Genomic DNA, 56,075 nt, shown 5'->3' with positions numbered 1-56,075 from the left:
ATCTGGGCAAGGACGGCATCCGCGTCAACGCGATCTCGGCCGGCCCAATCAAGACGCTCGCGGCCTCCGGCATCGGCGATTTCCGCTACATCATGAAGTGGAACGAATACAACTCGCCCCTGCGCCGCAACGTGACCATCGACGATGTCGGCAAATCGGCGCTCTACCTGCTCTCCGATCTCGGATCGGGCGTCACCGGAGAAACGCATCACGTCGATGCGGGCTACCATGTCGTCGGCATGAAGGCGGTCGATGCGCCGGACATGAGCAAGGAATGACCGCCGGTGCGATCCTGTCAGTCGCCGTCATTCACCTCCTAGCGGCGATGTCGCCGGGTCCATCCTTCGTCGTTTCCGTCCGCACGGCGGTCTCCGAAGGCTTCGGCACCGCCGCCGCGCTTGCGCTCGGCTTCGGGCTGGGTGCGGTGCTCTGGGCCGCGGCGGCGATGGCGGGGCTGGCGCTTCTTTTCGAGCTGCTGCCGCAGCTCTTTCTCGCCTTCAAGATCATCGGCGGTGCCTTCCTCATCTTCATCGCGGTGATGATGTGGAAACATGCCAGCACCCCCCTGCCCGATCTGTCCTCGCGCGCTCCGCGCAGCCCCGCCTCTGCGGTCCGACTCGGGTTCATGACCTTTCTGGCCAACCCCAAGGCGGCGGTGTTCTTCGGCGCGGTTTTCGTCGGGCTGGTGCCGATGGATATCGATGCCGGCACGCGCGCGCTGCTTCTGGCCATCATCTTCTTCAACGAAACGCTTTGGTATATCTGCGTTGCGCGCATCTTCTCGCTGCCGGCAAGCCGGCGCGCCTATGCCCGCCTCAAGGCGGCGATCGACCGCGCATTCGGCAGCATCCTTGCCCTCTTCGGGCTGCGCATCGCATTCTTCTGACCCCCCGAAAGGAATTTCCATGACCGACCGCCTGCCCCATGAAAAAGGCTTCCATGTCAGCTGGGACCAGCTGCACCGCGATGCCCGCGCGCTCGCGTGGCGGCTCGACGGCGCCGGACCGGACGAGGGCGGCTGGCGGGCCGTGGTGGCGATCACACGGGGCGGCATGGCACCCGCGATGATCGTCGCGCGCGAGCTCGATGTGCGCGTTGTCGATACGATCAGCGTCAAGAGCTACAATCACCAGACGCAATCGGAACCGCGCGTCATCAAATCGCCCGACATGGACGTCGTTGGCGACGGCACCGGCGTTCTGGTGGTCGACGATCTCGTCGATACCGGGCGCACCATCGAGGTGGTGCGCAAACACATGCCGAATGCCCATATCGCCACGGTCTACGCCAAGCCGAGCGGCAAGCCCCAGGTCGACAGCTTCATCACCGAAGTGAGCCAGGACACCTGGATTTTCTTTCCCTGGGACATGGCACTGCAATATGTCCAGCCCTATCGCGGCACCGATTGACGGGCTTCTTTGGGCTCCAAATACCTCGGGGGAATCGCCTGAAAGGCGATGGGGGCAGCGCCCCCCTCCCCGGCAGCGACCGCGCCCCCTTGCGGGGCTTCGAGCCGCCGCGTAGACACGGCGCTGAACAGTCCAAGGAAAAGGCGATCACCGCATGGCGATGGGCAAAGGCAAGCTGTCGAAAACCCTAATCTGGATCCTGATGGGCCTGCTTTTCGTCGGGCTTGCGGGCTTCGGCGCGACGAGCCTGACCGGCTCGGCCCGCAGCGTCGCGACGGTCGGCGAGGAGGAGGTTTCGACCGACGCCTATCTTCTCGCCCTGCGCAACGAGCTCAATGCGATGTCCGCGCAGGCCGGGCGCAGCGTGCCGATGTCCGAAGCGCAATCGCTCGGGCTCGATCGGCAGGTCCTTTCGCAACTGGTGACGGCGGCGGCGCTGGACAACGAAGCCGGAAGGATCGATCTGTCGGTCGGCGACGAGGTCGTGGCCGAACAACTCCTGCAAGTGCCGTCCTTCCAGGGTGCGGATGGCCGGTTCAACCGCGAAGCCTATCGTTTCGCGCTGCGCAACCAGGGCCTGACCGAGGCCGAGTTCGAGGAGCGCCTGCGCGACGAGACCGCGCGCAGCATCCTGCAAAGCGCGCTCATCGCCGGCAATGCCCTGCCCGATACCTATATCGACACGCTACTGGCCTATACCGGTGAGACGCGCGATTTCACCTGGGCGCGCCTCGGACCCTCTGCGATGCAGACCGGCCTGCCGGAGCCGGATGAGGCGGATCTGCGCGCCTATTACGAAGAGAACATCGCCGCCTATACCCTGCCCGAACGTCGTGATATCACCTATGTCTGGATCACGCCCGAAATGATCCTCGACACGGTCGAGGTCGATGAGGACGCCCTGCGCGCCGCCTATGAGGAGCGCGAAGCGGAGTTCAACATGCCCGAACGTCGCCTGGTCGAACGGCTCGTCTTCAGCGATGAGGCCGCCGCCGCCGCCGCGCGCGAGCGGCTGGACGGCGGCGCGAGCTTCGAGGATCTGGTGACCGAGCGCGGGCTGTCGCTGGGCGATGTAGATATGGGCGATGTCACGAGCGAGGCTCTGGGCGCCGCCGGCGAGGCGGTGTTTTCCGCCGATATCGGTGCGGTCACGGACCCGCTCCCCTCGGGCCTCGGACCCGCGCTCTACCGCGTCAACGCGATCCTCGATGCGCAGAACACCCCGTTCGAGGAGGCGCGTCCGGTTCTGCGCGATGCGCTGGCGCGCGACCGCGCCCGCCGCGTCATCGAAACGCTGGCAGGTGAAATGGACGACGAACTCGCAGCCGGCGCGACGCTGGAAGATCTTGCTGAAACCACCGAGGGCGAGCTTGGCCGGATCGACTGGATGCCGGGCGCAGATGGCGGCATCGCCGCCTATGACGCGTTCCGAGAGGCCGCCGAGGAAACAGCGGAAGGCGATTTTCCCGAGATCCGGCAGCTCGGCGATGGCGGCGTCTTCGCGCTTCGGCTCAACGAGATTGCCCCTCCGGCCCCCCAGCCCTTCGAGGAGGTCCGGGACCGTGTCCGCCAGGGATGGGACACGCGACAGCAGACGGAACGCCTGACTGCGCGGGCCGAGGAACTCGCCGGCGAGTTGGAAGCGGGCCAGGATTTCGCCGCGCTCGGCCTTGAACCCATGCGCGAGACGGGGCTTGGGCGCAATGCACAGATCGCCGATCTTCCGTCCGATCTGCTGCAGACCGTCTTCGATCTCGCGCCCGGTGCCGCCATCGCGGTGCCCGGAACCGGCGAGGCGTTCCTTGTCCGGCTGGACGCGATCACCCCGGTCGATCGCGAAAGCGAGACCATCACCGCGCTGGAGGACGCGCTGCGCGAACAGGCCGCCGGCAGCGTTGCCGAGGATCTGTTTCGCGCCTTCGCCGTCGACGCGCAGCGCCGTGCCGGGATCGAGGTCAACCAGGCCGCGATCAACTCCGTTCACGCCTATATCCAGTGATCCGATGGCAGCGCTGACCCCGGACTACGACGATTTCGCCGGCGCCTTTGAAGAGGGGCGCAATCAGGTTGTCTATACCCGCCTTGCCGCCGATCTCGATACGCCGGTCTCGCTCATGCTCAAGCTGACCGACGCCGCCAAGGACGCCTTCGTGCTGGAAAGCGTCACCGGCGGGGAGGTGCGCGGGCGCTATTCGATCATCGGCATGAAACCCGACGTGATCTGGCAATGTCGCGGCACCTCATCGCGCATCAACCGCGCGGCGCGCTACGACCCGGAGGCCTTCGAGGAGGAGCCGGGCGATCCGCTGGGCAACCTGCGTGCGCTCATCGCCGCCTCGCGGATCGACCTGCCGCCCGATCTGCCGCAATCGGCGGCGGGGCTGTTCGGCTATCTCGGCTATGACATGATCCGGCTGGTCGAGCATCTGCCGGATGTCAATCCCGACCCGCTCGATCTGCCCGATGCGGTGATGCTGCGCCCCTCTGTGATCGCGGTACTCGACGGGGTGAAAGGTGAGGTCACGGTGGTGTCCCCCGCCTGGGCCGATAGCGGGCTGTCGGCGCGCGCGGCCTATGCGCAGGCTGCCGAGCGGGTCATGGATGCCGTGCGCGATCTGGAACGGGCGCTGCCGCAACAGGCGCGCGAGATCGGCCGGGCCGCGGATGAGGCGGCGCCGGTATCGAACTTCACGCATGAAGGCTACAAAGAGGCGGTCGAGAGGGCGAAGGAGTATATCCGTGCCGGCGATATCTTCCAGGTGGTGCCGGCGCAGCGCTGGACGCAGGAGTTTCCCCTGCCCCCCTTCGCGCTTTATCGCTCGCTTCGGCGCACCAACCCGTCGCCCTTCATGTTCTATTTCAACTTCGGCGGCTTTCAGGTCATCGGCGCCAGCCCCGAGATCCTCGTGCGTGTGTTCGGCAAGGAGGTCACGATCCGCCCCATCGCAGGCACCCGCCCGCGCGGCGCGACCGAAGCGGAGGATCGTGCGCTGGAGGCGGATCTGCTCGCCGATCCGAAGGAATGTGCCGAGCATCTGATGCTGCTCGATCTGGGGCGCAACGATGTCGGGCGCGTGTCGAAGATCGGCACGGTGCGGCCGACCGAAAAATTCATCATCGAGCGCTATAGCCACGTGATGCATATCGTCTCGAACGTTGTAGGCGAGCTATCGGATGAGCATGACGCGCTGTCCGCATTGCTGGCCGGACTGCCCGCCGGGACCGTCAGCGGCGCGCCGAAAGTGCGCGCGATGGAGATCATCGACGAGCTGGAGCCCGAAAAGCGCGGCATCTATGGCGGCGCGGTCGGCTATTTCAGTGCGGGCGGCGACATGGATATGTGCATCGCGCTGCGCACCGCGCTGGTCAAGGACAGCAAGCTTTATATCCAGGCCGGCGGCGGGGTCGTGCATGACAGCGACCCGGAGGCGGAGTATCAGGAGACGGTGCACAAATCCAACGCGATCCGCCGCGCGGCGGCGGATGCGGCGCGCTTTACCGGTGGCGGGAACGCGTAGGGGCGCCGCCGATGGGGGCGCTGCCCCCGTCCGCCATGGGCGGACTCCCCCGAGATATTTGGAAAACAGAGAAGATCAGGACAACGCCGCCGGCCAGCGCGCGACAAGATCGGCCATCAGGGAACGGTCCGTATCGTCGAGCGGGCCATCGGCCTGCGGACGAAAGCGCAGTCGGAAGCTGTGAAGCACGCGATCCGGCGCGGCGTCGGGGGGATAGCCGAAGCGACGGGCATCCCTTGCGAAATCGCCGGGTTCGGCGGTGTCGGGCCAGATGGAGAGGCCGCGCCGCGCGAGGCGGCGCCAGTCGAAACGCGGGCCGGGATCGATCTTGCGGCCCGGGGCCATGTCGGAATGGCCGATCACACGTTCGGGCGGAATGGCGTGGCGGGACAGGATGGATCGGAGGAGGTCTTCAAGCGCCGTCATTTGCCGGGCGGCGAAGGGCGACGCGCCGCAATTGGCGATCTCGATCCCGATGGAGCGGGAATTGACATCGGTGGTGGGCCCCCATGCGCCTGCGCCGGCATGCCAGGCGCGCATCTCTTCATCGACCAATTGCCAAACCGTGCCGCAGGGCGCGATCAGGTAATGCGCGGAGACCTGCGCATCGGGAGTGCAAAGCCAGTCGCGGGCCGCGGTCGCGCTTTGCATCGCGGTATAGTGCAGGACCACCAGATCGGGCCGCGCGCCGTTGCGGCGCGGGCCGAAATTCGGCGATGGGTGCCGGATCGGCGTCAGTTGCGCACCTTGCGGAAGGGCGCCGGATCCCAATCGCAGGCGAACCCGTCGCCATCGGGATCGAGCGCCTTGCGGTCCTTCTCGGGCCCGCCATCGGCCAGGAACGCCTCTTGCGCCAGATCGGCGGAGGCGAAGGTCGCACAGTTGCGCAGGTGGCGGTTTTCGAGATTGAAGCCGCCGCGCCGGTAGAGCGAAACGCCCTTGGGGTTGGTCGTCTGAAGCGCATAGGCGACGATATTCGGCCGGTTCGTGCCGGGCCGCGTGGGCAGCGCCTCCGGGGCGATCACCTGGTAGCGGGCGCGGTTCTGCGCGATCAGCGCGGCGTCGCTTTCGATGCTGCGCGTATTGGACACGGCGTTGAAGTCGTTCTCGCCCGAGATGCCGGCGGCGTTTTCCACGATGGGCGGTGCAGGGTTCGAGGGCGAGGCATAGACCGGCAATTCGCCGCTATTGGACAATCGCGCCTGATCCTCGGGCGTGATCGCGGTCAGCGGTGTGCCGTCCACTGGGGGCGGCGCGGTGATGACGGAGGCCGGTGCGCGCCCTTCGAGCACGGCCTCGCGGCGGATCTGGTAGGCGTCGTAATCGTCGAAGCCGACGCCGCGCGCGCTGTCTGGCACCTGATGCGTGCAGGCAGCCAGCGCCAGAAGCGACAGGCCGATCAGGCCGCGGGAGAAAAAGCGTGTCTGTGTCATATCTTGCCTCGTTTGGCGCGGTTTACCACCATTGCGAGGGTTTCGCCACAAACCCCGCCGCCTGTTCCAGAGCGTAAGCGGTATTCAGCAGATCGCCCTCTTCCCACGGACGGCCGATCAGTTGCAGGCCGAGCGGTAGGCCCTGGCTGTCGGTGCCCGTCGGAATTGCAACGCCCGGAAGCCCTGCAAGGTTCACCGTGACGGTGAACACGTCGTTGAGATACATCTCGACCGGGTCTTCGACCTGGCGACCAAGCTCGAAGGCGGCGGACGGTGTGGCAGGGGTCAGGATTGCATCGATGCCCTCCGCGAAGACCTGTTCGAAATCGCGCTTGATGAGCGTGCGTACCTTGCGCGCGCGGTTGTAGTAGGCGTCGTAGAAGCCCGCGGAGAGCACATAGGTGCCCACCATGACGCGGCGCTTGACCTCGTCGCCGAAGCCCTCGGCGCGCGTTTTCTCGTACATCTCGGTGATGCCGTCGCCCTGGCTCAGCTTCGCGCGGTGACCGTAGCGCACGCCGTCATAGCGGGCGAGGTTCGAGGACGCTTCGGCGGGTGCGATGACGTAATAGGCCGGCAGCGCGTATTTCGTGTGCGGCAGGGAGATGTCGCGCAGGATCGCGCCGGCATCCTCCAGCATCTTGCGGCCCTCGGCCCAGAGAGTCTCGATGGCGTCGGGCATACCCTCCATACGGTATTCGCGCGGAATGCCAATGGTCTTGCCGCGAATGTCGCCGGTCAGCATCGCCTCGAAATCGGGCACCGGAAGATCGGCGCTGGTGCTGTCCTTGGGGTCATGCCCGCACATGGCGCGCAGCATGATGGCCGCGTCGCGCACGTCCTTGGTCATCGGGCCGGCCTGATCCAGCGAGGAGGCGAAGGCGACGATGCCCCAGCGCGAGCAGCGGCCATAGGTCGGTTTGATCCCGGTGATGCCGGTGAAGGCCGCCGGCTGGCGGATCGAGCCGCCGGTATCGGTGCCGGTGGCGGCAAGACAGAGATCGGCCGCCACGGCAGCCGCGGAGCCGCCCGAGGAGCCTCCGGGCGTCAGCGCTGTCTCATCGCCATTGCGCCGCCACGGGTTGACCGCGTTGCCATAGGCGGAGGTTTCGTTCGACGAGCCCATGGCAAATTCGTCCATGTTGAGCTTGCCGAGCATCACCGCCCCATCGTCCAGCAGCTTGCCGGAGACTGTGCTTTCGTATTCCGGCCTGAACCCTTCGAGGATGCGACTGGCGGCCTGGCTCGGCACGCCCTTGGTGCAGAAGAGATCCTTGATCCCCAGCGGGATGCCGCAGAGATCGGGCGCGCCGCCCTCCTTGATCCGTGTGTCGGCGGAGCGGGCCTGGCCCATTGCGACCTCGGGCGTCTTGTGCACGAAGGCTCCGAGCGCATCCGCGCCGTCGATTGCGGCAAGGCAGGCTTCGGTCAGTTCAACGCTTGTCACGTCGCCGTTGCGCAGCGCGTCGCGCGCTTCGGCGATCTTCATCTTCGGCAGATCGGACATCACTCAACCACCTTCGGCACGGCAAAGAACCCCTCGCGGGCATCGGGCGCATTGGCCAGCACGCGATCCTGCATCCCGCCATCGGTCACCACGTCCTCGCGCCGCTTGAGGCGCATCGGGGTGACGCTGACCATCGGCTCCACGCCCTCTACATCGACCTCGTTCAACTGTTCGACGAAATCGAGGATGCGCGAGAATTCCTGCGCCAGCGCGGGCAGTTCCGCCTCCTCGACGCGGATGCGCGCCAGTTTGGCCACGCGGGCGGCCGTTTCGGTGTCGATGGACATGAGGTGTCGTCCTCTTGGATAGAAGGAATGCCTGTCGCAGGTGCGTTTAGCGCCGCGCAGGCGAGGGTGCAAGTGGGCGATCCGGGCCAGAGCCCCTTCCCGAGCCTTAGAAAGGGATGCTAGCCTGACGATCGCAAGGCGAATTGGGAGAGACGATATGAACATTCTTTGGCTCGGGCATGGCTCCTTTCGGATCGAGATCGAGGACCAGGTGCTGCTGGTCGATCCGTGGATCAACGACAACCCGATGATCGACGCTGCACAGGCGGAGCGCGGGATCGAAGGGGCGACGCAAATCCTGATCACGCACGGGCATTTCGATCATTCGAGCGATATCGTCGAGGTGTCGAAGAAGACCGGCGCGCCGGTTTCGGGGATTGTCGAGCTGGTGGGTCAGTTGACCGCCGAGGGCGCGCAGGAAGGCCATGCCTTCAACAAGGGCGGCACGATCACCTTCGGCAAGGTCGCCGTGACGATGGTGCCGGCCTCGCATTCATCGTCGAAGGAGGTGAATGGGCATGGCCGTTACATGGGATCGGAAACCGGATTCATCATTCGCGGCGAGGAGCGGACGATCTATTTCTCCGGCGATACCACGATCATGGCCGATATGGATTGGATCGGCGCCTATCACCAGCCGGATATCGGTATCTTGTCGGCGGGCGGCTACTACACGATGGACATGAAAGCCGCGGCCTGGGCCGCGAAGCGCTATTTCAATTTCAAGACGGTGATCCCCGGACATTACCGCACCTTCGAGGCGCTGGAGCAATCGGCCGAGGCGCTGCGCGACAGCCTGCCGGGTGTCGATGTGATCGAGCCGGAGGTGATGCAGGCGATTGCGCTTTGATCGGCGCGGAGCAAAGCCCTTCGAAGGGCTTTGCTCGCGTTTGCGAAAACGCGTTTACGACGCTTTCTTCAAGGCTTGATCCAGATCGGCAATGAGATCCTTGGGATCTTCGATGCCGATGGAAATACGCACGACGTTCGGCCCCGCGCCCGCCGCTTCTTGCTGCTCTGGGGTAAGCTGGCGATGGGTCGTGGAGGCCGAGTGGATCACGAGGCTTCGCGTGTCGCCGAGATTTGCGACATGGCTGAAAATCTCAAGCGCATCGACGAATTTCACGCAGGCGTCGTAGCCGCCCTTGAGCGAAACGGTGAAGAGACCGCCAGCGCCCTTGGGGCAGATTTTATCGACCCGGTCATGATAGGGCGAAGACGGCAGGCCGGCATAGGTCACGGCCTCGACCGCGTCGTGATTTTCCAGCCATCCGGCGACTTCCATCGCGTTCTCGACATGTTTCTGCATCCGCAGGGACAGCGTCTCGATCCCCATCAGAGTGTAATGCGCTGCCTGCGGGTTCAGCGTCATGCCCAGATCGCGGAGCCCGATGGCGATGCCGTGGAAGGTGAAGGCCAGCGCGCCGAAGGTCTCGTGGAACCTGAGCCCGTGATAGGCCGGCTCCGGCTCGCTCAGCGAGGGGAATTTGTCGGACGCGGACCAGTCGAACTTGCCCGAATCGACAATGACGCCGCCCATGACCGTGCCGTTACCGGTCAGGAACTTGGTCATCGAATGAACCACCAGTGTCGCGCCGTGTTCGATGGGGCGGCACAGATAAGGCGTCGCAGAGGTATTGTCGACGATCAGAGGCAGGCCCGCCTCATCCGCGATCGCCGCGATCGCGTCCAGATCGGTGATGTAGCCGCCCGGATTGGCGATGGATTCGCAGAACACCGCGCGGGTGTCGTCGTCGATGGCGGCCTTGACCGCATCCGTATCGTCGAAATCGACGAAGGTGCAGGACCAGCCGAAGCGCTTGATCGTCTGGCTGAACTGCGTGACCGTGCCGCCATAGAGCCGGGTCGAGGCCACGATATTCCGGCCCGGCCCCATCAGCGGGAACAGCGCCATGATCTGCGCGGCATGGCCCGAGGAACAGCACACCGCCCCCGCCCCGCCTTCGAGCGCCGCCATCCGGTCCTGCAGCGCCGCGACGGTCGGGTTGGTGAGGCGCGAGTAGATATAGCCCACCTCCTGCAGGTTGAAGAGTTTGGCCGCATGCTCGGCATCGCGGAACACATAGGCGGTCGTCTGATAGATCGGCACCTGCCGCGCGCCGGTGGCCGGATCGGGATTGGCGCCGGCATGGATCTGAACTGTGTCGAAGCCGTGGCTGTCGGTCATGGTGAACTCCCCTCGGATAATGGTTGCGCAAAGGCTTAGGCGATTGCGCGGCGGCTCACAATGATCCGGCGCGACAAAGAACGCGCGCGCCTCGTCCTTGGCGGTTTTGAAACCCGCGTTTCAGTTCGCCTGCCGGATTTGGAACGGTTTCACGGGTCTTGCGATGCCCGGTCAATCTGCGAAACATGGGGAAAAGTCCACCTGACGTGAAAGGCGCTCTGCCATGTCCCTTCCCGAAACGATGACCGCCATCGAGATCAGCGCGCCCGGCGGGCCGGAGGTTTTGCAGATCGCCACCGTTCCGGTGCCCGCCCCCGGTGCAGGGGAGATCGTGATCCGCATCGCCTATGCCGGCGTCAACCGGCCTGACGCGCTGCAGCGCGCCGGCGCCTACAACCCGCCCCCCGACGCCTCGCCCCTTCCGGGGCTGGAGGCAGCGGGCCATGTCGCGGCGGTGGGCGCGGGTGTGTCGCGTTGGCAGGTGGGGGACGCGGTGACGGCGCTTCTGCCCGGCGGCGGCTACGCGGAATACGCCGTCACCTTCGCCGATCACGCCTTGCCGGTGCCGGATGGCATGCCGATGGATCAGGCGGCGGCGCTTTGCGAGACGTTCTTTACCGTCTGGTCGAACGTGTTTCGGCGCGGGGGCTTGCAGGCCGGGGAGCGGTTTTTGGTGCATGGCGGCTCCTCGGGCATCGGCACCACGGCCATCCAGCTTGCCGCCTTGCGCGGCGCGCGCGTCTTCACCACCGCCGGTTCGGACGAGAAATGCCGCGCCTGTCTGGCTCTCGGGGCCGAGGCCGCGTGGAATTACCGCAATGTCGATTTCGTCGAGAAGATGCGCGCCGAGGGAAGTGCGAATGTGATACTCGACATGGTCGGCGGCGACTACATCCCGCGCAACCTCAAGGCGCTGGCCGAGGATGGACGACTGGTGCAGATCGCCTTCCTGCAAGGGCCGAAGGCGGAGGTGAACTTCGCGCCGATGATGATGAAGCGGCAAACGATCACCGGATCGACGCTGCGCCCGCAATCGGTCGCTGCCAAGGCGGCCATCGCGCGCGATCTGGAACGCGAGGTCTGGCCGCATCTTGCCTCGGGACAGGTCGCGCCGGTCATGGACAGCACATTCCCGCTGGCCGAAGCCTCGAAAGCCCATGCGCGCATGGAATCCTCCGAGCATATCGGCAAGATCGTCCTGAAGGTCGGCGGCTGACCGGGGCGAAGGGCTTTCGAAAGCCCTTGAACGCGGTTTCGATACCGCGTTCAAGCCGCTTCGAAGCGGCTTGTCACCCGGCGAAACCGATGGTCGCGGCAACGGCGCGTTTCCACGCGGCGTATTTCGCCTCGCGCGTTGACGCGTCCATGGCGGGCTCGAACCGGCCATCGGCCCGCCAGCCGGCGGCGAAACGCTCCATATCGGGCAAAACCCCCGCCTTGTGACCGGCGAGCCATGCCGCGCCCATCGCCGTCGTTTCCAGCACTTCGGGTCGCTCCACCGGTGCGTCGATGACATCCGAGAGGAACTGCATTGTCCAGTCCGACGCGCTCATCCCGCCATCGACGCGCAGCGTCGCCGTCTCAGCGCCCTGCGCCGCCGTGCCGGACCAGTCGGCCTTCATCGCCTCCAGAAGATCGCGCGTCTGGTAGCCGACGCTTTCCAGCGCCGCGCGGGCGAATTCCTCCGGCCCCGAATTGCGCGTCAGCCCGAAGATCGCGCCGCGACACTCGGCGTTCCAATAGGGCGCGCCAAGCCCGGTGAAGGCCGGCACCATCACGACGCCCTGCCCGTCATCCGCGCGTTCGGCAAGCGGCTGTGTTTCCTTCGCGTCGCGTATCAGGCGCAGCCCGTCGCGCAGCCATTGCACCACCGCGCCCGCGATGAAGATCGACCCTTCGAGCGCATAGGTGGGTTTGCCATCGAGTTGATAGGCAATGGTGGTAAGCAGCCTGTTCGCCGAGCGGACCGGCGTGTCGCCAGTGTTCAGAAGCGCGAAACAGCCTGTGCCATAGGTGGATTTCAGCATTCCCGGCGCGAAACAGGCCTGACCCACGGTCGCCGCTTGCTGATCGCCCGCAATTCCCAGTATCGGGATCGCGCGCCCGAAAAGATCGGCGCGGGTCTCTCCGAACTCGGCGGCGCAGTCCTTCACCTCCGGCAGCAGGGATATCGGAATCCCGAGCCTCTCGCAGATGGTCTTCGACCAGCGCCCCTTGTGGATGTCGTAAAGCATGGTGCGCGCAGCGTTGGTGGCGTCGGTGACGTGATGCTTGCCGCCGGTCAGGTTCCACACCAGCCAGCTGTCGACGGTGCCGAAGGCCAGATCTCCCGCCTCGGCGCGGGCGCGCACGCCATCGACATTGTCAAGGATCCAGGCAAGTTTCGTGCCGCTGAAATAGGGGTCGAGCAGCAAACCGGTGCGGCCTGTCACCACGTCCTCGAAACCGTCCGCCTTCAGGGATTTGCACATGTCGGATGTGCGCCGATCCTGCCAGACAATGGCATTGAAGACCGGCTTGCCCGTCTTGCAGTCCCAGACCAGGGTCGTCTCGCGCTGGTTGGTGATGCCGATGGCGGCGATATCCTCGCCGCTCGCTCCCGCCTTCTCGATCGCCGAGCGGCAGGTGGCGGCGGTGGTGGACCATAGGTCGGACGGGTCATGCTCGACCCAGCCGCTTGCCGGGTAATGCTGATCGAACTCCTCCTGCGCGCTGGAGACGGCGGTCAGGCTGTCATCGAACAGGATCGCGCGGGTCGAGGTCGTGCCCTGGTCGATGGCGAGGATATGGGTCATTGGCGAATCCTGCTGTATCCCGAGATGTGACGTCACCACCGGGCGCGCCCGGTGGTGACAGTTTTTCTGTTCCCGTCAGCACCGGGCTTGACCCGGTGATCTCATTGTCCGGAGACCCTCGGGTCTGGCCCGAGGATGACGGGTGCCGGGCTTTATTGCTCCCAGGACTTGATCAACTCGTCATAGGAGACGGTCTGCGGCTCCTCGTCCTCATTCTCCAGTTTCGCCTTGGGCGAGCCTTCCTGACTGAGCCAGTATTCCGGGTCGCGCTCCTCGTTCAGCTTGGGGCCGATATCGCCCTGGATGCCGGCACGTTCCAGCCGTTCAAGCACGCGCTCCTGATCTGCGCAAAGCGCATCGAGAGCCTCTTGCGGGGTTTTGGCACCGGACATGGCATCACCGATATTCTGCCACCAAAGTTGCGCCAGCTTGGGATAATCCGGCACGTTGGTGCCCGTGGGCGACCAGGCCGTGCGCGCCGGGGAGCGGTAGAATTCGACCAGCCCGCCAAGCTTGTCCGCCCGTTCGGTGAAGCTCTCGTGATTGATCGAGCTGTCGCGGATGAAGGTCAGACCGACATGGCTCTTCTTCACATCCACCGTCTTGGAGGTGACGAATTGCGCATAGAGCCAGGCCGCCTTGGCGCGCTCTTCGGGGGTGGATTTCATCAGCGTCCAGCTGCCCACGTCCTGATAGCCGATCTTGGTGCCTTCGGTCCAGTAGACTCCATGAGGGCTCGGCGCCATGCGCCATTTCGGCGTGCCGTCCTCGTTCATCACCGGCAGGCCGGGTTTGACCGTGTCGGCGGTGAAGGCGGTATACCAGAACATTTGCTGCGCCACGTTGCCCTGCGCCGGGATCGGGCCCGCTTCCGAAAAGGTCATGCCGGCGGCCGCGGGGGGCGAATACTTTTCAAGCCATTCGATCGCCTTGGTCACGGCATAGACCGCCGCGGGCGAATTGGTGGCCCCGCCGCGCGCAACGCAGGAGCCGACCGGCTGGCCCGCATCGTTCACGCGGATGCCCCATTCATCGACCGGCAAGCCGTTGGGTTCGCCTTCCGATCCCATCCCGGCCATCGACATCCAGGCGTCGGTATAGCGCCAACCGAGCGAGGGATCCTTCTTGCCGTAATCCATGTTGCCGAAGACTTCACCGTCGACGCCCATGTGGCTCAGATCGCGGCCGGTGAAGAACTCCGCGATATCCTCATAGGCCGCCCAGTTGACCGGAACGCCCAGATCGTAGCCGAACTGTTCCTTGAAATCGGCCTGGTTCTTTTCGTCGTTGAACCAGTCATAGCGGAACCAGTAGAGGTTCGCGAATTGCTGATCGGGCAACTGGTAGAGCTTGCCATCGGGCGCGGTGGTGAACTCGGTGCCGATGAAATCGTCGAGATCGAGCATCGGGTTGGTCACATCCGCGCCTTCGCCCGCCATCCAGTCGGTCAGGTTGCGCACCTGCTGATAGCGCCAATGCGTGCCGATCAGATCGGAATCGTTGATATAGGCGTCATAGATGTTCTCGCCCGACTGCATTTGCGTCTGCAGTTTTTCGACCACGTCGCCTTCGCCGATCAGGTCATGCGTGACCTTGATCCCGGTGATCGCCTCGAAAGCGGGCGCGAGAACCTGGCTTTCGTATTCATGCGTTGTGATGGTTTCCGAGACGACCTTGATATCCATGCCCTGGAAGGGCTCGGCCGCATCTATGAACCATTGCATCTCTTCTTCCTGCTGGGCGCGGCTGAGCGCCGAGAGATCGCCGATCTCTTCGTCGAGGAATGCCTTGGCGGCCTCCATATCGGCAAAGGCTGGACCCGCGAGGATCAGCAATGCCGCCGTCGAGGATTTGAGGTTGAGTTTCATTTTGGTTCCTCCCTGTGTTTGGAACTTCGGTTGATTGTTTCGCTACACCCAACGGAACACCGCCGCCGCGTAAATCGCACAGACCGCCAGCGCCCAGGGCTGATTTTCGCCCACCAGCCCGAGCCAGGCGAGGTTGATAAAGGCGCTGCCCAGAAGCGTGATGAACAGACGGTCGCCCCGCGTCGTCTCGATCCGCAAGATGCCGGTGCGCGGCGTCTCGGGGAACTTGATCGCGAGGAACGTGAAGAGGATCAGCAGGCCCGCGATCACCATGAAGAAGATCGCTGTGGGCCATGTCCATGCCATCCATGAAAGATCCATCAGGCGGTCCTCCGGTCCGTTGTGAAGCGACCAAGCCCGAGGGCGACGCTGGAAAGGTTGACGAAACGTTGCATCACACCCTCCCCAGGGCAAAGCCCTTGGCGATGTAGTTGCGCACGAAATAGATCACGAGCGCCCCCGGCACGATGGTCAGCACGCCCGCCGCGGCCAGCACGCCCCAGTCGATGCCGCTTGCCCCCTGCGTTCGGGTCATGATGGCGGCGATGGGCTTGGCGTCCACCGTGGTCAGGGTGCGGCTCAGCAGCAATTCGACCCACGAGAACATGAAGCAGAAGAACGCCGCCACGCCGATGCCGCTGGAAATCAGCGGCATGAAAATCCGCACGAAGAACCGCCCGAAACTGTAGCCGTCGAGATAGGCTGTTTCGTCGATTTCCTTCGGCACGCCGCGCATGAAGCCTTCGAGAATCCACACCGCCAGAGGCACGTTGAAGAGGCAATGCGCCAGCGCCACCGCGATATGCGTGTCGAAGAGGCCGACGCTGGAATAGAGCTGGAAGAACGGCAGCGCGAAGACCGCCGGAGGGGCCATGCGGTTGGTCAGCAACCAGAAGAACAGGTGCTTGTCGCCCATGAAATGATAGCGGCTGAACGCATAGGCGGCGGGCAAGGCCACTGCGAGCGAAATCACCGTGTTCATGACGACATAGATGAGCGAGTTGACGTAGCCCATATACCAACTGGGGTCGGTCAGGATCACGCGGTAATTGTCGAATGTCAGGTTGTTCGGCCAGAGCGTGAAATCGTTCAGAATCTCGGTATTCGTCTTGAGGCTCATGTTGAGCAGCCAGTAGATCGGCAGCAGCAAAAAGAGCAGGTAAAGCCCCATCACGACGGCCGATCCCTTGACCTTGGCACGCCGTTTCGCGCCGCCGGCGGTCAGATCGCCGGGAATGCGCTTGGTGTCTGCGGTCGCATCGGTCATGCACGGCCCCCCTCTGGCTTCGCACCGGTCGCGGGCGTTTTATCGATGAACAACAGCACCCTACCCCTCCCTCTTGTCGAGATTGACCATCACGGTGTAAAACACCCACGAAATCAGAAGGATAACGAGGAAATACATCAGGCTGAACGCCGCCGCCGGGCCAAGATCGAACTGTCCCAGCGCCATCTTCACCAAATCGATCGACAGCAGCGTCGTGGCGTTGCCCGGACCGCCCCCGGTGACAACGAAAGGTTCGGTGTAGATCATGAAACTGTCCATGAAACGCAGCAGGATCGCGATCATCAGAACGCCGGCCATCTTCGGCAATTCGATATAGCGAAACACCTTCCAGCGGCTCGCCTGATCGATCTTGGCCGCCTGGTAATAGGCATCGGGGATGGATTTCAGCCCTGCATAGGCCAGAAGCGCAACCAGCGAGGTCCAGTGCCAAACATCCATGACGATGATCGTCACCCAGGCCGCCAGCACATCTTGGGTGTAGTTGTAGTCGATCCCCAGCGCATCGAGCGTGTAGCCAAGCAGCCCGATATCGACACGGCCGAAAATCTGCCAGATCGTTCCTACCACGTTCCACGGGATGAGCAGCGGAAGCGACATCAGAACGAGGCAGAAGCTCGCCCAAAACCCGCTTTTCGGCATGTTGAGTGCAACGAAGATGCCCAGAGGCACTTCGATGGCGAGGATTATGCCTGAAAACATCAGCTGCCGCCCGAGCGCGTTCCACATCCGGTCGTCATGCAGCATTTCGCGGAACCATTCGAGCCCGGCCCAGAAGAACTGGTTGTTGCCGAACGTGTCCTGCACCGAGTAATTCACCACCGTCATCAGCGGGATCACCGCCGAGAACGCAACGAGGACCAGCACCGGCAGGACGAGAAACCAAGCTTTCTGGTTGACGGTCTTGTTCATCACGCGGCCTCCCCGACAGATCGCGACCCTTGCGGCGCGACGCGCCAGTCGTCGAGATACACGTTGACATGCGCCGGATCGAAGCTGACGCGGGTCAGGTCGGCCCCGATATCGTCGTCCTCGTCCGCGATGATGTTGATCTCATGCCCTTCAAGCGCCGCGCGCACGATCTTGTGGCGGCCCACATCCTCCACCCGGCGGATGGTGACGGGCACCCCGTCCTCCCGGCTCAAACGCAGGAATTCCGGCCGCACGCCGATCTCGACCTTGCCGGACAGCGCGCCATAACCGGCACCGAGCGGAATTTGCGACGCGCCCAGACGTGCCGTGGAGCCGTCGATCTCTGCCGGCAGCACATTCATGCCCGGCGAGCCGATAAAATAGCCGACGAAGGTGTGCTCGGGCCGTTCGAAAAGCTCCTCTGGCGTGCCGATCTGCACGACGCGGCCGTCATGCATCACCACCACCTTGTCGGCGAAGGTCAGCGCCTCCGTCTGGTCATGCGTGACGTAGATCATCGTATGGCCGAAATCCTGATGCAGGCGCTTGAGCTGCGTGCGCAATTCCCATTTCATATGCGGATCGATCACCGTCAGCGGCTCGTCGAAGAGCAATGCGTTGACATCCTTGCGCACCATGCCGCGCCCCAGGCTGATCTTCTGCTTGGCATCCGCCGTCAGCCCGCGCGCCTTTTTGGAGAGCACATCCTCCATTCCGATCATGGCCGCGATCTCCTGCACACGCTCGGCCACATAGGCCTCGTCGCGACCGCGGTTGCGCAGGGGGAAGGCCAGGTTGTCGCGCACCGTCATCGTGTCGTAGACGACCGGAAACTGGAACACTTGCGCGATGTTGCGCGCCGCCGTGGGTGCGTGGGTCACGTCCTCATCATCGAAAAGGATGCGGCCGCGACTTGGCTGAAGAAGCCCGGATATGATATTGAGAAGCGTGGATTTTCCGCAACCCGACGCACCGAGAAGCGCATAGGCCGCGCCGTCTTCCCAGACATGGTTGAGTTCCTTCAGCGCGTAATCGGCCTCGCTCGCCGGATTGGGCAGATAGGAATGAGCGAGATTGTCGAGGGTGATCCGGGCCATCTTTACCTCTCCTTAAGCCGCGAGCGCATAGGATGCGGGGGCGACGAGATTGCCCGCCTCGTCGAACACGTAAACATGCCGGGGGTCGAGCCAGACTGTCAGCTCCTCGCCCAGGGACAGGTTGTGAATTCCATGAACCAGACCGACCCAGCGTTCGCCGTGATGATCGAGATGGATGAAGGTTTCCGAGCCGGTCAGTTCCGTCACTGACAGCCGCGCGCGGAACGGCATGGCGTCTGGCGCATGCTGGCCGATCTCCAGGTGGTTGGGGCGGAACCCGGCGGTGTAGGCGCCATCTCGAAGCGTGGCGAGCTTGCCCGCAGCGGGCGCGGATTGTCCGTCCCCGAAAGTCAGCCGGTCGCCCCGTTTCTCGATGTCGAGGAAATTCATCGGCGGGTCGCTGAACACCCGCGCCGTTGTCGCATCGACGGGCTGGCGGTAGACGTCGGGCGTCGGGCCGAACTGCGTGACGCGCCCCTCCCAGAGCGTTGCGGTATTGCCGCCCAGAAGCAGCGCCTCTTCGGGTTCGGTCGTGGCATAGACGAAGATCGACCCGGAGGCTTCGAAGATGCGCGGGATCTCGATCCGCAATTCCTCGCGCAGCTTGTAATCGAGGTTGGCCAAAGGCTCGTCGAGCAGGACGAGCCCCGCGTTCTTGACCAGCGCCCGCGCCAGTGCGCAGCGTTGCTGCTGGCCGCCCGAAAGCTCCAGCGGCTTGCGCTCCAGCATCGGGGTCAGCTGCATCATCTCGGCAGTCTCGCGCACGCGCGCATCGATCTCGGCGCGGTCCACGCCCATCAGCTTCATCGGGGAGGCGATGTTGTCATAGACGGTCATCGACGGGTAGTTGATGAATTGCTGGTAGACCATCGCGACCTTGCGGTCCTGAACCCGCATGCCCGTCACATCCTCTCCCTGCCAGATGATCCGCCCCGTCGCCGGCTGATCGAGCCCGGCCATCAGCCGCATCAGCGAGGTCTTGCCCGACAGGGTCGGCCCCAGAAGCACGTTCATCGTGCCCTTCTCCAGCGTCAGGTCGGTGGGGTGGATATGGGTTTGCCCCTCCACGACTTTCGACACATTCCTGAGTTCCAGCGACATGAGCGCCCCCTATTCCGCCGCTTTCGACACCGATTGCCGGTGCCCGGCCATCCACGCGTCCAGGGCCTCGATCTCCGCCCGGCTCATCCGCAGGCCAAGCTTGCTGCGCCGCCAGACCACATCTTCGGCCGTGCGGGCATATTCCTTCTCCATGAGCCAGATCACTTCCGATTCCGTCAAGCTCGCACCGAAATCGCGGCCCAGATCGGACGCTTGCGCGGCATCGCCCAGAACCTGTGTCGCCTCCGTTCCGTAGGCGCGGATCAGGCGGCGCGCCCAGAACTCGGTCAGGAAACCGTGGCGGGCGCGCAGATCGGCGATCAGGCGCTCCACCGCGTCCACCGGGAAATCCCCGCCGGGCAAGGGCGCGCCGGCTGTCCAGTCGCCGCGCGCCACCGGCAGGTGGTCGGCGATCCTGTCCAGCGCGCTTTCCGCAAGCCGGCGATAGGTGGTGATCTTGCCGCCGAAGATATTGAGGATCGGCGCGCCGCCATTCGCATCGACCTTCAGCGTATAGTCGCGCGTCGCCGCCGTCGCGCTGCTCGCGCCGTCATCATAGAGCGGGCGCACGCCGGAATAGGTCCAGACGACATCGTCATCGCTGATATCGTGCTTGAAATACCTGTTCGCGAAATCGATGAGATAAGCCTTTTCTTCCGGCGTGCAGACAGGCTCTTGCGACGGATCGTCATGTTCGGCATCGGTGGTGCCGATCAGCGTGAAATCGGTCTCATAGGGAATGGCGAAAATGATGCGGCCATCCGTGCCCTGGAAGAAGTAGCACTTGTCGTGATCGTAAAGTCGGCGCGTGACGATATGCGAGCCGCGCACGAGGCGCACGCCTTCAGAGGAATTGAGCCGCACCTTGGATTGGATGATATCGCCCACCCAAGGCCCGCCCGCGTTGACGAGCATCCGGGCGCGGTGAACATGCGTCTCGCCATTTTCGGTATTTTGCGTTTCCACGCGCCACAGATCACCCTCGCGCGATGCCGTCACGACCTTGGTTCGTGTCAGGATCGTCGCGCCGCGCGCCTCCGCATCGCGTGCGTTCAGCACGACGAGGCGCGAATCCTCGACCCAGCAATCGGAATATTCATACGCTTTCGAGAAGCGATCCTCGAGCGGCGCGCCCTCCGGCGTTCCATCGAGACTGACCGTGGTGGTGCCGGGCAAAATCTGCCGCCCGCCAAGGGTGTCATACATGAACAGCCCCAACCGGATCAGCCATGACGGCCGCCGCCCCTTCATCCAGGGCATGGCCAGCCCGAGCAGCTTCGATGTCGGCGTATCGGATTCGAAGCGCATATCCTTATGATAGGGAAGGACAAAACGCATCGGCCAACTGATATGGGGCATCGCCTTAAGCAGAACTTCGCGTTCGATCAGCGCCTCGCGCACCAGCCGGAATTCGAAATATTCGAGATAGCGCAACCCGCCATGGAAGAGCTTGGTCGACGCCGAAGAGGTGGCGGATGCCAGATCGTGCATCTCGGCAAGCGTCACCGACAAGCCGCGCCCTGACGCATCGCGCGCGATGCCGCAACCATTGATGCCTCCGCCGATGATAAAGATGTCGACCGGATCCGAGCGATTCGTCACGCGCCACCTCCCCCATCGCAATGCCCTTGCGGAAACTATGGCAATCACATCCGCGCTTCGCAAGCATAAACTTTCGTTTATGTTCGTTTGCGCGCATCTCCATGAAAGGGCTGCAAAATTTTTCTGGTCTTGCGGCATTTCCCGACACTATGCTGGAAAAAAACCCCGCCCGGAGAAGCAGACGACCCGAAAACCGAACATCTCCGAACCCGACCGCCAGAATGGACCCGCCAGCCGATGTCACACGCGTTTCGCCACAAGGATATTCTTGAAATCGCCCGCCGCGACGGCAAGGTCACGGTCGAGGGTCTGGCGCAGCATTTCGGGGTGACGCTGCAGACCATCCGCCGCGATCTGAGCGATCTGGCCGAGGACGGTCAGCTCGAACGCGTGCATGGCGGTGCGATGCTGCCCTCGGGCACGAGCAATATCGGCTACGAGGAACGACGCCGGCTCAATCTCGATGCCAAGAGCGCCATCGCGCGCGCTTGCGCGGAGCGGATCCCGAACAACATCTCGCTCTTTCTCAATATCGGCACCAGCACCGAAGCGGTGGCGCGCGAATTGCGCCGGCATACCGATATGCTGGTGGTCACGAACAACATGAACGTCGCCAATATCCTTGTGGAAACGCCCGAATGTCAGGTCGTGGTGACGGGCGGCAATCTGCGCCGCGCCGATGGCGGGCTGGTGGGCAAGCTGGCGACCGAAACGATCCTGCAATTCAAGTTCGATCTGGCGATCATCGGCTGCTCGGCGCTCGACCGCGATGGCGATCTGCTGGATTTCGACATTCAGGAAGTCGGCGTCAGCCAGTCGATCCTGCGCCAATCGCGCCAGACCTTCCTCGTTGCCGACGCTTCCAAGTTCAAGCGCAGCGCGCCGGCGCGGATCGCGTCGCTGGAGGCGGTCGATACCTTCTTCACCGACGCGCCACTGCCGGGCGATCTGCAAGAACGCTGCGCGGGGTGGGACACAGAAGTGGTGATCGCCCCGCGCTGAGCCCTATTCGGCAGCCTCAGCCGCCGCCTCCGCCTCCGCGTCATCGCGCTGCACATGGACGGTGCGGGTGGGGAACGGAATGTCCACACCGGCGGCATCCAGCGCTTCCTTGACCGCGCGTTTCATATCCGCCTGATACTGGAAGTAATCGCCAGCCGAACACCAGACGCGGACGAGGAAATCGACGCTGCTCGCATTCAGCCCGTTGACCTGGATGAACGGCTCGGGCTTGCTGTGGGAGCGCGGATCGGACATGATCGTATCGCGGATCACCTCTTCGGCCTGCGCAAGGTTCGCGCCGTAGCCGACACCGAAGGTCCATTCCGCGCGGCGCGTGTCATAGACCGAGTAATTCTTGATCGTGTTGCCCCAGACCTCGGAATTGGGCACGACGACCTTCACATTGCCCATATCCGCGATCTCGGTGTAGTTCAGCGTGATTTCCTTCACCGTGCCGACAACGCCGTTCACCTCGACGAAATCGCCGGTTTTCAGCGGCCTGAAGAAGATCAGCATCACCCCGGCAGCCACGTTCGACAAGGTGCCCTGAAGCGCGAGGCCAATGGCAAGGCCGGCGGCACCGATCACCGCAACGATGGAGGTGGTCTGCACGCCGAACGTGTTGAGAACGAAAAGCCCGGTGAAGGCCAGCACGGTGTAACGGGCCATATCGCCGAGGAACTTGAACAGCGTCTCATCGAGGCGGGGATGCGTCTCGCTGAGCCGGATGATCCGGCGGCGCGCCATGCCGGAAATCACGAAACCGAGGATCAGGATCAGCGCCGCCGCGATGATGTTGCCGACGAGCGACATGAGCGCTTCGAGCGTCAGAAGATCGGCAAGGGATTTGCCGTTATATATTTCCGTTGTGAACATGGCGCCCAGCTTGTCCCAGATGCCATTGCCAACCTTTTCAATCTCTTCCATGCCTGTCCTGCTTCACTAGAAAATCGATCCGGCGCGCGGGCGCCGGTCAGGGCGGGATAACGCTATCGCGGCAAAAAGAGTTCCGCTGCGCTTGCATCCTCCCCCGCTCTGCGCCGATAGTCGCGCGTCCGCTCTAACCGAAGGTCTTTGCCATGTCATCCCGAACCGCCTGCCCGCCCATTCCCGATGCCGACTGGCCAGAGGCTTTGGCGGAGTTTCGCGGCGGCTTTCTCGGCTCGGCCAATGTCTACCGCGTGATGGCACATCACCCCGCGCTCGTGCGGGCCTGGGCCGATCTGCGGCGTCATGTCGTGATCGATACCAGCCTCGGCGCAGAGTTCAGCGAGATCGTCATCCTGCGCGCCGCAGTGCATCTCGGCTCGCCCTATGAATGGGCGCATCACGTCGTGCGCGCGCGCAAGTTGGGAATGAACGATGCACGGATTGCCTCGATCCGGGGCGATATCGGCGAGATGGACGAGCAGGATGGCGTTCTGGCAAAAGCCGTGGATGACCTTGTGACGCACAAACGCATCGCATCCGGCACGCTGGAAGAGCTTTTCGCGCTTGCCGGAAAGGATGGCGCGTTCGATCTGATCGCCACGGTCGGCTTCTATTCGACGCTGGGCTATATTCTCAACACCTTCGACACGCCGATCGACGACGACATCGCGCATGAGCTGGCCCAGCATCCGCTGGAAGCCGCGCCGTCGAAAAGCTCTGCGGAGAATTCCTGAAATCGGCCTCGCCCCGCCGCATCGCAGCGCTAAGTCAAGCGCGCGGCACGGCGCCGGGGCGGCATGACATCTGCTTGCCGTGAAACGATGCTATAAAGGGCGGTGCATCTGGGCCCATCACGGTCGAATGCGCAAAACTACGAGGATGAGCACGGATGGCATTTCGGCATGACGGGTAAATTGCCCATCATATCCTTCGATCACGTCGACAAGTTCTACGGCGATTTCCACGCTCTCAAGGACATCACGCTCACCGTGCGCGAAGGCGAACGCATGGTGGTCTGCGGCCCTTCGGGATCGGGCAAATCGACCCTGATCCGCTGTATCAACGGGCTGGAATTCCACGACTCCGGCGTGCTGACGGTGGACGGGATCGAGGTGCACGAAAATTCCCGGCAGATTTCCCGTCTGCGCCAGGAGGTCGGCATGGTGTTCCAGCAGTTCAACCTCTTTCCGCATCTGACGGTTCTGGAAAACCTGACCATCGGCCCGATCAAGGTGCGCGGCGTTCCCAGGGCCGAGGCCGAGGCGACGGCGCGCAAATATCTGGAGCGGGTGCATATCCCCGAACAGGCCGACAAATACCCGCGCGCCCTGTCGGGCGGCCAACAGCAACGCGTCGCCATCGCGCGCTCGCTCTGCATGGAAAGCCGCATCATGCTGTTCGACGAGCCGACATCGGCGCTCGATCCCGAGATGATCGGCGAGGTGCTCGACGTGATGGTCGAACTGGCCGGCACCGGCATGACGATGGTGGTCGTCACGCATGAGATGGGCTTTGCCCGCAAGGTCGCCGATACGATGGTCTTCATGGATGCCGGCGAGATCGTCGAGACCGCCCCGCCGGAGACATTCTTCACCGCCCCGAAAAGCAAACGATGCCGCGCGTTTCTCGATCAGATCCTGGAGCATTGATGTGAGCATGGCCGAGCCTGCCTTCACCCCGCGCGGCCGCCCTCTACCCGGCCGAAGCCCCTTCGCCCGAACCGTGGACTCGGTGACGTTTTCGGTGGTGCTCTATGCCGTGATCGTCGGCGGTCTGGTCTGGCTGGCTTATGGCGGCGCGCAGGCGATGGGATATAACTGGCAGTGGTATCGGATCCCGCAATATTTCTACACCGTCACCGAGAACGGGTTCCAATGGGGCGAAATCAGCATCGGTCTGGTCAAGACGGTCACGCTCTCGGCCACGGCCTTCGCGCTGGCCATTGCGCTGGGGCTGGTGACGGCGCTCTTGCGGCTCTCTGGGCTGATCGTCTGCACCGGGGTTGCGATCGGCTATCTCGAACTCATCCGCAACATCCCGCTTCTGGTGCTGCTTTACCTTTTTTACTACGTCCTCGGCCCAATCTTCGGGTTCGACCGTTACTGGGCCAGCATCCTGACGCTCGCGGTGTTCCATTCCGTGCTGATCTCGGAGATCCTGCGCGCGGCGATCAACGCAGTGCCAAAAGGCCAATGGGAAGCCGCGACCTCCATCGGCATGTCGCGGGCGCAGGCCTATCGCTATATCGTGTTGCCGCAATCCGTCCGCTTCATGCTGCCGCCGATGACCGGCGAGGCCGTGCATGTCATCAAATCATCGGCCATCGTCAGCGTGATCGCCGTGGCCGAGCTGACGACCATCGGGCGCAACATCATCTCGGACACCTACATGAGTTTTGAAATTTGGTTCACGATCGCAGCGGTCTATATGGCCCTGACGCTGGCGCTGTCCATCGGCGTGACGCTGCTCGAAAAGCGGTATGCAACGGAATCTTAATCGGCGCTGTGCAACCTGCGCCTTAATCAGGGAGACAGAGGATGAAATTCACAAGACGGCTCATCGCCGGGGCATTGGCATTGTCGGTCGCCGGCGCGGCGCTGCCGGCGCTGGCGCAGGACGTGACGCAAAAGCTGGCCGATGAAAGCGTGATCGAAACGATCAAGAAACGCGGCGTCATCAAGATCGGGCTTTCAATCTTCAAGCCGTGGTCGATGCGCGATCTGAATGGCGATCTGATCGGGTTCGAACTCGATGTCGGGCGCGAGCTGGCCAAGGATATGGGCGTGGAGGCGGAGTTCGTGCCCACCAGCTGGGACGGCATCATCCCGGCGCTTGTTTCCGGCAATTTCGACACGATCATCAGCGGTATGACGATCACGCCCCAGCGGAACCTGACCGTCAATTTCACCGTGCCCTATGCCTATTCCGGGCTGACGATCCTCGCCAATACCGCCATGACCGAAGGGTTTACGCTCGAGGACTACAACAGCCCCGATGTCACCTTCGCCGCCCGCCGCGGCGCCACCCCCGCCACCACCATCGCGGAGATGTTTCCCAAGGCCGAGCTGCTGCTTTTCGACGAAGACGGCGCTGCCACGCAGGAGGTGCTGAACGGCAACGCCCACGCCACCATGATGGCAGAGCCGAGCCCATCGGATGAGGCCCGCGCCAATCCCGATGTGCTCAGCGTGCCCTTCGATCAGGCCTTCGGCGCCGGCGGCGAAGGCTTCGCGCTGCGCAAGGGCGATCCTGATGCGCTGGCTTTCTTCAACAGCTGGATCACGCACAAGGCGAATACCGGCTGGCTGAAGGCGCGCCACGATTACTGGTTCCGCGGCGACGACTGGAAAGACCAGGTCGCACAGTGACAATCGCGCGCCCCGGCTTCGTCCGGGGAGCCTACCCGAAAGGCGCAGGGTGAAGACGATCAGGAAACTCCATTGGCTCGATTGGCTCGTCCTCGCCCTGCTGGCGGGGTTTTTCGGCTACATCTGGTGGAAGATCGACGGCTCGCTGAACTACAATTGGCGATGGCACCTGATCCCGGATTTCATCCTGCGCTACCACACGGGCCGCGAAGAATGGTTCGCAAACCTGCTCTTGCAGGGGCTCATCACGACGATCCGCATCTCGATCTACGCCAGCATCCTCGCGCTCGTGCTCGGCACCGTTCTGGGCATCGCGCGCTGTTCGGCCAACCTGACGGTGCGGATGCTGGCGCGGACCTATCTGGAAGTGCTGCGCAATATCCCGCCCGTCGTGGTGATCTTCATCTTCTTCTTTTTCCTGTCACAACAGCTGATCGAGGCGCTGAACATCGAAAGCTGGGCGCGCGGGATCGCGCGGTCCGACAATCCCGGCATCTGGGAGTTTTTCTTCGGCGACATGCGCCGCTTTCCCTCGCTCGTATCGGGCGTGATCGTTCTGGCGCTCTTCGAAAGCGCCTTTGTCGGAGAGATCATCCGCGCCGGCATCCAATCCATCGAAAAGGGCCAGCGCGAAGGCGCGCGCTCCATCGGGATGAGCCGATATCAGGAAATGCGCTATATCGTGCTGCCGCAGGCGCTGACCCGCGTGCTGCCGCCTTTGGCAAACCAATTCATCACCCTGATCAAGGACAGCGCGATCATCTCGCTGATTTCCGTTCAGGAACTGACCTTCAAGACGGTCGAGCTCGTCGCCTCCACGCGCATGATCTTCGAGGCGTGGATCACCACGGCGGCGTTCTATTTCGTGATCTGCTTCGGCCTGTCGATGCTGTTCCGCCGGCTGGAGCGGCGACGCCGCACCTGATCGGTTCAAAGCCCGACGCGGCGATCCGGGTCCGCGACCAGCCGCGCCAGATCGGGATGGTCGGACAGAAGCGCCGCCCCGCCCGGCAACCGCTCGGGGCAAAGCCGGCCGCTCTCCCAGATGGCAACGCCATCGATCTCGATCGTCGGATCGAGCACGTTGAGAGATATCTCGCCGGGCGCGAATGCGCCGCAACTGTGGAAATGCAGGATGCGCGGGTTGCCGAAGGCCAGACCGCCCCAACATTCGTAATTCTTTCGTGCAGGTTCGCGATAGGCGCAGGCAGGGTGTATCCCGGCATGCCAGGAATGGATGGCATTGCGGTCGATCCCGAACCGCTCCGCCACCCGGTCATATTGCGCGTTTGCCGCAGCCACGTCACCGGCCTCGCCTTCGAACCCCAAAAGCCGGCCGTTTTCCATGATGGCCAGCAACCTGCCATCGAATTCGACGCTATAGGGCGTGTAGAAATCCGCCCCCGTTCCAATGAGGAAGCCGCAAGGCGCGATCCTTCCCGAAAAGGACAGCGCCGGAACGGGTTTGGAAACGGACATCGGAAACCGGCGCAGCGTCGTCCCGCCGCTCTCGGCAGGCGGCATGACGGGCCGGCCCCGGCAATCCGTGCCGCGTGGACAGCCCAGATGCACCTCGGCCGCGGCGTCCAGAGCAGCGGTGACGCAATCCCTGAGCCGCAGCATCGCTCCATGCGACAGCGTGGCGAATGGCGATCCCAGCATATCGCAGGACACCGCGAAACTCACGACGATGCGCGGATGTTCGGGCATCTCGGCAAAGCGCAACTGATCGCCCAGCCGGGCAAGGAAGACGACCACATCCGCCTCTTCCATCCGCGCGAGAAGTTCAGGGGGCAACGCGGTGGCGATGGGCGAGAAACCGACATCGAAAAGCGTGACCTGCGCACCCATCCGCTGCGCGGCCTGCGCCACCCCAGCGCGAACACCGCCTTCGAAATAGCCGTGACCTTCAGGCTCATAGGCAATCAAAAGCCGCTCGCCACGTTGCAGTTCGGCGCAGTTTTTCAGCAGATTTTCGGCACCGGCCATGACGGACATCACGCTCTCCTGTTCGGGCAACGCGCATCTGCGCAGCGCGGTTGCGCAGAAACGTCCGCGCCGCAGCCAAGTGACCCAACGTCACGCAATAGCCACGCTTTCGCGACCTCGCTCAAATCGCCTCTGGCGCGGCCTGCGCTTTACGGTGCAATCTGCCGATGCAAGCATCTGATCGAAAGGCGAAACATGCGTTCAAGACAGGTCCGGCACGCATGGCGCTGCGCAAGATGAACCCCTATGTGATCCCCCCGCCGACACCCGTTTCCCTGCCGGTCTCGGGAACCGATGCGCGATTTCCGGTGCGCCGTGTCTATTGCATCGGACGCAATTACGCGGCCCACGCGGTCGAGATGGGGCACGATCCGGATTGCGAGCCGCCTTTCTTCTTTCAGAAGAACCCCGACAACCTCGATCCGTCGGGCAACTTTCCCTATCCCCCGCGTTCAAGGGACGTTCATCACGAGGCCGAGATGCTCGTTGCGCTGAAATCCGGCGGGCGCGGCATCGCGGCCCGTGACGCGCTGGATCACGTTTTCGGCTACGGGCTCGCTCTCGACATGACGCGCCGCGATTTGCAGGCGCAGGCCAAGAAACAGGGGCGCCCCTGGGAAATCGGCAAGGCATTCGAACGCTCCGCCCCCTGCGGCGCGATCCACCCGGCCGAGGATGTCGGCCACCCGGCGCGCGGACGCATCGCGCTGTCGGTCAATGGCGCGTTGAGGCAGGAGGGCGACCTCAACCAGATGATCTGGAAGGTGCCGCAGATGATCGCTTACCTGTCGGACTATTTCACGCTTTCAGCGGGCGATGTGATTCTGACCGGCACGCCTTCGGGCGTCGGCCCGGTCGGGCGCGGCGATGTGCTTGAAATGTCGATCGACGGTCTGGGGCATCTGACGGTGCGGGTCGACTGAGCCCTAGACCAGCCAGAAGCCGTTTTTCTTGATCCTCTGCCGAATGGGCTGTTCCCGGCTCGGCAGGTGATCGCGGTCGAAGAGCGCGCGCACCTTGCGACCCCGCCCCTGATAGATCATGCGCTTGAACGGCTCGTATTCCTTGAGCAGTTTCTTCACCGGGTTCGGCGCGGCGATCCGTTCCAGCAGATCGACCGTATCGTCGCTTTCACGCGCATAGAGCAGCGGCATGTTGCGGTAATGCACGCTCACCCGCCCGTCGAGCCAGCCGGGTTCGAGCGCATCGCGCCCCCCGCCGAGCTTGTGGACGACGAGCGGCAAGGCGATCTGGTCGAGCCACGGCATCAACGGCTGGCAAATCAGTTCCTCGGGCGGATCGTTTCGGATCGACAATGCCATATCGAGATAGGCGCGCCCGAACGCATGCGGGCATTTGTAGAAGAAGAAACCGGCGTTGAAATAAAGGTAGCGCCGCCAGTATTCATCAGGCTGTGCAAGATCGAGCGAGCTTTGGAAATCGAGCCCGAACCGGTCGTAAAGAGATTTCCAGATCGCGCCATATCCCGGCCCGTAAAGTTCGATCTGCGGCCATGTGCCTTCGACCCGCAGGGAGGCGGCAGGGCGCGTGAAATCGAAGGGCACATCGTTCAGATCGCCGGTGATGAGCGTGTCGGTATCGAAAAAGACGAAAGGCTCTCCTTCGGGCAAGGCGAACAGGGCTTCGATCTTGTTGCCAAAGGGGTACTCGGCGCCGAAGTGATGGCTCTCGAAGGGCAGGATCGTCGCGCCCTGCGCCGCGATCATCTCGCGCAGCGGCTCCGGCCGGATCGTCGGATCGTTCGGCCAGAGAGGGCCGGGCTGCGGTTCGGCGACATGCAGGCGAAACCGCGTGCCTTGCGTGCTGTGTCGCATCGAAAGCGCGAATAGCAGCGCCTCATGTGCGAGGCGCCCCATCTGGCCGATGATGAGGACATTGACCTGTTTCGGTTTGGCCGGGCGGCGTGCCATGAGGTTCCTTGGGCGGGCTGCTCTTTTTACGTGGCACTATAGGCCCGCCGCGCCGGTGCGACTAGGGGTCCGATGACGGCGCGTCGATCTCGAAAACAAGTGTGACCTGCGCGCTGAGCTCTGTCTCGCCCTCGGCCACGGGAACTCCGGCATCGGAAGCACGCGCCATGCCGAACATCTCGGGGCGCGGCCCCTGCCCGCCGCTTTCGGACAGTGAGACGAGCCTGCCAAGCTCGACACCTGCGGCCTCCGCATAAAGCTCCGCCCGTGCGCGGGCATTGGAAACCGCCTTGCGGCGGGCCTCGTCAAGCAGGGGCTCCAGGTCGGACAGCATGAATTGCAACCCGCCCAGCGTATTCGCGCCGTCCTGCAGCACCGCATCCAGGACATCGCCAAGCCGCCCGGTCTCGCGCAGCCTGACGGTGACGCGGTTGCTGGCCTGATACCCCTCGATCCGGCGGCGGCCCGTCTCGTCCGGCCGGTTCCAGAGCGGATCGAGCGTGAGATCGGAGGTTTTGATGTCACGGGCGGCAACATCGAGAGATGCGAGCCGGTCCAGAATGGCAGCGGTGATGCGCGATGCCTCGTTCATCGCCTCCGCCGCGCTTTCGGCCTCGCTTTGCGCGCCGAGGGTGATCACGGCCATGTCGGGCACGGCCGATACCTGCCCTTCCGCGGTCACGGTGATGCGTCCGCGCTCCTGCTCCTGCGCATGCGCCATCTGGACCGCCCCGCAAAGCGCGATCGCGGTCAGGATCGAAAGGAATTTGCTCATCTCAGCCTCGTCAATATCTCCTGATCGTTACCATCTTCCCGCCCGGTGGCGATGACAAGCGCTGTTATCCCCTTGCGCGAAAGGTTGCTTTGGCCGATCAATGATCTGCCCGGTCGACTCCCATCCTGCGCGAAGGGCTGTTAAAATATCGTTATGACCCCTGATTTCGCCCTATCCCTGTCCTTCAACGGCATTTCCCTGCTGCGCCGGGTGCCCGGCGGCTGGGCGCGTGTCGGCGATGTCGCGCTGGATTCGGAGGATTTGCGCATGTCGCTCGGTGCGCTGCGCACCGAGGCCGATGCGTTTCCCGGCAAGGCCGCGCAGGTCAAGCTGGCGCTGCCGAACGAACAGATCAAGTATCTTGATCTGCCCGATCCCGCGCTGGAGGGCGCAGCCTTGATGGATCACGTCCGCGCGGCGCTCGACGGCGCGACGCCCTATGAGGTCGCGGATCTGAGTTTCGACGTCTCGCGCGACGGCGGGCGGCTTCAAGTCGCGGCGGTCGCCAACGAGACGCTGAACGAGGCGGAAGCCTTTGCCAAGAGCCATCATTTCGAGCCGGTCTGCTTTGTCGCCGCGCCACCGGAAGGGGCGTTTTCCGGCGAGGCGTTTTTCGGCCCTGCCGCGAGTTGGACGGGGCCGCCGCCCGAGAAGGACGATGAGGCGATCAGAATCGTCGAGGCGCCCGAAGATCCGGCCCCGCTGGACGCGGAGGATGAAACAGCCGCTCTCGCCCCCGGTGCGGCGGACACGCCGGATGCCGTGCCACCGGAGGATGATACCCCGCCCCTCGCCGTCCTGACCCCCGAGGATGCGCCTTCCGCGCCCGCCTTCACGTCGATCCGGGCCAGCCGTTCCGATTTGCCGCCCGTGCCAAGTGAGACGCCATCGGTGACGGCGGATACCGGCACTCCGGTTAAACCGCGCTTCCGGCTGGGCGGCGCGACGAAGGGTGCCGAGCCTCAGCCGCTCGAAACCCCGCCCGAGGAAACGTTGCGCGCGCGCCCCGATGCGCGGCCCCCGGCCAGCCACGAGCCGGAGGAGCCGCCCTTCGAGGAATCGCAACATTACAAGGACGCGCGCGCCGCCGTTGCCCGTATCGCAGCGATGCGCGCCGGGCGCGATCCGAACGCTGCGCCCGCGCCGGAGGGCGATGCCCCGCCCAAGGCCCGGCGCGGGGTTTTCGGCGCGGCGGCGCAGACGGAGATTGGCGGCAAGCCGCGCTATCTCGGCCTGATGCTGACCGCCGCGCTTCTGGTCCTGATGCTCGCCGTGGCCGCATGGGCCAGCGTCTTTACCGAGGATGGGCTGTCAGGACTTTTCAAACGCGATGACGCGCCGTCCATTGCCCGGATGCCGGATGTCGAACTCGAACCGATCGACGGATCGATCACCGAAGCGCCCAAGCCGGAAGCCGAAGAGATCGCCGCGCTGGAGGTCGGCCCCGATAAGACGCCCGACACCGCGCTGTCCGATCTATTGCCGCCCCCCGCCGCGCTCAGCCCCGAGGAAGCCGATGCACGCTATGCTGCGACGGGGATCTGGCAGCGCGCGCCCGAAGCGCCGGATGTGCCATCTCTGACCACGCTCGACGATCTGTATGTCGCCTCCATCGACAGCGCGGTCGAGCCGCATGACGCGGTGGCCTTGCCGACAATCGACCCGAAGCGGCGCGATGACGGCTTCCTCGCCCTGCCGAACCCCGCCCCCGCCGGCACGCCGTTCGATCTGGATGCACGCGGTCTGGTGATCGCGAAACCCGAGGGCGCGCTGAATCCCGATGCGGTGCGGATCTTCGCCGGCCTTCCGCCCGTGGTGCCGCCGGCACGGCCCGGTGCGGCCCCGCCCGATCCGGCCGACGATACCGATGCGGTCATCGCCAACGCCGTGCTTCAGGGCTTCCGCCCTCGCCTGCGCCCCGAAGGGCTGATCGAGGGGAACGAACGCGCGCTGCTTGGCGGGCGAACCCGCGCGGAACTGGCCGCGCTGCGCCCCGCCGCCCGGCCCGAAACACTGAAGGCTGCCGAGGAAGAGGCGCAACCGGAAGCCACGCAATACGCCGTCGCGCAATCGCTGTCACCGGCGCAGCGGCCCCGCGATATCGCCCGGATCGTCGAACGCGCCCGCGCCGCGCAACAGACGCGCAGCGCGCAGGTCGCCGCCGCGGCACCGCGCAGCGTGCAACCACGGATACCGTCTTCGGCCAGCGTGTCGCGCCAGGCGACCTCGCCGAACGCAATCAATCTGCGCAAGATCAACCTTATCGGCGTTTACGGAAAACCGGCGAACCGGCGCGCGCTCGTGCGGCTGCCCAACGGACGGTTCCAGAAGGTCAAGGTCGGCGACCGGCTCGATGGTGGGCGCGTGGCCGCGATCGGCGACGACGCGCTGCGCTATGTCAAACGCGGGCGCAACGTGGTTCTGGGAATGCCGGACGGCTGAACGGCGCGGTTCCGCCTCACGCGCAGGCGGTTGACAGGAATTTCAACAGGTTCCGGTTGCGCTTGCACCGCTGTTCCCGGCATCTTGCGGATGTATAACGAGGCAGTCTGACAATGGGCGAGTTCCTTTTCCTGGCATCGGTGTTCCTTCTGGCCGCCGTGATCGCGGTTCCCATTGCAGCGCGATGGGGGCTTGGATCGGTGCTGGGATACCTGCTCGCCGGTGTCGTCATCGGGCCGGGCTTCGGACTGATCACCAACACCACCGATCTGCAGCATTTCGCCGAATTCGGTGTGGTGATGATGCTTTTTCTCATCGGCCTCGAACTCGAGCCCCGCGCGCTTTGGGACATGCGGCACCGGCTGATCGGTCTTGGCGGGCTCCAGATCGTGATGACGATGATGGCTGTCATGTTGGGCGCATTGGCGATGGGATTCCCCTGGCCGACGGCGCTTGCCGTGGGTATGATCTTCGCGCTCTCATCCACCGCGATCGTGCTTCAAACGCTCACCGAAAAGGGGCTGATGCAAACGAGCGGCGGGCGGTCCACCTTCTCGGTGCTGCTGACGCAGGATATTGCGGTCATTCCGATGCTGATCGTTCTGCCGCTGCTTGCCGTGGCGCATGATCCGACGATCAACGCCGATGGCTCCATCGCGCGGCATGTGGCGGAGGACGATCACGCACATGATGCGGCGATGTCGCTGGTGGCCGATCTGCCCGGCTGGGGCGTCACGCTCGTCACACTGGGGGCCGTGGCGCTCATCATCCTGGGCGGTGTCTACGGCGCGCGGCCGATCTTTCGCTACATCCACGCCGCCAAGCTGCGCGAGATGTATACCGCGCTGGCGCTGCTCATCGTGATCGGCATCGCTTTCCTGATGACGCTGGTGGGCCTGTCGCCGGCGCTCGGCACGTTCCTCGCCGGTGTGGTGCTCGCCAACAGCGAATTCCGGCACGAGCTTGAATCGGACATTCAGCCGTTCAAAGGGCTGCTGCTGGGGCTTTTCTTCATCACCGTCGGCGCGGGGATCGATTTCGCCCTGCTCTTCTCCGAACCGCTCACGCTGCTCGCGCTCACGCTTGCGCTGATGGTGCTGAAAGGCGTGATCCTTTATATCCTCGCGCGCGCTTTCCAGTTGCGGCACCGCGACCGATGGCTCTTCACACTCGGGCTTGCGCAGGCGGGCGAATTCGGTTTCGTGCTGATTTCCTTTTCACTGCAGCAGTCGGTATTGCCGCCCGCGCTGGGTGACAGGCTTCTGCTGATCGTGGCGCTGTCGATGCTGATCACGCCGCTGGCTTTCATGCTTTACGAATTCCTGTCTACGCGCATCCGCGATGGCGGCGAAAACCCCGAGCACGACACGATCGATGAACAGGGCGCGGTGATCATCGCCGGGATCGGGCGGTTCGGGCAGATCGTCAACCGGCTGGTGCAATCGGTCGGGGCCAAGACCGTGGTGATCGACAACAACCTGCAGACCATTCAGCTCATGCGCCGTTTCGGTTTCAAGGGATTTTTCGGCGATCCGCTGCGTCCGGACCTGCTGCACGCCGCCGGGATCGAGAACGCCCGCGTGCTGATGGTCGCGCTCGACGATCCCGATGCCGCCGAGCGGCTGGTGCATTACGCGCGCCGCATCCGTCCGGACATCCACATCGTCGCCCGCGCCCGCGACCGGACGCATACCTACCGGCTTTACCAGGCCGGGGCGAACGACATCGTGCGCGAAGTCTTCGACAGCTCCCTGCGTGCGGGGCGCTACGTCCTGGAAAATATCGGACTAAGCGAATACGAAGCGTCGGAAGCGGAAAAGCTGTTCTACCAGCACGACCGATATTCGGTGCGCGAACTGGCGGAGGTCTGGCGCTCGGATGTGCCATCGGCGCAGAACGAGGCCTATATTGCCCGCGCGCGCGAATTGGAGAAGGAACTTGAAGCCTCGCTCCTGTCGGCGCTCGAAAGCAGCAGCGACGATGCAGCTTGAATGAAAACGGCCCCGCTGCATAGCAGGGCCGCATAAATCAGTTAACGAGTTGTCAGGCTGCCGCAGCGGTGCGCGAATCGAGAACCTCGCCGATCTGCTTGGCCGCATCGAGCTCATCACCGCCGGAGACGGCTCCGACCTCGCGGGTCAGGCGTTCGAGCGCCGCGTCATAGAGCTGCCGCTCGGAATAGCTTTGCTCGCGCTGATCGTCCGCGCGGTGCAGGTCGCGCACGACCTCGGCAATGGCGATCAGATCGCCGGAATTGATCTTCTGCTCGTATTCCTGCGCACGCCGGGACCACATGGCCTTCTTGACCTTGGCCTTGCCCTTGAGCACCTTCATCGCCTGGCTCACCACATCCGGGGAGCTGAGCGACCGCATACCGATTTCCGTCGCCTTATGCGTCGGAACGCGCAGGGTCATCTTGTCCTTCTCGAAGGAGATGACGAAGAGCTCCAGCGTGATGCCGGCGATCTCCTGCTCCTCGATGGACACGATCTGACCCACGCCATGCGCCGGGTAGACCACGTAGTCATTCGGGCGGAATTCGGATTTCTTGGACTTGGACATTCAGAACCTTTCTTCGCATGCACGCATGGGACCAACATGGACGAGGGACGCAAAAGACGAACGGAGGCGCGAGCTTCCGGTCGTTTCAACGTCTGAACGCAGATTCGTCCCGCGCCTCGACGATCGAGGCGCGTATCCCACAGGTGTCATTCTGTGAAGGACTATAACACAGAAACGCAATGCGCGGTAGTCCGGCGTCAATGGCCGAAATATGACGCGAAATCAGGTGATTGCCCCTCACCCCGCCGCACCGGACGCGCGCGAAAGGCGAATCATCAACCGCCCTCGCCGGGCTTCTCGGAAAAATATTTCTCCAGCTTCCCCGGCTCGCCATCCTTCTCGTCCGCGTTCGGTAGCGGATCCTTCTTGGTGATGATGACGGGCCATTGTTCGGCATATTTGCGGTTGAACTCGACCCAGTTCTCCATGTCCGGCTCGGTATCGGGGCGGATCGCATCGGCGGGGCATTCGGGCTCGCAGACGCCGCAATCGATACATTCGTCAGGATGGATCACCAGCATGTTCTCGCCCTCGTAGAAGCAATCCACAGGGCAAACTTCGACGCAATCGGTGTATTTGCAGGCAATGCAATTGTCGTTGACGATGTAGGTCATGGGGAGAGTCCGTTCGTGCTTTGATGGCTAGCTAGTCCACCGGACGGAATCATTCAACCATGTCAGAGCGGGTTTGTTGCCAGGCGCGACGATCTTTCTTGGTCGGCCTGCCGCCGCCATCGTAGCGCGGTGCCTGGGGCTCTGCCCCGCGCGGCTCGGGCGGTGCGAGGTCTTCGTAAAGCGCTTGCGCCTCCAGCGCCGGCCCGCGCCGTTCGCCCATGGCGATCACCTTCACAACCCGCACATCCCGCGCCTGCGGAAAGGTCAGAACGTCCTCCGGGGAGACCGTATAAGCCGGTTTGGCGATCGGCTGGCCGTTCACACGCAGCTTGCCCGCCGAGACGAGCTTGGCGGCGATGCTGCGTGTCTTGAAGAACCGCGCGTGCCAAAGCCATTTGTCCACGCGCAGCTTATCGGGGGCGTCCGCCAAGTCAGTCCTTGTCCTTGAAACTCGCCAACGCGGCGGCAAAAGGATTGTCGGGATCGATCTTCTTTTCCTTGCGCGGCGGCTTGGCCTCGTAGCTCTTGGCACCCTTATCGCCGGCTTTGCCTTTCGGCTTGCCTTTGCCACGCGCGCCCTGCGGCTTGCCGCGCCCACCCTTGCCGCCATCGCGGCGCGGTCCCCGCTCAGGGCGATTGCCGCGCCATGTGAAGCGGTAGAACACTTCCGTTTCCGGCCCGGCAATCGCGGCATCCGGCACAGCGCCGGGTGAGATCTCGGTTTCCGAATTGACAGGCACGGGACGGCCTGGCAGCGGATCGTCCGGCTTGTCGGCGACAGGCGCGATCCCGTCCGCCGGCATCTCCGCCGCCTCGTTTGAGATATCCGCCGCTTCGGGGGCGGTTGCCGGATCGGGGTCGGTGCCCGGCGCGCCTTCCTGCGCGGTGTCCATGACCGGCGTGTCCTCGACCGGAACGGCACCGTCCTCTGCCGCATCCTGATCGGCCGCGACCGCCCCATCCGCACCCGGAACCACGGCATCGACAGCGCGCACTTTCTCGCGCTCGCCTTTCTCGGCGCGGTAGCCCAAGCCTTCCATCAGATCGGCGAACTGCTCCAGCGTCAGTCCGGTGATCGACAGCATATCCGGGTTCGCCTCGAACCCGCCGCGGCTGTCCTGCGCGCGCAGCAGATCGGCCAGCCGCTCCAGCATATCGATGCGGATCGCCCGCTGACCGGCGGCCCGGTAGCCGGCGATGGTGTGATGCTCCTGCGGCGTGCCCGGCGTGTTCGGCACCGTCACCAGCCCCGGCGGCGGCGCTTCGGGGAACATGTCGAGCCCCTTCGACAGGCTCCAAAGCACCAGACGCATCCGCGTCGGCGCGGGTTTGAGCAGAAGCGGCATGAAGATTGTGAACTGCCCGAAGCGCACGCCATGCTTGCGCAGCGCGCCGCGCGCATCCTGATCGAGCGCCTTCACATCCTCGGCCACGTCGGCGCGCGGCAGAACGCCCAGCGCCTCGACCATGCGGAACGCGAAACCGCGCGCCAGACCTGTCAGCGTCTCGTCATCGCGCAACTGGATCAACGGCTCGAAAAGCGCGGCGATCTTGCGGTCGATGAAATGCTGCAGGCGGCGCTGCACCTTCTGCGCCACGTCCGGCCCAGCTTCGTCATCGACAAAGGCGACGACGCGCGGGCTCAGCGGATCGCTTCCGGCCTCCAGCTTGCCGACCGCTTGCTCGCCCCACATGAGCCCGCCCTGTTCGGTGAAATCCATCTCAGTATCGGGCGCGTTGTAGAACCGGTCCGCCCTGAGATGAAAATGCGGCGCCAATGCCTGAAGCGACGCGGTCTTCAGCGTCTTGGCTTCCTGTCCGGTCGCGTCCTTGTCCTGACGGAACCGGAACCCTTCGAGCCTGCCGACGAATTCGCCTTCGACGGTAACCTCACCCTTGTCATTCACTTCGGCCAAAAGGGCCTCCTTCTGTTTCAACCGGCGCAAGAGCACGGATGTGCGCCGATCAACAAATCTCTGTGTCAAGCGCTCGTGCAGCGCGTCCGACAGCCTGTCTTCTACAGCGCGAGTCAGCCCGCGCCAATGGCTTTCGTCCTGCACCCACCCCTTGCGCTGCGCCACATAGGTCCATGTGCGGATATACGCCAATCGCTTCGATAACGTGTCAATGTCGCCATCCGTCCTGTCGATCCTGTTGACCTGCCGCGCGAGGAAATCGTCGGGGATCGCGCCGCGCTGGTGAAGATGCGAGAAGATAACGTCCAAGAGCCCGGCATGTTCCGAATGAGATATGCCGCGGAAATCGGGGATGCGGCAAACATCCCAAAGAAGCCGGATCGAACGCGGATCGGACGCGCGCGCCTGCACCTCCGCCACCTGGGAGAGCGCCTTGAGCGCCTGCAGATCGTCCGCCTCGCGCGCCTTCACCAGCCGCTCGTCATCCGGCGCGACCTCGAGCGAGGCGATGAGCGCGTCGACACTGCCGAAACGCAGATCGGCATTGCGCCAGTTGAGCTTTTTCAGCGGCGTGAAATTGTGATTGCAGATCGCCTCGACCCAATCGTCCGGGATCGGCCCGGCCTCTCCGGTCACGCCGAATGTGCCGTTCGACATGCCGCGCCCGGCGCGACCGGCGATCTGCGCCAGCTCGTTCGGCATCAGGGGGCGCATCCGCCGCCCGTCGAATTTCGTCAGCGACGAAAAGGCGACATGGTTGATGTCGAGGTTCAGCCCCATGCCGATGGCATCGGTCGCCACGAGGTAATCGACCTCGCCGTTCTGATACAGATCGACCTGCGCATTGCGCGTGCGCGGGCTGAGCGCGCCCATCACGACCGCCGCCCCGCCCTTCTGGCGGCGCAGCAATTCGGCAATCGCATAAACATTCTCGACCGAGAACCCGACGATGGCGCTGCGCGGCTGCAAGCGGCTGATCTTTTTCGATCCGGTATAGGTGAGCTGGCTCATCCGCTCGCGGCGCATGAACTCGACCCCGCGCACCAGCCCGGCAATCGGGCCGCGCATCGTGTCCGACCCCATGAACAGCGTCTCGTGCGTGCCCCGCATCCGCAGCAGCCGGTCGGTGAACACATGCCCGCGCTCGGGATCGGCGCAAAGCTGGATCTCGTCGATCCCGACGAAATCGCAGCCCATCCCCTCGGGCATCGCCTCCACCGTGCAGACCCAATAGGCCGCGCGCGGCGGCACGATGCGCTCCTCCCCGGTGACGAGCGCGACTACGGACGGACCGCGGATCGCGACGATCTTGTCATAGACCTCGCGCGCCAGCAGGCGCAGGGGTAGCCCGATCATCCCGCTGCGATAGCCGAGCATCCGCTCGATTGCGTAATGTGTCTTGCCTGTGTTGGTTGGGCCGAGAATGGCCGCAACCCGCGCATGTTCGGCCATGGTGCCTGCCTTCTGTTGCCTCTGGGGCGCGGGGGTGTATCAGAGCGACGTGCCGGAGACCTGCCGCTCCAGCCGCTCCAGCGCCGCTGTGGCACCGGGATCGTGCGGCCGAAGGGTCAGTACACGCGAAAAGGCGTCATAGGCAAGCTTGGGACGGTCCACCTGTTCGAGGATCGCGCCAAGCCCGCGCAGCGCGCCGAAATGCTGCGGATTGAGCGCCAGCGTGCGCTCCAGCGCATCGGCGGCCAGACCGATCCGTTCGGCGCGGAAATAGGCCAGCGCCAAAGCGTGCCAGCCTTCGGCGAATTCGGGCGCGTGATCGGTCAGCGCACCGAGATGCGCGATCGCCGCTTCCAGATCGCCGGTCTCCAGCGCGTCCTGACCGCGCTTGAGCAGGAAATCCATCGTCGGTGAGCCGGATTTCGCCCATTCGCGCCGCAGCTGCCGCTCCAGCCGCTCGGCGGCCTGCGCATCCTCGGCCGTGCGCAACTGCGCCAGCAGATCCTCGCCCGCGTCCTGCGCCAGCACCGGGCCGGCAAGGGCGGCGATCAGTAATGCCGCAACGGCAGATTTGTATTTGCCTATCATGGTCCTCATAACACGTATGAGTGTAACGCAGCGGCGGCAGATTGCCAGCGCCGCGCATCCGAAACGCGATCACGAAGGACACATATTGATGAGCGACGTTGTCACACAGGCGGTTGCCGGCATGAACGAAAAGCTGAATGGCGGCGGGATCGACGGCACGGCGCAGTTCAATATCGAGGGCGAAGGCAGCGTTTTCGTTGATGAAAACGGCGCCCGTGCCGGCGAAGGCAACGCGGATGTCACCTTCAACGCCGATGCCGACACCTTCCGCGAGATCTTCGACGGCTCGCTCAACCCGACGACCGCGTTCATGTCGGGCCGGCTGACCATCGACGGCGATATGGGCATGGCGATGAAACTGGCCGCAACACTCGCCTGATGACCGACCCCGCCCCCTTCCGCGCCGATCTGGCCCAGGGGCCGGACACAAGCGCGTTCTGGGTGCACAGCTCTGACGGGGTTCGCCTTCGCGTCGGGCATGCGAAGGCGCGCGGCGAGGCGAAGGGGACGATCTTCCTCTTCTCCGGGCGCACCGAATACATGGAGAAATACGGCCACACCGCGCGCAGTTGCGTGCAAAGTGGATTCGATCTTCTGGGCATCGACTGGCGCGGGCAAGGCCTGTCCGACCGGCTGGTGAGCGATCCGATGATCGGCCATGTCGATGATTTCGCGAGTTTTCAGAAAGACTGGTCCGCGATGCGCGCCTTCGCCGCTGCGCGCGAGGTGCCGAAACCGTGGTTCCTGATCGCCCATTCGATGGGCGGCACCATCGGGCTCAGGGCGCTGATGAACGGCGCCGATTTCCGCGCGGCGATGTTCTCGGCCCCGATGTGGGGGATCAATATTGGCTCCTCGCTCCGCCCGGCGGCGGTGTCGATTTCCTGGGCGGCGTCGCGGTTGGGACAAGGCCACCGGATCGCGCCGGGCATGTCCGCCAAGGCCTACCCCAAGGCCGAAGCGTTCGAGGACAACCTGCTCACCACCGACCGCGAGATGTATGACATGATGCGCCGCCATGTCGAGGCGGAGCCGCGCTTCGGGCTTGGCGGCCCCTCGCTGCAATGGCTTCGCGCCGCGCTCAAGGAATGCGACGCGCTGGCCAAGCTGCCCTCGCCCGCCCTGCCCGCTCTGTGCTTTCTCGGATCGCGAGAGAGCATCGTCGACACCAAACGCATCCGCGAACGGATGACGCATTGGCGCGGCGGCAAGCTGCTGCTCGTCGATGGTGCGAAGCACGAGGTTCTGATGGAGAAACCCGCCACCCGCCGGCAAGTCGAAGGCGCGGCGCTGTCGCTATTCTCCAGCCTGTCCAGTTAAGGCAGCCCGTTTTCGGCCTTGCCGATCTCATGCACCCCGCGCGCCTCTGCGGTGGCGCCGGCGCGCATCCAGCTGTGTTCGGAGGCGATGAAAAAGCAGCTCATACCGTAGCGCGCCCAGTCCCGCGCCTTTTGCGCATTGGCCACCCAGGACACATAGGCCTTGCCCGCCGCGGCGGCCGCGCTGCCCACCCGCTCTATCGCGGCGAAAAGCTGATCCGAGCTCTGGTTGTCGTGGCCATAGCCGACCGACAGGTCCGCCGGGCCGAGAAAGAGCGCATCGATCCCGTCCGTCGCGGCAATCGCGTCTGAGGCGTCCACGCCTTCGGGTTCCTCGATCTGCGCAATCACCACGGTTTCGGCCTGCGAACGGGCCAGAAGATCCGGCATCGATTGCGTCGCATAGCCCGCCCAGCGAGTCGATCCGGCATAGCCGCGCCCGCCCCCGCCAAACCGCGCCGCGCGCGCCACATCCGCCGCCTTGGCCGCGCTGTCCACATGCGGCACCACGACGCCGACCGCCCCGCAATCGAGCGCCTGAAGGATCTCGCGCGGGCTGGCATCGCCCACGCGGATCAGCACCGGGAAATCGAGCGCCCGGCCGATGGCGCAACAGGCATCCACCGCCGCGCGGTCGAACGGCGCGTGTTCGACGTCGAGACAGACGAAATCCAGTTCCGATTGCGCCAGCACCTCGACGATCTGGTAAGAGGGCGTCTTGAGGAACGTGCCGGCGAGCGGCACGCGCGATACGAGACGTTGGCGAAATCCGGCGATCTGCATGGGCGGCTCCCTTTTCGGATGGCAGCACCCTACGCCGCCCGCGCGGCTTGGCAACCCTATGGCCGCAATCGGCGTTCACGCTACAATGGCCCATATGCGCGATCCTGTCCTCACCTTTACCGAGCGCGGCATCCATTGCCCCGCCGGCGATTTCTATATCGACCCCTGGCGCCCGGTGGACCGCGCGCTGATCACCCATGGCCATGCCGATCACGCCCGCCCCGGCCATGCGCGGTATCTTTGCACCGAAGCCTGCGCGCCGGTGATGAAGCACAGGCTGGGTGAAATTTCTGTAGAAACCGTTAAATTCGGCGAGATCCGTAAAATCGGCGATGCTTCGGTCTCCTTCCACCCGGCAGGCCACCTGCCCGGCTCGGCGCAGATCCGGGTCGAGGTGGCGGGCGAGGTCTGGGTCGCCTCGGGCGATTACAAGGTGGTCGATGACGGCTTTTGCGAGCCGTTCGAGCCGGTGCGCTGCCATCATTTCATCACCGAATGCACCTTCGGCCTGCCGGTCTTCAAATGGGCCGATCAAGCGGAAGTCGCCGCCGAGATCAACGAGTGGTGGGCGCGCAATGCCGCCGAAGGCCGCGCGTCGATCCTCGGTGCCTATGCGCTTGGCAAGGCGCAGCGGCTGCTGACCATGATCGACGCCGGCATTGGCCCGATCCTCACCCATGGCGCGGTCGAAAACACCAATGCGGTGCTGCGCGATCAGGGCTACGCGCTGCCGGGCACGATCCACGTCACCCCCGATCTGAACGCCAAGGACCACCCCGGCGCGCTGGTCATCGCGCCGCCCTCGGCGCTCGGCTCGCAATGGGCGCGGCGTTTCGGCGCTTCCTCGACCGCCTTCGCCTCGGGCTGGATGCGCCTTCGCGGCGTGCGGCGCCGGCGTGCGGGGGATCGGGGGTTCATCGTGTCGGACCATGCCGATTGGCCGGGGTTGATGCAGGCGATTGAGGCAACCGGCGCGGAAAACATCTATGCCACGCATGGTTATACGGATATTTTTGCGCGCTGGCTGAACAGTGAAGGCTACAATGCGCAGGTCGTGCCGACCGAATTCGGCGGCGAGGATGACGAAACGGACGCGGCATGAAGGATTTCGCCGCGCTCTTCACCGCCGTCGATCAGACGACGAAAACAACCGCCAAGACAAAGGCTTTGGCGGAGTTCTTCATCTCCGCCAGCGACGAGGACAAGCTGTGGACCATCGCGCTTTTCTCTGGCCGCCGTCCCAAGCGCGCGGTGACGACGACGCAGCTGCGCGAATGGGCGGCAGAGCGGGCCGAGATCCCGCTCTGGCTGCTGGAGGAAAGCTATCCCATCGTCGGCGATCTGGCCGAAACCATCGCGCTCGTCCTTCCGCCGCCCGGCCGTGAGAGCGACCTGCCGCTGACCCATTGGATCACCGAATTGAAATCCCTCGCCGCGCTGGACATCGACAGCCGCAAGGCGCGCATCCTCGATGCCTGGGACCAACTCGACGCAACCGAACGGTTCCTCTTCAACAAGCTCATCACCGGCGGGTTTCGGATCGGCGTCAGCCGCAAGCTGATGACCCGCGCGCTCGCGCAGGCCACCGGGCAGGACGAGCCGAGCCTCGCGCACAGGCTCATGGGCGGCTGGACACCCGAAACCACCAGCTTTCACGAGTTGATCGAGGCCGACGATCCCGAAGCGGACGAAAGCCGCCCCTATCCGTTCTACCTCGCCTATCAACTCGAAGATCCACCCGAGGCGCTGGGGTCGCCGGAGGATTGGCAGGCCGAATGGAAATGGGACGGCATCCGCGGTCAGGTGATCGTTCGCAGCGGCGCGCATCATGTCTGGTCGCGCGGCGAGGAACTGATGACCGACCGTTTTCCCGAATTCGCCCGCCTGCCCGATTTCGTGCCGAACGGCACCGTTCTGGACGGCGAGATCGTCGCCTGGGACGGCGCGGAGCCATACCCGTTCAACACGCTGCAGGCGCGCATCGGGCGCAAGACAGTGCCCAAAAAGCTGCTGAAAGAAGCACCGGTGATCCTCTTGGCCTATGACCTGCTCGAAGACGGCGGCATCGATCTGCGCGACGCGTCCTTGCAGCACCGCCGCACGCGGCTGGAGGCGCTGCTGGCCGATCTGCCGGGCGAGGTGCCGCTGCGCGCCTCCCCGTCCATCGCGTTCGACACATGGGACAATCTGGCGACCACCCGCGCCGCCGCCCGCGAGCACCGCGCCGAAGGGGTGATGCTCAAGCGTCTGGACAGCCCTTATCTCGCGGGCCGCAAGAAGGGCGATTGGTGGAAATGGAAGCTCGATCCCCTGACGGTGGACGCGGTGATGATCTATGCCCAGCAAGGCTCGGGCCGCCGCGCGAACCTCTTTACCGATTTCACCTTCGCGGTCTGGAACGGCAACGATCTGGTGCCCTTCACCAAGGCCTATTCCGGCCTGACGGATGCCGAGTTCCGCAAGATCACCGCATGGGTGCGCAAGAACACATTGCAACGGTTCGGCCCGGTGCGGCAGGTCAGGCCCGAACATGTGTTCGAAATCGCCTTCGAGGGCATCCACGCCTCGCCGCGCCACAAATCCGGCATCGCGCTACGGTTTCCGCGCATGTCGCGCTGGCGGCATGACAAGGCGATGCAGGAGGCCAACACGCTCGACGATCTGAAGGAGCTTCTGAACGCCTATGGATAAGCCCACCGCCGTCGCGCCGCCGCTGATGCCGGAAAAGCCAAACGCGCCCTTGCCCGAGCATGCCTGTGACGCGCATGTGCACCTGATCGGCAACGATTTCCCCCTCTGGGAAGGCCGCGCCGAAAACCCGCCGCCGGGCACGCTCGACACGTGGCTCGATCACTACCGCACGCATCTTGGCGTTCTGGGCTGCACGCGCGGGGTGATTGTTCACTCCATCCTCTATGGCGGCGATAACACCATCACGCTCGAAGCGGTTCGCCGGATGGGCGAGGATTTCCGCGCCGTGTGCCTCATTTCCGATGCGGCGACCGAAGCCGAGATCGCCGCTCTGGCGGAGCAGGGCTGCAAGGCGGTGCGGCTGAATTACGTGCATGGCGGGCTGCTGAGCTGGGACGGCATGAAACGCCTCGCGCCGATGCTGGCGGCGCACGGCCTGCATGTGGAAATGCTGGCCCATGCGCATCTGCATCTCGAAGAGCTTGCGCCGCAGGTGCCTGACCTGCCGGTGAAGATCGTCTTCGACCATTGCGCCTGGCCCGATCCGGGGCTTGGGGTAACAGACGGGCAGAAGGCGCTGGAACGACTGCTGGCCGCGGGTCACGCTTGGACCAAGCTCAGCGCCACCTACCGCCACACGCCGGAACCGCACGCGCTGCTGCAACGCCTCGCCGCCGCCAATCCCGACCGCATCCTCTGGGGCAGTGACTGGCCGCACCTGATGCTGAACGGCGTTCCGATGCCCGACGCCGGCGTGCAGCTCAACATCCTGCTGGACGCGATCCCCGATAGCGCAACGCGCCAAAAGCTGTTTGCGGACAATCCGGCCACGCTTTACGGCTTTGCCCCTTGAACATGCCGCCCGCGCGGCACAGGTTTGACCCCAACCCGAAACAGGAGACGCCCCATGCTGCGCATACCCCGCCCCGCCTTCGATGCGAACGCCACTGCCGGAGGCAAGGATCTGGGCGATCTGCCGGAATGGGATCTGACCGATCTCTACCCCTCGGACGATGCCGCCGAGCTGAAACGCGATCTGGACTGGCTCGAAGAGGCCTGCCGCAGCTTTGCCGCCGATTACGAGGGCAAGCTGGCGGATCTGGATGCGCAGGGCTTTTTGGAAGCGATTCACCGCCACGAGAAGATCGAGAACATCGCCGGGCGCATCATGTCCTATGCAGGCCTGCGCTACTACCAGCAGACGACCGACGCCCAGCGCGCGAAATTCCTGTCGGACCATCAGGAAAAGATCACCGTCTACACCACGCCGCTCGTGTTTTTCACGCTGGAGCTGAACCGCTTGGGCGACGCACATATCGAGGCGCTCTTCGACGCCGATTCCGATCTGGCGCGCTACCGCCCCGCCATCCGCCGCATCCGCGCGATGAAGCCCTACCAGCTTTCGGACGAGTTGGAGAAATTCCTGCACGACATGGGCGTTGTCGGCGACGCATGGGAACGGCTTTTCGACGAAACCATCGCCGGGCTGGAATTCGAGGTGGACGGAGAGCCGCTGGGCATCGAAGGCACGCTCAACCTGCTGACCGATCAAGACCGCGCCAAGCGCGAGGCCGCCGCGAAGGAACTCGCCGCCGTCTTTGCCGACAACATCAAGACCTTCGCGCGCGTGCACAACACGCAGGCCAAGGAAAAAGAGGTCATGGATCGCTGGCGCGGCATGCCCACGGCGCAGACCGGGCGGCACTTGTCGAACGATGTCGAACCCGAGGTGGTCGAGGCGCTGCGCGACGCGGTGGTTGCGGCCTATCCCAAGCTCAGCCACCGCTATTACGAGCTCAAACGCAAATGGCTCGGGCTCGACAGGATGCAGGTCTGGGACCGCAACGCGCCGCTGCCGATGGACGATCCCCGCACGATCGGCTGGGCCGAGGCGCAAAAGACGGTGATGACCGCCTATAAGGGTTTCGATCTCCGCATGGCCGAGATCGCGCAGCCCTTTTTCACCGATGGCTGGATCGACGCCGCTGTCAAACCCGGCAAGGCACCGGGCGCTTTCGCGCATCCCACGGTGACGGATGTGCACCCATATGTGATGCTCAACTATCTCGGCAAACCGCGCGACGTGATGACGCTCGCCCATGAGCTCGGCCACGGCGTGCATCAGGTGCTCGCCGCAGGGCAAGGCGAGATGCTGGCCTCCACGCCCCTGACGCTGGCCGAAACCGCCTCCGTGTTCGGTGAAATGCTGACCTTCCGCCGGATGCTCGAGGGCGCCAAGGACAATGCCGAGAAAAAGGTGCTCTTGGCCGGCAAGGTGGAGGACATGATCAACACGGTCGTCCGTCAGATCGCGTTTTACGATTTCGAGTGCAAGCTACACGACGCGCGCCGCAGCGGCGAGTTGACGCCTGATGACATCAATGCTCTTTGGATGAGCGTTCAGGCCGAGAGCCTCGGGCCAGCCTTCGATTTCATGCCGGGCTATGAAACCTTTTGGGCCTATATCCCGCATTTCGTGCACTCGCCCTTCTACGTCTACGCCTATGCCTTCGGCGACGGGCTGGTGAACGCGCTCTACGCGGTTTACGAAGAAACGCCCGAGGGCTTTCAGGACAAGTATTTCGACATGCTCAAGGCGGGCGGGTCGAAGCATCACAAGGAGCTCTTGGCCCCGTTCGGCCTCGACGCGAGCGATCCGGCCTTCTGGGACAAGGGGCTGAGCATGATTTCCGGCTTCATCGACGAATTGGAAGCTCTTGAAGGGTGAGGCCAGGCGTTTCCGTCGGAGCCTCCGGCGGGGATATTTTCAGCAAGAAGAAAGACAGTAACGCTTCTTTAACTTTCCGCTGTCACAACATGATTACGGTACAGGCAGGGACGCCGATGACCGTGCAAGGAGAAAGACACCGTGCTTTCTTCGAAGGGGCGCTCCACATCGGGCGCCCCTTTCTTCTTGCCTGAAATATCCCGGGGTTTGGGGCAGAGCCCCAATGAAATATCACTTCAACTGACTGTCTTTCGAGCCGCGCCGGTTTATGCCACCCCGTGCCCGGTAGGCGCCATCACGTTCCTGCTGGCAGTCGATGCAAAGCTTCACCCCGCGGATCGCAACCCGGCGCTTCTCGGGGATCGGCTCATCGCATTCGGCGCAATGCGTGAGACTTTCGCCGACCGGAGATTTGCGGGCTTTCAACCGGGCCAGTTCGTCGCTGATCGATGCATCGATCTGTTCCTGAACCGCGCCATCACGGGACCATCCGCCAGCCATCGCCTTACCATCCTTCGATATGAATGATACGAATATGGGCTTGGCGGCATGTCGCCGCAAGACCGTGCTTTCCTTCGCCGTTTCTGCGCCTATCTCCTGATGAAAGGAGATGACCCGTGCGACTGTTGCTGACCGCTTTGCTGATCTGTTTCCCCATGCTCGCAATCGCTGCGGTCGACGGTCATCGCTTCGCCTCGATCGATGGCGGCGAGATCGATCTGGCCGATTGGCGCGGCCAACCGGTGCTTGTGGTCAACACCGCCTCGCGCTGCGCCTATACGCGGCAATATGATGGGCTTCAGGCGCTTTATGACCGGTATCGGGAGCGTGGATTGGTCGTTCTGGCCGTCCCGTCCAATGATTTTCACCAGGAATTGCGTTCCGATGAAGAGGTCAAGGATTTCTGCGAGGTCAATTTCGGGCTCGACCTGCCCATGACCACGATCACGTCGGTACGTGGGGACGCCGCGCATCCGTTCTATCGCTGGGTCAGGGCGCAATCGGGGTTCGAGCCGAACTGGAATTTCAACAAGATCCTGATCGGCCCGGAGGGCGGCATCGTCGCGACATTCGGAGCGCGCGCCCGGCCGATGTCGCGCCCGGTGACCGATGCGATCACCGGGCTTCTGGAGTGATCACTTGAGATAGGACCAGATCTCGTCCTTCAGTGCGCCACGCTTCTTGCGCAGTTCTGTCTCGGCGAGCGAATCCATCGGGGCGATATTCGTCTCGGCGCGAAAAACCTCGCGATTGACGTCTTCGTAGTTCTCGACCAACCGGGCGAAATGGGCGTCCGATTGCTTCAGCGCGCGCAGTTTTTCGCCATGATCGGGAAATTCTTCATGCAGTTCGTGGGGTGTGTGCGACATTGCGTGTCCCTGCTCTGTTTGGTTCGATACGAGCATGGGCCGATCTGCGCAAAAGCGCATTGACGCGGATCAAACCGGCGCCATTTCCGAGCCTTGCGGCCTCCTGCCATCCGCTTTTTTTTAGCGTAAGCGGAAACGGTGCGACGGCGGACGACGCCGCGCGGGTCCGGTCATGAGTATTTGGAAAGAGAAGAGGTCTGGATCACTCCCATTCCATCTCTTCGAAGACGCGGCCGGCGTTTTTGGTCGCCAGTTCCTCGAAAGTATCGAGATGGGACCACCGGGATTGATCGACGTAATAGGCCTCCGCCAGATCGCCGCCCGCATCGATATGCTCGGCGATCTTCGCGCGCAAATCCTTGACATAGTCCGAGGTGTAGCGGCGCACCTGCGCCATATTGGTCGGGTGGCCATGGCCGGGGATCACATAGGTCGCGCCGAGGTCGGCGAACGGGCCCTCGAACGTCTCGACCCAGGCGTCGGTGTCGGTGCCGGGGAAGATCGGCGGCATGCGCTCGTGAAAGGCGATATCGCCGGCGATGACGATGCTCCACTGCGGGATCCAGACCTGCGTGTCGCCGGGATCATGCGCGGGGCCGAGATGCAGCACCTCGATGGTCACATCGCCCATTTCGACGATATGCTTGTCCGAAAAGCTCAGGTTCGGCACCACCACCTCGGTGCCTTCGGCCCTGTCGCGGTTATAGCCCTGCATGGCCTGCAGGATAAAATCGCCGTTCTGCTCGATCTCCGCGATGGCGTCTTCATGGGCGAGGATATCGACACCCTGCGCGGCCCAGTAGGAATTGCCGAGCATCGCATGGCCTTGCCCGTTTTCGTTGATCACCAGCTTGACGGGCTCATCCGTCACCGCCCTGATTTCGGCGTGCAGCGCTTCGGCCAGCCGTGCCGAGGCGCCGCCATTGATCACAACCACGCCGTCGCCGGTGACGATGAAGCTGAGGTTGTTGTTATGACCGGCATTTTCATAGGTTGGCGGCGCGGTGGCGCCGATGGCCGAGAAGACATGCGGGATCACCTCGACCGGCTTGTTGTAAAGCTCAGATTGCGGGTATTTGTCGGCGATGTCCTCGCTGGCGGCACCGGCGGTGGCGGCAAGGATGGCGGCGATGGTGGCTGTGATGCGCATGGGGGAACCTCCTCTGTTCGCTCATACATTCACGAATGCGAATAACAATTGCAATCCCCGGTTTTGCCGCTTGCCCCTGCCCGCCAGCGCGGTAGGGTCCGCGCCAGCGAAGTGAGGAGCGCCATGACCGACCCCTATGATCCGGCGCGCGAGGGTGCGCAGATGGCCTTTGACGGGCGCATGGCCTATGGCGACTATCTCGGGCTCGATGCGCTGTTGAACGCGCAGCATCCGCTGAGCGACGCGCCCGACGAAATGCTTTTCATCGTGCAGCACCAGACCTCCGAGCTTTGGATGCGGCTGGCATTGCACGAATTGCACGCGGCGCGGCACATGCTCGGACAGGATGACATTCGGCCGGCGTTCAAATTGCTGGCGCGGGTCGCGCGGATTTTCGAGCAGCTCAATTCGGCCTGGGATGTGCTGCGCACCATGACGCCGAGCGATTACACCCGGTTCCGCGATGCGCTTGGCCAAAGCTCGGGGTTTCAATCGGCGCAATATCGCGAGATCGAGTTCCTTCTGGGCAATCGCAACGCAGCGATGATCCGGCCCCATGCGCACCGGGCCGAGATTGCCGAGCGGCTGAAGGCGGAGCTTGCGCGCCCGTCGCTTTACGATTGCGCGCTGGCGCGGCTGGCCGGGGCGGTCGATCTGCCGCCCGAAGCGCTTGGGCGCGACCGCGCGAGGCCGCACGCGCCGAACGAGGCAGCGCAGGCAGGCTGGGCGAAAGTCTACCGCGATCCGGCGCGATACTGGGATCTGTACGAACTGGCCGAAAAGCTGGTCGATCTGGAAGATTACTTCCGCCGCTGGCGCTTCAACCATGTCACCACGGTCGAGCGGATCATCGGCTTCAAGCGCGGCACCGGCGGCACCGGGGGCGTTTCCTATCTCAAGCGGATGCTGGAGGTCGAGCTGTTTCCCGATCTCTGGCATCTGCGCACCGATCTTTGACGCAAGGAGTCACCATGACCGATTTCGCCGCCACGCGCGCCGCGTTTCACCTGCCCGAGGGCATGATCTATCTGGATGGCAATTCGCTGGGGCCGCTGCCCAAGGCGGCCGCCGCGCGCGTCGCGCGGACCGTGAGCGAGGAATGGGGCGATCACCTCATCACCGGCTGGAACACCTGCGGCTGGATGGACGCGCCGGCCCGCGTCGGAGACCGGATCGCCCGGCTCATCGGGGCCGAACCGGGCCAAGTCGTTGTCGGCGATACGCTGTCGATCAAGGTCTACCAGGCGCTTGCCGCCGCGCTCGATCTGACACCCGAAAGGCGCGTGATCCTCTCGGACCGCGGCAACTTTCCGTCCGATCTCTACATGGCCGAGGGGCTGATCAAGCTGCTGGGGCCGAACTACGAATTGCGGCTGGTCGAGCCGGAAGAGGTTGCCGCCGCGATCACCGAGGAGATCGCCGTCACGATGCTGACCGAGGTGGATTACCGGACGGGCCGCAAGCATGACATGGCCGATCTGACGCGCCGCGCGCATGAGGCGGGCGTCGTCACGGTTTGGGATCTCGCGCACTCTGCGGGAGCGTTGCCCGTCGATCTGACGGGCGCAGGCGCCGATTTCGCCGTGGGTTGCAGCTACAAGTTCCTCAATGGCGGGCCGGGCGCGCCGGCCTTCATCTACGTGGCCCCGCGTCACGCGAGCAACGCATTGCCCGCGCTATCGGGCTGGCTCGGCCATGACAGCCCCTTCGCCTTCGATCTGGATTACCGCGCAGGCGCCGGTATTGCGCGGATGCGCGTCGGCACGCCGCCCATCGTCCAGATCGCCGCGCTCGATGCGGCGCTCGACGTCTGGGACGATGTCGACATGACCGATCTGCGCGAACGCTCCATCGCGCTGTCGGAGCGGTTCATCGCCGGCGCGCTCGACGCCTGCCCGGACCTGTCGCTCGCCAGCCCGCGCGATCCGGACGCGCGCGGATCGCAGGTCAGCTTCCGCTTCGAAAACGGCTATGCCGCGATCCAGGCGCTGATCGCCGAAGGCGTCATCGGCGATTTCCGCGCGCCCGACATCATGCGTTTCGGCATCACGCCGCTCTACTTGAACGAGGCCGATATCGACCGCGCGGTCGAGATCCTCGCCCGCGTGATGGGGGATCGGCTCTGGGACAGACCGGAGTTCAAGGCGCGAAAGGCGGTGACGTGAAGCGCCCCGGCCCGATTTAACCTACGCACGCGCGATCTTGGACCGGCGCGGCTTCCCCTGCGTTCCACGCGCGCACCGCATCTCCGAAGGCTTCGAACAGCGGGCGGGAGACGGGATCGTTGCAGGCGTTCCATTCGGGGTGCCATTGCACCGAAAGGGTAAACCCCGGCGCATCTTTCACATAGATCGCCTCGGCCGTGCCGTCGGGCGCATGGCCGTCGATCACGATGCGCGCGCCGGGGGTCTTGATGCCCTGCCCGTGCAGCGTGTTCGTCATCACCTCCGCCGAACCGAAGAGGCGATGAAAGACGCCGCCCTCGCGCAGGCGGACGCAGTGGCGCAGGGCGAATTTCTCTTCCAGCGAGCCGTCGGGCGGCATCCGGTGATTGTCGCGCCCCGGCAGATCGCGAATTTCCGGGTGCAGCGTGCCGCCCATCGCGACATTGACCTCCTGAAAGCCACGGCAGATGCCGAGAATGGGTTGCCCGCGTTCGACACATGCCCGGATGAGCGGCAGCGTGATCGCATCGCGCGCCCGGTCGAAAGCGCCATGCGCCTCGGTTTCGGCCTCGCCATATTCCTCCGGATGCACGTTCGGGCGGCCGCCGGTAAAGAGAAACCCGTCGCAGGTCTCCATCAGTTCGGCCACCGACACCAGCCTCGGATCGGCGGGGATCAGCAGCGGCAGGCACTCCGACACTTGCGAGATCGCCTCGGAATTCATCGACCCGCCGGCATGGGCGGGATACTCATCGTTGATGAGGTGCTGATTGCCGATGATCCCGACGACCGGACGCGTCATGTTCCCTCCTTCAGGCGAAAAGATCGTGCGCCAGTTCCAGCGCGTCGATCAGAACATCCACCTCTTTTTCGGTGTTATAAAGCCCGAACGAGGCGCGGCAGGTCGCGGTGACGCCCAGATGATCCATCAGCGGACCGGCACAGTGATGCCCCGCCCGCACGGCAACGCCCTTCTTGTCGAGAATGGTCGAGATGTCATGCGCGTGGCCCGCGCCCTCCATCGTGAAGCTGAAGATCGCCGCCTTGTCGGGAGTCGTGCCCTGCACCTGGAGCCAGTTCAGACCGTCCAGCCGCTGCCGCGCGTAATCGCGCAAACGGGTTTCATGCGCCGCGATACTGTCCATGCCGAGCGTCATCATGTAGTCGAGCGCCGCGCCCAGCCCGATCTGCGCAACGATGCCGGGGGTGCCTGCCTCGAACATCATCGGCGGGTCGGCCCATGTGATCTCGTCCTTGTGGACCTCGCGGATCATGTCCCCACCGCCGATGAAGGGGCGCATCTCGGCCATGCGCTCGCGCCGCATGAAAATCGCGCCCGACCCGGACGGGCCATAGAGCTTGTGGCCGGTGATGGCATAGAAATCGCAGCCCAGATCATCCACATCGACCGGCATGTGAACCGCCGCCTGAGAGCCGTCGATCAGCGTGGCGATCCCGCGCTCGCGGGCCGCAACGATGATCGGTTTTACATCGACGACAGTGCCCAGCACGTTCGACAGATGCGTCACCGCGATCAGCTTCGTTTTCGGGCCCATCGCATCGATCACAGCCTGCGGATCGAGCGCGCCAGTGCTGTCCACATCGACCCATTTGATCACCACGCCCTGCCGATCGCGCAGGAAATGCCAGGGCACGATATTGGCGTGATGCTCCATCACCGACAGGATGATCTCATCGCCCGGCTCAAGGTTCGGCATCGCCCAGCCATAGGCGACCGTGTTGATCCCCATCGTGGTGCCGGTGTTCATCACGATCTGCCGCTCATCGGCCACGCCGAGGAATTTCGCGATGGTCCCGCGCACCGCCTCGTATTTGTCGGTGGCGAGGTTCGACAGGTAATGCAGCCCGCGATGCACATTGGCATATTCGGCGCCATAGGCCTGCGCGATGGTGTCGAGCACGACCTGCGGCTTCTGTGCGCTCGCCCCGTTGTCGAGATAGACCAGCGGCTTGCCGTTCACCTCTCGCGACAGGATCGGAAAATCCGCACGGATGTCATTGACGTTATACATATCCAGAAAGCCCTCCGGCTGGCACGCCGAGCAGGCTGAAGATGAGGCTCAGCGCCAGCATCATGCCCGCGACCGCGAGAAGCAGAATGAAGCCCGCCTTGAGCAGCCCCCCTGTCTCATGCGCGACGGCGATGAAATTCACGAAAATCCAGACGCCCAGAAGCGATGCCGCCAGAACGACGATCCCCGAAAGCGTCCCGCTGACCGGGCCGAGCAGGACGACGACCCCCTGCACCAGAACCCGCAGCGCCTGAAGCCAGATCACCAGAACCGCGATCTGCGCGAAACCGGCCGCGCCGTCCATCACGCGGCCCGACACGGTGACCATGAAGATGAGCGCAGCCACCGAAACCGCGAGCATCGCGCCGAACACGATCGGGCTGCCCAGCACCGGCGCGACCATGTCGGACGCGGGCATGACCATGACCGAAAGCGAGAACATCAGCGTGTTCAGCACGATCACCAGCGAAAAGGCCAGCCACAGCGCCTGATGCGGCAGGTTGAGCGAAAGCAGCAGCCGCGCCACGTCGCGCGGGGCGGTGACCGTGTTCATCGCCAGACGGAAGAACCCGTCAACCGTCATGGCCCGCCCTCCTGTAAAGCGCGACCATACCCGCCAGCCAGAACCAGACGAACACCGCGAGCCACGCCGTTCCGACAAGCGTCAGTTCGATCCCCGGCCCGATGAACCCCGCGACAAGCCCGTTGAGCAGCAACAGCGGCGACGAGGCCAGCAAGCTCCAGAACAGCGCAAGCCGCGCATCGAAGGCGCTCCCCTTGCCGCGCAGCGCGCGCGCGACCCAATGAGCGAAAAATGCCAGCGCGTAAAACAGAAGCGGCAGCAGGATCACCGTCGCCATGAGCGTGGTGCCCAGCAGCATGCTCAACTCCTCGCCTGTCTCGTAAGCCTGACGTGCGAGCGCCGGCCAGCGCGCGATGAACAAGATGACACAGGCGCCCATCAGGATCGCCAGCGCGCGATCCTCGCGATGACCGCCCCGCCTTAGCCGGCGCATGACCTTGCCCGGCCCCGCGTAGGTGGCCGCGATATCGCGCGTGAACGGCATCGTGGCTCAGCCGCGCCGCCGCGACAGCCAGGCCTCGACCAGGCCGTTGATCTCGTCCTGAAGGCTCTCGTCCTCGATCTCCATCACGGCTTCGGCCAGAAAGGCGATGGTCAGAAGATCGGTCGCCGGCCCTTCGTCGATCCCGCGCGAGCGCAGGTAGAAGAGCGCTTCCTCGTCGATCGCGCCGGAGGTGGAGCC

56 protein-coding genes (2 of these 56 cut by a window edge) are annotated in these 56,075 nt (G+C 64.0%); 25 read left to right on the top strand and 31 right to left on the bottom strand.

Translation table 11 applies throughout. The features are described 5' to 3' along the window. From fabI to trpE, 5 genes are all read left to right on the top strand, one after another. A protein-coding gene (gene fabI, locus M3465_RS14735; protein ID WP_249502537.1) for an enoyl-ACP reductase FabI crosses the window boundary here: on the top strand, window positions 1–278 show its end. The gene continues 529 nt to the left of window position 1, outside the view; 278 of the gene's 807 nt are visible here — the last part of the coding sequence; the start codon falls outside the window, past its left edge; its stop codon occupies window positions 276–278. Continuing rightward, complete coding sequence (locus M3465_RS14730; protein ID WP_249502536.1) at window positions 275–886, top strand: LysE family translocator; 612 nt, start codon at window positions 275–277, stop codon at window positions 884–886. The genes fabI and M3465_RS14730 overlap by 4 nt, the downstream gene beginning before the upstream one ends. 19 nt (window positions 887–905) lie before the next feature. Further along, a complete protein-coding gene (gpt, locus tag M3465_RS14725) occupies window positions 906–1,409 on the top strand; it encodes a xanthine phosphoribosyltransferase (protein WP_249502535.1) in 504 nt (167 codons plus the stop codon). 154 nt (window positions 1,410–1,563) lie between these two features. Next, window positions 1,564–3,408, top strand: a complete 1,845-nt coding sequence (locus M3465_RS14720; RefSeq protein WP_249502534.1) for a peptidyl-prolyl cis-trans isomerase — start codon at window positions 1,564–1,566, stop codon at window positions 3,406–3,408. Window positions 3,409–3,412: 4 nt separating this feature from the next. Continuing rightward, window positions 3,413–4,927: an anthranilate synthase component I gene (trpE, locus tag M3465_RS14715; protein ID WP_249502533.1), complete on the top strand. Its 1,515-nt coding sequence runs from the start codon at window positions 3,413–3,415 to the stop codon at window positions 4,925–4,927. Window positions 4,928–5,002: 75 nt separating this feature from the next. Here trpE and M3465_RS14710 read toward each other — a convergent pair whose 3' ends face one another. From M3465_RS14710 to gatC, 4 genes are read right to left on the bottom strand one after another with little or no spacing between them, the layout of a single operon-like run. Continuing rightward, window positions 5,003–5,698, bottom strand: coding sequence for an N-acetylmuramoyl-L-alanine amidase (locus M3465_RS14710; protein WP_249502532.1), 696 nt, complete (start codon window positions 5,696–5,698; stop codon window positions 5,003–5,005). Further along, window positions 5,662–6,360 carry a hypothetical protein gene (locus tag M3465_RS14705; protein ID WP_249502531.1) on the bottom strand — a complete coding sequence of 233 codons (699 nt, stop codon included), beginning with the start codon at window positions 6,358–6,360 and terminating at the stop codon, window positions 5,662–5,664. The genes M3465_RS14710 and M3465_RS14705 overlap by 37 nt, the downstream gene beginning before the upstream one ends. Window positions 6,361–6,382: 22 nt before the next feature. Beyond that, window positions 6,383–7,867, bottom strand: a complete 1,485-nt coding sequence (gene gatA / locus M3465_RS14700) for an Asp-tRNA(Asn)/Glu-tRNA(Gln) amidotransferase subunit GatA (protein WP_249502530.1) — start codon at window positions 7,865–7,867, stop codon at window positions 6,383–6,385. After that, window positions 7,867–8,154: an Asp-tRNA(Asn)/Glu-tRNA(Gln) amidotransferase subunit GatC gene (gene gatC / locus M3465_RS14695; protein ID WP_249502529.1), complete on the bottom strand. Its 288-nt coding sequence runs from the start codon at window positions 8,152–8,154 to the stop codon at window positions 7,867–7,869. Before gatC ends, gatA begins: the two co-directional genes overlap by 1 nt. 157 nt (window positions 8,155–8,311) lie before the next feature. Here gatC and M3465_RS14690 point away from each other — a divergent pair, with 157 nt between their 5' ends. After that, window positions 8,312–9,004 (top strand): metal-dependent hydrolase, encoded by a 693-nt coding sequence (locus M3465_RS14690; RefSeq protein ID WP_249502528.1) that lies wholly within the window; start codon window positions 8,312–8,314, stop codon window positions 9,002–9,004. Between the two features lie 54 nt (window positions 9,005–9,058). On the opposite strand, the gene M3465_RS14685 is transcribed toward M3465_RS14690, so the two are convergent. Continuing rightward, window positions 9,059–10,342, bottom strand: coding sequence for an O-acetylhomoserine aminocarboxypropyltransferase/cysteine synthase family protein (locus M3465_RS14685; protein WP_249502527.1), 1,284 nt, complete (start codon window positions 10,340–10,342; stop codon window positions 9,059–9,061). Between the two features lie 223 nt (window positions 10,343–10,565). Here M3465_RS14685 and M3465_RS14680 point away from each other — a divergent pair, with 223 nt between their 5' ends. Beyond that, window positions 10,566–11,558, top strand: coding sequence for an NAD(P)H-quinone oxidoreductase (locus tag M3465_RS14680; protein ID WP_249502526.1), 993 nt, complete (start codon window positions 10,566–10,568; stop codon window positions 11,556–11,558). Window positions 11,559–11,631: 73 nt separating this feature from the next. Here the strand turns inward: M3465_RS14680 and glpK are convergent, their stop codons facing one another. From glpK to glpD, 8 genes are all read right to left on the bottom strand, one after another. Continuing rightward, window positions 11,632–13,137, bottom strand: a complete 1,506-nt coding sequence (gene glpK, locus M3465_RS14675) for a glycerol kinase GlpK (RefSeq protein ID WP_249502525.1) — start codon at window positions 13,135–13,137, stop codon at window positions 11,632–11,634. A 152-nt stretch (window positions 13,138–13,289) separates the two neighbouring features. Beyond that, window positions 13,290–15,005, bottom strand: a complete 1,716-nt coding sequence (locus M3465_RS14670) for an ABC transporter substrate-binding protein (protein WP_249502524.1) — start codon at window positions 15,003–15,005, stop codon at window positions 13,290–13,292. A 42-nt stretch (window positions 15,006–15,047) separates the two neighbouring features. Continuing rightward, window positions 15,048–15,326, bottom strand: coding sequence for a DUF2160 domain-containing protein (locus M3465_RS14665; RefSeq protein WP_249502523.1), 279 nt, complete (start codon window positions 15,324–15,326; stop codon window positions 15,048–15,050). A 73-nt stretch (window positions 15,327–15,399) separates the two neighbouring features. Continuing rightward, complete coding sequence (locus M3465_RS14660; protein ID WP_249502522.1) at window positions 15,400–16,272, bottom strand: carbohydrate ABC transporter permease; 873 nt, start codon at window positions 16,270–16,272, stop codon at window positions 15,400–15,402. A gap of 60 nt (window positions 16,273–16,332) precedes the next feature. Further along, window positions 16,333–17,202 (bottom strand): carbohydrate ABC transporter permease, encoded by an 870-nt coding sequence (locus M3465_RS14655; protein ID WP_249502521.1) that lies wholly within the window; start codon window positions 17,200–17,202, stop codon window positions 16,333–16,335. Further along, window positions 17,202–18,299, bottom strand: a complete 1,098-nt coding sequence (locus tag M3465_RS14650) for an ABC transporter ATP-binding protein (RefSeq protein WP_249502520.1) — start codon at window positions 18,297–18,299, stop codon at window positions 17,202–17,204. Before M3465_RS14650 ends, M3465_RS14655 begins: the two co-directional genes overlap by 1 nt. A gap of 12 nt (window positions 18,300–18,311) precedes the next feature. Then, on the bottom strand, window positions 18,312–19,400 hold the full coding sequence (locus M3465_RS14645; RefSeq protein ID WP_249502519.1) for an ABC transporter ATP-binding protein: 1,089 nt from the start codon (window positions 19,398–19,400) through the stop codon (window positions 18,312–18,314). A gap of 9 nt (window positions 19,401–19,409) precedes the next feature. Continuing rightward, complete coding sequence (gene glpD, locus M3465_RS14640; protein ID WP_249502518.1) at window positions 19,410–21,002, bottom strand: glycerol-3-phosphate dehydrogenase; 1,593 nt, start codon at window positions 21,000–21,002, stop codon at window positions 19,410–19,412. A gap of 237 nt (window positions 21,003–21,239) precedes the next feature. Between glpD and M3465_RS14635 the strand changes: the two genes are divergently transcribed. Then, window positions 21,240–22,004: a DeoR/GlpR family DNA-binding transcription regulator gene (locus M3465_RS14635; protein ID WP_249502517.1), complete on the top strand. Its 765-nt coding sequence runs from the start codon at window positions 21,240–21,242 to the stop codon at window positions 22,002–22,004. Between the two features lie 3 nt (window positions 22,005–22,007). Here M3465_RS14635 and M3465_RS14630 read toward each other — a convergent pair whose 3' ends face one another. Beyond that, complete coding sequence (locus tag M3465_RS14630; RefSeq protein ID WP_249502516.1) at window positions 22,008–22,931, bottom strand: mechanosensitive ion channel family protein; 924 nt, start codon at window positions 22,929–22,931, stop codon at window positions 22,008–22,010. Between the two features lie 152 nt (window positions 22,932–23,083). On the opposite strand from M3465_RS14630, the gene M3465_RS14625 reads away from it, so the two are divergent. The 5 genes from M3465_RS14625 (at window position 23,084) to M3465_RS14605 (ending at window position 27,227) form a co-directional block, all read left to right on the top strand. Beyond that, complete coding sequence (locus tag M3465_RS14625; RefSeq protein ID WP_249502515.1) at window positions 23,084–23,668, top strand: carboxymuconolactone decarboxylase family protein; 585 nt, start codon at window positions 23,084–23,086, stop codon at window positions 23,666–23,668. Window positions 23,669–23,836: 168 nt separating this feature from the next. After that, the gene (locus tag M3465_RS14620; RefSeq protein ID WP_249502514.1) at window positions 23,837–24,583 is read left to right on the top strand and encodes an amino acid ABC transporter ATP-binding protein; all 747 of its coding nucleotides are present in this window, start codon (window positions 23,837–23,839) and stop codon (window positions 24,581–24,583) included. A gap of 7 nt (window positions 24,584–24,590) precedes the next feature. Then, complete coding sequence (locus M3465_RS14615; RefSeq protein ID WP_249502513.1) at window positions 24,591–25,430, top strand: amino acid ABC transporter permease; 840 nt, start codon at window positions 24,591–24,593, stop codon at window positions 25,428–25,430. 41 nt (window positions 25,431–25,471) lie between these two features. Further along, entirely contained in the window at window positions 25,472–26,302 is an 831-nt protein-coding gene (locus M3465_RS14610; protein ID WP_249502512.1) for a transporter substrate-binding domain-containing protein, read from the top strand. 49 nt (window positions 26,303–26,351) lie between these two features. Next, window positions 26,352–27,227, top strand: a complete 876-nt coding sequence (locus M3465_RS14605) for an amino acid ABC transporter permease (protein ID WP_249502511.1) — start codon at window positions 26,352–26,354, stop codon at window positions 27,225–27,227. Window positions 27,228–27,232: 5 nt separating this feature from the next. Here M3465_RS14605 and M3465_RS14600 read toward each other — a convergent pair whose 3' ends face one another. Continuing rightward, entirely contained in the window at window positions 27,233–28,300 is a 1,068-nt protein-coding gene (locus M3465_RS14600) for a M29 family metallopeptidase (RefSeq protein WP_249502510.1), read from the bottom strand. A gap of 227 nt (window positions 28,301–28,527) precedes the next feature. On the opposite strand from M3465_RS14600, the gene M3465_RS14595 reads away from it, so the two are divergent. Continuing rightward, the gene (locus tag M3465_RS14595) at window positions 28,528–29,214 is read left to right on the top strand and encodes a fumarylacetoacetate hydrolase family protein (protein WP_249502733.1); all 687 of its coding nucleotides are present in this window, start codon (window positions 28,528–28,530) and stop codon (window positions 29,212–29,214) included. A 3-nt stretch (window positions 29,215–29,217) separates the two neighbouring features. Here M3465_RS14595 and M3465_RS14590 read toward each other — a convergent pair whose 3' ends face one another. Both M3465_RS14590 and M3465_RS14585 read right to left on the bottom strand, forming a co-directional pair. Next, window positions 29,218–30,222 carry a GT-B fold glycosyltransferase domain-containing protein gene (locus M3465_RS14590; protein WP_249502509.1) on the bottom strand — a complete coding sequence of 335 codons (1,005 nt, stop codon included), beginning with the start codon at window positions 30,220–30,222 and terminating at the stop codon, window positions 29,218–29,220. Window positions 30,223–30,283: 61 nt separating this feature from the next. Then, window positions 30,284–30,997, bottom strand: coding sequence for an SIMPL domain-containing protein (locus M3465_RS14585; protein ID WP_249502508.1), 714 nt, complete (start codon window positions 30,995–30,997; stop codon window positions 30,284–30,286). Between the two features lie 153 nt (window positions 30,998–31,150). On the opposite strand from M3465_RS14585, the gene M3465_RS14580 reads away from it, so the two are divergent. Then, window positions 31,151–33,439 carry a hypothetical protein gene (locus M3465_RS14580; RefSeq protein ID WP_249502507.1) on the top strand — a complete coding sequence of 763 codons (2,289 nt, stop codon included), beginning with the start codon at window positions 31,151–31,153 and terminating at the stop codon, window positions 33,437–33,439. Between the two features lie 113 nt (window positions 33,440–33,552). Continuing rightward, window positions 33,553–35,430: a monovalent cation:proton antiporter-2 (CPA2) family protein gene (locus M3465_RS14575; RefSeq protein ID WP_249502506.1), complete on the top strand. Its 1,878-nt coding sequence runs from the start codon at window positions 33,553–33,555 to the stop codon at window positions 35,428–35,430. Between the two features lie 52 nt (window positions 35,431–35,482). Here the strand turns inward: M3465_RS14575 and M3465_RS14570 are convergent, their stop codons facing one another. The 5 genes from M3465_RS14570 to M3465_RS14550 all read right to left on the bottom strand — a co-directional run bounded on the left by M3465_RS14570 (window position 35,483) and on the right by M3465_RS14550 (window position 40,580). Beyond that, entirely contained in the window at window positions 35,483–36,001 is a 519-nt protein-coding gene (locus M3465_RS14570; RefSeq protein WP_249502505.1) for a CarD family transcriptional regulator, read from the bottom strand. 275 nt (window positions 36,002–36,276) lie between these two features. Further along, on the bottom strand, window positions 36,277–36,615 hold the full coding sequence (fdxA, locus tag M3465_RS14565) for a ferredoxin FdxA (protein ID WP_249502504.1): 339 nt from the start codon (window positions 36,613–36,615) through the stop codon (window positions 36,277–36,279). A gap of 49 nt (window positions 36,616–36,664) precedes the next feature. Then, window positions 36,665–37,045 carry an RNA-binding S4 domain-containing protein gene (locus tag M3465_RS14560; RefSeq protein WP_249502503.1) on the bottom strand — a complete coding sequence of 127 codons (381 nt, stop codon included), beginning with the start codon at window positions 37,043–37,045 and terminating at the stop codon, window positions 36,665–36,667. 1 nt (window position 37,046) lies between these two features. After that, window positions 37,047–39,983, bottom strand: coding sequence for a helicase-related protein (locus M3465_RS14555; RefSeq protein WP_249502502.1), 2,937 nt, complete (start codon window positions 39,981–39,983; stop codon window positions 37,047–37,049). A 39-nt stretch (window positions 39,984–40,022) separates the two neighbouring features. After that, window positions 40,023–40,580 carry a tetratricopeptide repeat protein gene (locus M3465_RS14550; protein ID WP_249502501.1) on the bottom strand — a complete coding sequence of 186 codons (558 nt, stop codon included), beginning with the start codon at window positions 40,578–40,580 and terminating at the stop codon, window positions 40,023–40,025. Window positions 40,581–40,659: 79 nt separating this feature from the next. Here M3465_RS14550 and M3465_RS14545 point away from each other — a divergent pair, with 79 nt between their 5' ends. Next, window positions 40,660–40,950 (top strand): SCP2 sterol-binding domain-containing protein, encoded by a 291-nt coding sequence (locus M3465_RS14545; RefSeq protein ID WP_249502500.1) that lies wholly within the window; start codon window positions 40,660–40,662, stop codon window positions 40,948–40,950. Further along, on the top strand, window positions 40,950–41,891 hold the full coding sequence (locus tag M3465_RS14540) for an alpha/beta fold hydrolase (protein WP_249502499.1): 942 nt from the start codon (window positions 40,950–40,952) through the stop codon (window positions 41,889–41,891). The genes M3465_RS14545 and M3465_RS14540 overlap by 1 nt, the downstream gene beginning before the upstream one ends. Here M3465_RS14540 and M3465_RS14535 read toward each other — a convergent pair. Continuing rightward, the gene (locus tag M3465_RS14535) at window positions 41,888–42,673 is read right to left on the bottom strand and encodes an HpcH/HpaI aldolase family protein (protein ID WP_249502498.1); all 786 of its coding nucleotides are present in this window, start codon (window positions 42,671–42,673) and stop codon (window positions 41,888–41,890) included. The two genes, M3465_RS14540 and M3465_RS14535, sit on opposite strands and share 4 nt — an antisense overlap. An 85-nt stretch (window positions 42,674–42,758) precedes the next feature. On the opposite strand from M3465_RS14535, the gene M3465_RS14530 reads away from it, so the two are divergent. Genes M3465_RS14530 through M3465_RS14515 form a run of 4 tightly spaced genes read left to right on the top strand, consistent with a single transcriptional unit; the run spans window position 42,759 to window position 48,092 of the window. After that, the gene (locus tag M3465_RS14530; protein ID WP_502846120.1) at window positions 42,759–43,775 is read left to right on the top strand and encodes a ligase-associated DNA damage response exonuclease; all 1,017 of its coding nucleotides are present in this window, start codon (window positions 42,759–42,761) and stop codon (window positions 43,773–43,775) included. Then, entirely contained in the window at window positions 43,772–45,364 is a 1,593-nt protein-coding gene (locus M3465_RS14525; protein ID WP_249502496.1) for an ATP-dependent DNA ligase, read from the top strand. Before M3465_RS14530 ends, M3465_RS14525 begins: the two co-directional genes overlap by 4 nt. Further along, window positions 45,357–46,217, top strand: a complete 861-nt coding sequence (locus M3465_RS14520) for an amidohydrolase family protein (protein ID WP_249502495.1) — start codon at window positions 45,357–45,359, stop codon at window positions 46,215–46,217. The genes M3465_RS14525 and M3465_RS14520 overlap by 8 nt, the downstream gene beginning before the upstream one ends. 54 nt (window positions 46,218–46,271) lie before the next feature. Further along, window positions 46,272–48,092: a M3 family oligoendopeptidase gene (locus tag M3465_RS14515; RefSeq protein WP_249502494.1), complete on the top strand. Its 1,821-nt coding sequence runs from the start codon at window positions 46,272–46,274 to the stop codon at window positions 48,090–48,092. Window positions 48,093–48,323: 231 nt separating this feature from the next. Here M3465_RS14515 and M3465_RS14510 read toward each other — a convergent pair whose 3' ends face one another. Beyond that, the gene (locus M3465_RS14510; RefSeq protein ID WP_249502493.1) at window positions 48,324–48,593 is read right to left on the bottom strand and encodes a DksA/TraR family C4-type zinc finger protein; all 270 of its coding nucleotides are present in this window, start codon (window positions 48,591–48,593) and stop codon (window positions 48,324–48,326) included. A gap of 155 nt (window positions 48,594–48,748) precedes the next feature. On the opposite strand from M3465_RS14510, the gene M3465_RS14505 reads away from it, so the two are divergent. Continuing rightward, a complete protein-coding gene (locus M3465_RS14505; RefSeq protein WP_249502732.1) occupies window positions 48,749–49,228 on the top strand; it encodes a glutathione peroxidase in 480 nt (159 codons plus the stop codon). On the opposite strand, the gene M3465_RS14500 is transcribed toward M3465_RS14505, so the two are convergent. Further along, window positions 49,229–49,462 carry an HP1242/YdcH family protein gene (locus tag M3465_RS14500; RefSeq protein WP_249502492.1) on the bottom strand — a complete coding sequence of 78 codons (234 nt, stop codon included), beginning with the start codon at window positions 49,460–49,462 and terminating at the stop codon, window positions 49,229–49,231. Between the two features lie 202 nt (window positions 49,463–49,664). Next, a complete protein-coding gene (locus tag M3465_RS14495) occupies window positions 49,665–50,612 on the bottom strand; it encodes an MBL fold metallo-hydrolase (protein ID WP_249502491.1) in 948 nt (315 codons plus the stop codon). Between the two features lie 123 nt (window positions 50,613–50,735). On the opposite strand from M3465_RS14495, the gene kynA reads away from it, so the two are divergent. Together kynA and kynU are read left to right on the top strand one after the other, a co-directional pair. Continuing rightward, a complete protein-coding gene (kynA, locus tag M3465_RS14490) occupies window positions 50,736–51,569 on the top strand; it encodes a tryptophan 2,3-dioxygenase (RefSeq protein ID WP_249502490.1) in 834 nt (277 codons plus the stop codon). Window positions 51,570–51,583: 14 nt separating this feature from the next. Continuing rightward, the gene (gene kynU, locus M3465_RS14485; protein WP_249502489.1) at window positions 51,584–52,777 is read left to right on the top strand and encodes a kynureninase; all 1,194 of its coding nucleotides are present in this window, start codon (window positions 51,584–51,586) and stop codon (window positions 52,775–52,777) included. A gap of 16 nt (window positions 52,778–52,793) precedes the next feature. Here kynU and M3465_RS14480 read toward each other — a convergent pair whose 3' ends face one another. The 5 genes in view from M3465_RS14480 to sufD are tightly spaced (at most 10 nt apart) and all read right to left on the bottom strand, a layout consistent with a single transcriptional unit that may run on beyond the window. Then, window positions 52,794–53,579 carry a gamma-glutamyl-gamma-aminobutyrate hydrolase family protein gene (locus tag M3465_RS14480; RefSeq protein WP_249502488.1) on the bottom strand — a complete coding sequence of 262 codons (786 nt, stop codon included), beginning with the start codon at window positions 53,577–53,579 and terminating at the stop codon, window positions 52,794–52,796. A gap of 10 nt (window positions 53,580–53,589) precedes the next feature. Beyond that, window positions 53,590–54,810, bottom strand: a complete 1,221-nt coding sequence (locus M3465_RS14475; RefSeq protein ID WP_249502487.1) for a cysteine desulfurase — start codon at window positions 54,808–54,810, stop codon at window positions 53,590–53,592. After that, complete coding sequence (locus M3465_RS14470) at window positions 54,803–55,393, bottom strand: YIP1 family protein (RefSeq protein ID WP_249502486.1); 591 nt, start codon at window positions 55,391–55,393, stop codon at window positions 54,803–54,805. The genes M3465_RS14475 and M3465_RS14470 overlap by 8 nt, the downstream gene beginning before the upstream one ends. Further along, entirely contained in the window at window positions 55,383–55,877 is a 495-nt protein-coding gene (locus M3465_RS14465; RefSeq protein ID WP_249502485.1) for a YIP1 family protein, read from the bottom strand. The genes M3465_RS14470 and M3465_RS14465 overlap by 11 nt, the downstream gene beginning before the upstream one ends. 6 nt (window positions 55,878–55,883) lie before the next feature. Continuing rightward, window positions 55,884–56,075, bottom strand: partial view of a Fe-S cluster assembly protein SufD gene (gene sufD / locus M3465_RS14460; RefSeq protein ID WP_249502484.1) — the 3' portion only. 1,086 nt of this gene lie beyond the right edge of the window; only the last 192 of its 1,278 coding nucleotides appear in the window; the start codon falls outside the window, past its right edge; it ends in the stop codon at window positions 55,884–55,886.

The sequence above is a fragment of the Marivita sp. GX14005 genome, from assembly GCF_023370775.1.
Lineage (GTDB): Bacteria > Pseudomonadota > Alphaproteobacteria > Rhodobacterales > Rhodobacteraceae > Marivita.
Note: the sequence above shows the minus strand (reverse complement) of the source record. Positions and strands in the feature narration are given on the sequence as shown.

Coding starts and splice junctions, on each gene's coding strand:
- M3465_RS14730 (WP_249502536.1), top strand. CDS start 275: ATGACCGCCGGTGCGATCCTGTCAGTCGCCGTCATTCACCTCCTAGCG.
- gpt (WP_249502535.1), top strand. CDS start 906: ATGACCGACCGCCTGCCCCATGAAAAAGGCTTCCATGTCAGCTGGGAC.
- M3465_RS14720 (WP_249502534.1), top strand. CDS start 1,564: ATGGCGATGGGCAAAGGCAAGCTGTCGAAAACCCTAATCTGGATCCTG.
- trpE (WP_249502533.1), top strand. CDS start 3,413: ATGGCAGCGCTGACCCCGGACTACGACGATTTCGCCGGCGCCTTTGAA.
- M3465_RS14705 (WP_249502531.1), bottom strand. CDS start 6,360: ATGACACAGACACGCTTTTTCTCCCGCGGCCTGATCGGCCTGTCGCTT.
- gatA (WP_249502530.1), bottom strand. CDS start 7,867: ATGTCCGATCTGCCGAAGATGAAGATCGCCGAAGCGCGCGACGCGCTG.
- gatC (WP_249502529.1), bottom strand. CDS start 8,154: ATGTCCATCGACACCGAAACGGCCGCCCGCGTGGCCAAACTGGCGCGC.
- M3465_RS14690 (WP_249502528.1), top strand. CDS start 8,312: ATGAACATTCTTTGGCTCGGGCATGGCTCCTTTCGGATCGAGATCGAG.
- M3465_RS14685 (WP_249502527.1), bottom strand. CDS start 10,342: ATGACCGACAGCCACGGCTTCGACACAGTTCAGATCCATGCCGGCGCC.
- M3465_RS14680 (WP_249502526.1), top strand. CDS start 10,566: ATGTCCCTTCCCGAAACGATGACCGCCATCGAGATCAGCGCGCCCGGC.
- glpK (WP_249502525.1), bottom strand. CDS start 13,137: ATGACCCATATCCTCGCCATCGACCAGGGCACGACCTCGACCCGCGCG.
- M3465_RS14670 (WP_249502524.1), bottom strand. CDS start 15,005: ATGAAACTCAACCTCAAATCCTCGACGGCGGCATTGCTGATCCTCGCG.
- M3465_RS14665 (WP_249502523.1), bottom strand. CDS start 15,326: ATGGATCTTTCATGGATGGCATGGACATGGCCCACAGCGATCTTCTTC.
- M3465_RS14660 (WP_249502522.1), bottom strand. CDS start 16,272: ATGACCGATGCGACCGCAGACACCAAGCGCATTCCCGGCGATCTGACC.
- M3465_RS14655 (WP_249502521.1), bottom strand. CDS start 17,202: ATGAACAAGACCGTCAACCAGAAAGCTTGGTTTCTCGTCCTGCCGGTG.
- M3465_RS14650 (WP_249502520.1), bottom strand. CDS start 18,299: ATGGCCCGGATCACCCTCGACAATCTCGCTCATTCCTATCTGCCCAAT.
- M3465_RS14645 (WP_249502519.1), bottom strand. CDS start 19,400: ATGTCGCTGGAACTCAGGAATGTGTCGAAAGTCGTGGAGGGGCAAACC.
- M3465_RS14635 (WP_249502517.1), top strand. CDS start 21,240: ATGTCACACGCGTTTCGCCACAAGGATATTCTTGAAATCGCCCGCCGC.
- M3465_RS14630 (WP_249502516.1), bottom strand. CDS start 22,931: ATGGAAGAGATTGAAAAGGTTGGCAATGGCATCTGGGACAAGCTGGGC.
- M3465_RS14625 (WP_249502515.1), top strand. CDS start 23,084: ATGTCATCCCGAACCGCCTGCCCGCCCATTCCCGATGCCGACTGGCCA.
- M3465_RS14620 (WP_249502514.1), top strand. CDS start 23,837: ATGACGGGTAAATTGCCCATCATATCCTTCGATCACGTCGACAAGTTC.
- M3465_RS14615 (WP_249502513.1), top strand. CDS start 24,591: ATGGCCGAGCCTGCCTTCACCCCGCGCGGCCGCCCTCTACCCGGCCGA.
- M3465_RS14610 (WP_249502512.1), top strand. CDS start 25,472: ATGAAATTCACAAGACGGCTCATCGCCGGGGCATTGGCATTGTCGGTC.
- M3465_RS14600 (WP_249502510.1), bottom strand. CDS start 28,300: ATGTCCGTCATGGCCGGTGCCGAAAATCTGCTGAAAAACTGCGCCGAA.
- M3465_RS14595 (WP_249502733.1), top strand. CDS start 28,528: ATGAACCCCTATGTGATCCCCCCGCCGACACCCGTTTCCCTGCCGGTC.
- M3465_RS14590 (WP_249502509.1), bottom strand. CDS start 30,222: ATGGCACGCCGCCCGGCCAAACCGAAACAGGTCAATGTCCTCATCATC.
- M3465_RS14585 (WP_249502508.1), bottom strand. CDS start 30,997: ATGAGCAAATTCCTTTCGATCCTGACCGCGATCGCGCTTTGCGGGGCG.
- M3465_RS14580 (WP_249502507.1), top strand. CDS start 31,151: ATGACCCCTGATTTCGCCCTATCCCTGTCCTTCAACGGCATTTCCCTG.
- M3465_RS14575 (WP_249502506.1), top strand. CDS start 33,553: ATGGGCGAGTTCCTTTTCCTGGCATCGGTGTTCCTTCTGGCCGCCGTG.
- M3465_RS14570 (WP_249502505.1), bottom strand. CDS start 36,001: ATGTCCAAGTCCAAGAAATCCGAATTCCGCCCGAATGACTACGTGGTC.
- fdxA (WP_249502504.1), bottom strand. CDS start 36,615: ATGACCTACATCGTCAACGACAATTGCATTGCCTGCAAATACACCGAT.
- M3465_RS14555 (WP_249502502.1), bottom strand. CDS start 39,983: ATGGCCGAACATGCGCGGGTTGCGGCCATTCTCGGCCCAACCAACACA.
- M3465_RS14550 (WP_249502501.1), bottom strand. CDS start 40,580: ATGAGGACCATGATAGGCAAATACAAATCTGCCGTTGCGGCATTACTG.
- M3465_RS14545 (WP_249502500.1), top strand. CDS start 40,660: ATGAGCGACGTTGTCACACAGGCGGTTGCCGGCATGAACGAAAAGCTG.
- M3465_RS14540 (WP_249502499.1), top strand. CDS start 40,950: ATGACCGACCCCGCCCCCTTCCGCGCCGATCTGGCCCAGGGGCCGGAC.
- M3465_RS14535 (WP_249502498.1), bottom strand. CDS start 42,673: ATGCAGATCGCCGGATTTCGCCAACGTCTCGTATCGCGCGTGCCGCTC.
- M3465_RS14530 (WP_502846120.1), top strand. CDS start 42,759: ATGGCCCATATGCGCGATCCTGTCCTCACCTTTACCGAGCGCGGCATC.
- M3465_RS14525 (WP_249502496.1), top strand. CDS start 43,772: ATGAAGGATTTCGCCGCGCTCTTCACCGCCGTCGATCAGACGACGAAA.
- M3465_RS14520 (WP_249502495.1), top strand. CDS start 45,357: ATGGATAAGCCCACCGCCGTCGCGCCGCCGCTGATGCCGGAAAAGCCA.
- M3465_RS14515 (WP_249502494.1), top strand. CDS start 46,272: ATGCTGCGCATACCCCGCCCCGCCTTCGATGCGAACGCCACTGCCGGA.
- M3465_RS14510 (WP_249502493.1), bottom strand. CDS start 48,593: ATGGCTGGCGGATGGTCCCGTGATGGCGCGGTTCAGGAACAGATCGAT.
- M3465_RS14505 (WP_249502732.1), top strand. CDS start 48,749: ATGCTCGCAATCGCTGCGGTCGACGGTCATCGCTTCGCCTCGATCGAT.
- M3465_RS14500 (WP_249502492.1), bottom strand. CDS start 49,462: ATGTCGCACACACCCCACGAACTGCATGAAGAATTTCCCGATCATGGC.
- M3465_RS14495 (WP_249502491.1), bottom strand. CDS start 50,612: ATGCGCATCACAGCCACCATCGCCGCCATCCTTGCCGCCACCGCCGGT.
- kynA (WP_249502490.1), top strand. CDS start 50,736: ATGACCGACCCCTATGATCCGGCGCGCGAGGGTGCGCAGATGGCCTTT.
- kynU (WP_249502489.1), top strand. CDS start 51,584: ATGACCGATTTCGCCGCCACGCGCGCCGCGTTTCACCTGCCCGAGGGC.
- M3465_RS14480 (WP_249502488.1), bottom strand. CDS start 53,579: ATGACGCGTCCGGTCGTCGGGATCATCGGCAATCAGCACCTCATCAAC.
- M3465_RS14475 (WP_249502487.1), bottom strand. CDS start 54,810: ATGTATAACGTCAATGACATCCGTGCGGATTTTCCGATCCTGTCGCGA.
- M3465_RS14470 (WP_249502486.1), bottom strand. CDS start 55,393: ATGACGGTTGACGGGTTCTTCCGTCTGGCGATGAACACGGTCACCGCC.
- M3465_RS14465 (WP_249502485.1), bottom strand. CDS start 55,877: ATGCCGTTCACGCGCGATATCGCGGCCACCTACGCGGGGCCGGGCAAG.